At 64.9% G+C, this 40520-nt stretch carries 33 protein-coding genes; 16 read left to right on the forward strand and 17 right to left on the reverse strand.

Translation table 11 applies throughout. From position 1 onward, the window contains the following. Positions 1-1401: pseudouridine synthase (locus HWY05_RS37025; protein WP_176061411.1), on the forward strand; the 1401-nt coding region annotated here is incomplete at its 5' end. A 162-nt stretch (positions 1402-1563) separates the two neighbouring features. Here the strand turns inward: HWY05_RS37025 and def are convergent. The 5 genes from def to HWY05_RS37050 form a co-directional block, all read right to left on the reverse strand. Next, positions 1564-2097 carry a peptide deformylase gene (def, locus tag HWY05_RS37030; protein ID WP_035546204.1) on the reverse strand — a complete coding sequence of 178 codons (534 nt, stop codon included), beginning with the start codon at positions 2095-2097 and terminating at the stop codon, positions 1564-1566. Continuing rightward, positions 2094-4160 (reverse strand): NAD-dependent DNA ligase LigA, encoded by a 2067-nt coding sequence (gene ligA / locus HWY05_RS37035; protein WP_176061412.1) that lies wholly within the window; start codon positions 4158-4160, stop codon positions 2094-2096. Before ligA ends, def begins: the two co-directional genes overlap by 4 nt. Before the next feature lie 233 nt (positions 4161-4393). Next, entirely contained in the window at positions 4394-5680 is a 1287-nt protein-coding gene (locus tag HWY05_RS37040; protein WP_176061413.1) for a cell division protein ZipA C-terminal FtsZ-binding domain-containing protein, read from the reverse strand. A gap of 118 nt (positions 5681-5798) precedes the next feature. Then, positions 5799-9317 (reverse strand): chromosome segregation protein SMC, encoded by a 3519-nt coding sequence (gene smc, locus HWY05_RS37045; RefSeq protein ID WP_176061414.1) that lies wholly within the window; start codon positions 9315-9317, stop codon positions 5799-5801. A 158-nt stretch (positions 9318-9475) separates the two neighbouring features. Continuing rightward, positions 9476-10462: a DMT family transporter gene (locus tag HWY05_RS37050; RefSeq protein ID WP_035546210.1), complete on the reverse strand. Its 987-nt coding sequence runs from the start codon at positions 10460-10462 to the stop codon at positions 9476-9478. A gap of 368 nt (positions 10463-10830) precedes the next feature. Between HWY05_RS37050 and dapC the strand changes: the two genes are divergently transcribed. The 6 genes from dapC (at position 10831) to cls (ending at position 17196) form a co-directional block, all read left to right on the forward strand. Beyond that, positions 10831-12048: a succinyldiaminopimelate transaminase gene (gene dapC / locus HWY05_RS37055; RefSeq protein ID WP_176061415.1), complete on the forward strand. Its 1218-nt coding sequence runs from the start codon at positions 10831-10833 to the stop codon at positions 12046-12048. A gap of 90 nt (positions 12049-12138) precedes the next feature. Beyond that, complete coding sequence (dapD, locus tag HWY05_RS37060) at positions 12139-12966, forward strand: 2,3,4,5-tetrahydropyridine-2,6-dicarboxylate N-succinyltransferase (protein ID WP_035546213.1); 828 nt, start codon at positions 12139-12141, stop codon at positions 12964-12966. Next, positions 12966-13331, forward strand: coding sequence for an ArsC family reductase (locus HWY05_RS37065; protein WP_035546215.1), 366 nt, complete (start codon positions 12966-12968; stop codon positions 13329-13331). Before dapD ends, HWY05_RS37065 begins: the two co-directional genes overlap by 1 nt. Positions 13332-13467: 136 nt before the next feature. Then, positions 13468-14607, forward strand: a complete 1140-nt coding sequence (gene dapE / locus HWY05_RS37070) for a succinyl-diaminopimelate desuccinylase (RefSeq protein ID WP_176061416.1) — start codon at positions 13468-13470, stop codon at positions 14605-14607. A 17-nt stretch (positions 14608-14624) separates the two neighbouring features. Further along, the gene (gene prmB / locus HWY05_RS37075) at positions 14625-15509 is read left to right on the forward strand and encodes a 50S ribosomal protein L3 N(5)-glutamine methyltransferase (protein ID WP_035546217.1); all 885 of its coding nucleotides are present in this window, start codon (positions 14625-14627) and stop codon (positions 15507-15509) included. Between the two features lie 235 nt (positions 15510-15744). After that, positions 15745-17196: a cardiolipin synthase gene (gene cls, locus HWY05_RS37080; RefSeq protein ID WP_176061417.1), complete on the forward strand. Its 1452-nt coding sequence runs from the start codon at positions 15745-15747 to the stop codon at positions 17194-17196. Positions 17197-17231: 35 nt separating this feature from the next. On the opposite strand, the gene HWY05_RS37085 is transcribed toward cls, so the two are convergent. Continuing rightward, positions 17232-17711 (reverse strand): glutathione peroxidase, encoded by a 480-nt coding sequence (locus HWY05_RS37085; RefSeq protein ID WP_035546221.1) that lies wholly within the window; start codon positions 17709-17711, stop codon positions 17232-17234. A gap of 136 nt (positions 17712-17847) precedes the next feature. On the opposite strand from HWY05_RS37085, the gene HWY05_RS37090 reads away from it, so the two are divergent. Next, entirely contained in the window at positions 17848-19791 is a 1944-nt protein-coding gene (locus tag HWY05_RS37090) for an ATP-binding cassette domain-containing protein (protein WP_035546222.1), read from the forward strand. A gap of 70 nt (positions 19792-19861) precedes the next feature. Then, entirely contained in the window at positions 19862-21013 is a 1152-nt protein-coding gene (locus HWY05_RS37095; RefSeq protein WP_279614200.1) for a CaiB/BaiF CoA-transferase family protein, read from the forward strand. A gap of 92 nt (positions 21014-21105) precedes the next feature. On the opposite strand, the gene HWY05_RS37100 is transcribed toward HWY05_RS37095, so the two are convergent. The 3 genes from HWY05_RS37100 to alr all read right to left on the reverse strand — a co-directional run bounded on the left by HWY05_RS37100 (position 21106) and on the right by alr (position 24037). Then, positions 21106-21384 (reverse strand): DUF2866 domain-containing protein, encoded by a 279-nt coding sequence (locus HWY05_RS37100; protein ID WP_035549064.1) that lies wholly within the window; start codon positions 21382-21384, stop codon positions 21106-21108. A 165-nt stretch (positions 21385-21549) separates the two neighbouring features. Further along, a complete protein-coding gene (radA, locus tag HWY05_RS37105) occupies positions 21550-22926 on the reverse strand; it encodes a DNA repair protein RadA (RefSeq protein WP_035546224.1) in 1377 nt (458 codons plus the stop codon). A 40-nt stretch (positions 22927-22966) separates the two neighbouring features. Then, positions 22967-24037, reverse strand: a complete 1071-nt coding sequence (gene alr, locus HWY05_RS37110; protein WP_035546226.1) for an alanine racemase — start codon at positions 24035-24037, stop codon at positions 22967-22969. 220 nt (positions 24038-24257) lie between these two features. Here alr and lplT point away from each other — a divergent pair, with 220 nt between their 5' ends. Next, positions 24258-25565, forward strand: coding sequence for a lysophospholipid transporter LplT (gene lplT / locus HWY05_RS37115; protein ID WP_035546229.1), 1308 nt, complete (start codon positions 24258-24260; stop codon positions 25563-25565). Between the two features lie 70 nt (positions 25566-25635). Next, on the forward strand, positions 25636-26442 hold the full coding sequence (gene thiD, locus HWY05_RS37120; RefSeq protein WP_035546231.1) for a bifunctional hydroxymethylpyrimidine kinase/phosphomethylpyrimidine kinase: 807 nt from the start codon (positions 25636-25638) through the stop codon (positions 26440-26442). Positions 26443-26489: 47 nt separating this feature from the next. Here the strand turns inward: thiD and HWY05_RS37125 are convergent, their stop codons facing one another. Genes HWY05_RS37125 through tsaB form a run of 4 tightly spaced genes read right to left on the reverse strand, consistent with a single transcriptional unit; the run spans position 26490 to position 29983 of the window. Then, positions 26490-27500 (reverse strand): DUF1853 family protein, encoded by a 1011-nt coding sequence (locus HWY05_RS37125; RefSeq protein WP_176061418.1) that lies wholly within the window; start codon positions 27498-27500, stop codon positions 26490-26492. Continuing rightward, entirely contained in the window at positions 27497-28624 is a 1128-nt protein-coding gene (locus tag HWY05_RS37130) for a uracil-DNA glycosylase (RefSeq protein WP_176061419.1), read from the reverse strand. The genes HWY05_RS37125 and HWY05_RS37130 overlap by 4 nt, the downstream gene beginning before the upstream one ends. Beyond that, positions 28611-29105 carry a ribosomal protein S18-alanine N-acetyltransferase gene (gene rimI / locus HWY05_RS37135; RefSeq protein ID WP_035546235.1) on the reverse strand — a complete coding sequence of 165 codons (495 nt, stop codon included), beginning with the start codon at positions 29103-29105 and terminating at the stop codon, positions 28611-28613. The genes HWY05_RS37130 and rimI overlap by 14 nt, the downstream gene beginning before the upstream one ends. Then, positions 29102-29983, reverse strand: a complete 882-nt coding sequence (gene tsaB / locus HWY05_RS37140) for a tRNA (adenosine(37)-N6)-threonylcarbamoyltransferase complex dimerization subunit type 1 TsaB (protein ID WP_176061420.1) — start codon at positions 29981-29983, stop codon at positions 29102-29104. Before tsaB ends, rimI begins: the two co-directional genes overlap by 4 nt. Before the next feature lie 167 nt (positions 29984-30150). Between tsaB and HWY05_RS37145 the strand changes: the two genes are divergently transcribed. The 3 genes from HWY05_RS37145 to aceA all read left to right on the forward strand — a co-directional run bounded on the left by HWY05_RS37145 (position 30151) and on the right by aceA (position 34488). After that, the gene (locus HWY05_RS37145; protein ID WP_035549067.1) at positions 30151-30420 is read left to right on the forward strand and encodes an acyl-CoA-binding protein; all 270 of its coding nucleotides are present in this window, start codon (positions 30151-30153) and stop codon (positions 30418-30420) included. Between the two features lie 603 nt (positions 30421-31023). Further along, positions 31024-32706 carry a DEAD/DEAH box helicase gene (locus HWY05_RS37150; protein WP_035546238.1) on the forward strand — a complete coding sequence of 561 codons (1683 nt, stop codon included), beginning with the start codon at positions 31024-31026 and terminating at the stop codon, positions 32704-32706. 474 nt (positions 32707-33180) lie between these two features. After that, positions 33181-34488, forward strand: a complete 1308-nt coding sequence (gene aceA, locus HWY05_RS37155) for an isocitrate lyase (protein WP_035546239.1) — start codon at positions 33181-33183, stop codon at positions 34486-34488. Positions 34489-34702: 214 nt separating this feature from the next. On the opposite strand, the gene HWY05_RS37160 is transcribed toward aceA, so the two are convergent. Next, positions 34703-35137: a universal stress protein gene (locus HWY05_RS37160; protein ID WP_111929034.1), complete on the reverse strand. Its 435-nt coding sequence runs from the start codon at positions 35135-35137 to the stop codon at positions 34703-34705. A gap of 222 nt (positions 35138-35359) precedes the next feature. After that, entirely contained in the window at positions 35360-36262 is a 903-nt protein-coding gene (locus HWY05_RS37165) for a LysR family transcriptional regulator (RefSeq protein ID WP_176061421.1), read from the reverse strand. 152 nt (positions 36263-36414) lie between these two features. On the opposite strand from HWY05_RS37165, the gene HWY05_RS37170 reads away from it, so the two are divergent. Beyond that, positions 36415-37230 (forward strand): haloacid dehalogenase type II, encoded by an 816-nt coding sequence (locus HWY05_RS37170; RefSeq protein WP_176061422.1) that lies wholly within the window; start codon positions 36415-36417, stop codon positions 37228-37230. Between the two features lie 82 nt (positions 37231-37312). Beyond that, positions 37313-38926 carry a malate synthase A gene (gene aceB, locus HWY05_RS37175; RefSeq protein WP_035546245.1) on the forward strand — a complete coding sequence of 538 codons (1614 nt, stop codon included), beginning with the start codon at positions 37313-37315 and terminating at the stop codon, positions 38924-38926. A 284-nt stretch (positions 38927-39210) separates the two neighbouring features. On the opposite strand, the gene HWY05_RS37180 is transcribed toward aceB, so the two are convergent. Beyond that, positions 39211-39612 (reverse strand): gamma-glutamylcyclotransferase family protein, encoded by a 402-nt coding sequence (locus HWY05_RS37180; protein WP_176061423.1) that lies wholly within the window; start codon positions 39610-39612, stop codon positions 39211-39213. Between the two features lie 124 nt (positions 39613-39736). Beyond that, positions 39737-40231: a ribonuclease E activity regulator RraA gene (gene rraA, locus HWY05_RS37185; protein ID WP_176061424.1), complete on the reverse strand. Its 495-nt coding sequence runs from the start codon at positions 40229-40231 to the stop codon at positions 39737-39739. Between the last annotated feature and the right edge of the window lie 289 nt (positions 40232-40520).

Genomic DNA, 40520 nt, shown 5'->3' on the forward strand with positions numbered 1-40520 from the left:
GATCGCGAAGGCGGAGATCGTCCGCGCTTCGGTGGCGAGCGCGGCCCGCGCAGCGACAGCGCACCGCGCCGTTTCGAAGGCGCCGGTGATCGTGGCGACCGCGCACCGCGCAAGTTTGAAGGCGCTGGCGACCGTGGCGAACGCGCACCGCGCAGCTTCGGCGACCGCCCCCCGCGTCGCGACGACGGCGAACGCCGCCCGTTCAGCGGTGCACGTCCGGGCGCAGACCGTCCGTCCGAAGGCGGCGCACGTGGCGACCGTCCGGTCCGCAACGATCGCGAAGGCGGAGACCGGCCGCGCTTCGGTGGTGAACGCGGCCCGCGCAGCGACAGCGCACCGCGTCGTTTCGAAGGCGCTGGTGATCGTGGCGACCGCCCCCCGCGTAAGTTTGAAGGTGCCGGTGACCGTGGCGAGCGTTCATTCACGAAACGCGAATTCGGCGACCGTCCGGCTCGAACCGGTGAACGTACCGAGCGCCCTGCCCGCAGCTTCGACAAAACGCTCCCGACCGCCGGCCGCCGCTTCGGCGACGACCGTCCCGCGCGCGCCGACAAGCCGCGCGGCCCGGCGCCCGCTGCACGCGCCGAACACAACGACGCCGATGCCGCGCCGCGCACCCCGCGTCGCGATTACGAAGACGCCCCGGGCACGCTGCGCCTGTCGAAGCTGATGTCCGAGCTCGGCCTGTGCTCGCGCCGCGAAGCCGACGAATGGATCGAAAAGGGCTGGGTGCTGGTGGACGGCGAGCGGATCGATACGCTCGGCACCAAAGTGCGTCCGGACCAGCGCATCGAGATCGATCCCGCCGCCGAAGCCGCGCAAGCGAGCCAGGTGACGGTGCTGATCCACAAGCCGGTGGGTCTCGTGTCGGGTCAGGCAGAAGACGGCTATCAGCCGGCCATCACGCTGGTCACGCCGGAAAATCGCTGGGCTGACGATCAGTCGGAGATCCGCTTCTCGGTCTCGCATCTGCGTCAGTTGGCGCCGGCAGGCCGTCTGGACATCGATTCGACCGGCTTGCTGGTGCTCACGCAGGACGGCCGCGTCGCCAAGCAGTTGATCGGCGGTCATTCGGAGATCGACAAGGAATATCTGGTGCGCGTGGCGTACGGCGAGCATGCCGTCGACGTCGAAAGCCACTTCCCGCCGGAAAGTCTCGAGCTGCTGTGTCACGGCCTGTCGCTCGACGACCAGCCGCTGAAGCCCGCTCAGGTGAACTGGCAGAACGGCGAGCAGTTGCGTTTCGTGCTGCGCGAAGGCAAGAAGCGTCAGATCCGTCGTATGTGCGAGCTGGTCGGCCTCGAAGTGATCGGCCTGAAGCGCGTGCGGATGGGTCGTGTGGTGCTCGGCGCGCTGCCGCCGGGCCAATGGCGTTATCTGGCGGCGGACGAATCGTTCTGATGCGCCGCGATGGTGGTTCGATGCGGTCCGATTGAGCAACCATCTCAAGCCCCGGCTGCTTACGCAGCCTCAGGCTCAATAAAAAAACCCACGCAATTGCGTGGGTTTTTTATTGGCGTTGCCGGAAACAGCTAGCAAGCAACCGGCAGCTCGAGGGCCGCCTCAATCGTCGCTATTCGGATCCATATCCGGAAACAGCACTTCCGTGAAACCGAACTTCGCGAAATCATTGATCCGCATCGGATACAGCTTGCCGATCAGGTGATCGCATTCATGCTGCACGACCCGCGCATGAAACCCCTCGGCGACGCGATCGATCGGTTTGCCGAACTGATCGAAGCCGTGATACTTGATCATCGAAAAACGGCTCACCGCGCCGCGCAGGCCCGGCACCGACAGGCAGCCTTCCCAGCCCTCTTCCATGTCGAGCGAGACCGGCGTGATGGTCGGGTTGATCAGCACCGTTTCAGGCACGGGAGGCGCGTCCGGATAGCGCTCGTTGTTCCCGAAGCCGAAGATCACCACCTGCAGATTGACGCCGATCTGCGGCGCGGCCAAACCCGCGCCGTTGGCGTGGTGCATGGTCTCGAACAGGTCTTTGACGAGTTCATGCAATTCGGGCGTATCGAAGTGATCGACCGGATCGGCGATCTGCAACAGACGCGGATCGCCCATCTTGAGAATTTCGCGAATCATAACTGCCCCTCCAGGAGCTTACGCAACCCATCTTCGTCGAGTACGGGAATGCCGAGTTCCTCGGCCTTCGCCAACTTGCTGCCTGCTTCGGCACCCGCTACCACATAGTCGGTTTTCTTCGACACCGAGCCGGCCACTTTCGCGCCGGCCGCTTCCAGCATTTCCTTCGCCTCTTCGCGCGCCAGACTCGGCAAGGTGCCGGTCAACACGACCGTCTTGCCGGCCAGCACGCCTTGCGGCGCTTTCGGCGCGGGCGGCCCTTCCGGCCACGTCACCTTGCCCGGTGCGCGCAACTGCTCGATCACCGTGCGGTTGTGCTCTTCGGCGAAAAACTGGTGCAGCGACTCCGCGACCACCGGCCCCACGTCGTTGACTTCCAATAAAGCTTCGACCGATGCATCCATGATTGGATCCAGCGAACCGAAATGCTTGGCCAGATCTTTCGCCGTGGATTCGCCGACGTGGCGAATCCCGAGCGCGTAAATGAACCGCGCCAACGTGGTGTGCCGGGCCTTGTCGAGCGAATCGAGCAGGTTCTGCGCGGACTTTTCGGCGAAACGGTCGAGCTCGGCGAGCGTCGCGAAACCGACGTTGAACAGATCGGCCGGCGTGCGCACCAGATTCTGCTCGACCAGTTGATCGATGATCTTTTCGCCGAGACCGTCGATATCCAGCGCGCGACGTTGTGCGAAGTGCCACAGCGCCTGCTTGCGCTGCGCCGGACAGAACAGCCCGCCGGTACAGCGCGCGATCGCCTCGTCCGGCAGCCGCTCGATATTCGAGCCGCACACCGGGCACTGCGTGGGCATCACGAATTCGCGCGCGTTCTCCGGACGACGTTCGAGCAGCGCGCTCACCACTTCGGGAATCACGTCGCCGGCGCGCCGCACGATCACCGTGTCGCCGATCCGGATGTCTTTGCGCCGCACTTCGTCTTCGTTATGCAGCGTGGCGTTCGTGACCGTCGCGCCGCCGACGAACACCGGCTCCAGCCGCGCCACCGGCGTGATCGCGCCGGTGCGGCCGACCTGCACGTCGATCGCGACGAGTTGGGTCAGCGCTTCCTGCGCGGGGAATTTGTGCGCCAACGCGAAACGCGGCGCGCGCGACACGTAACCGAGCGCGTCCTGCTCGTCGCGCCGGTTGACCTTGTAGACCACGCCGTCGATATCGTACGGCAGCGTGTCGCGCTTCTCGCCGACCGCGTGGAAGAAGCCCAGCAGCCCTTCCGCGCCCTGCACCACAGCCCGTTCGCCGTTCACCGGCAAACCGAGTTCCTTGTACCAGTCGAGCAGGTCGCTGTGCGTGGCCGGCATCTCGATACCGTCGACCACGCCGATGCCATACGCGAAAAACGACAGCGGTCGCTGCGCGGTGATCTTCGAATCGAGCTGCCGCAAACTGCCTGCCGCGGCATTGCGCGGATTGGCGAATTCCTTCTGCTCGGCAGCGCGCTGCCGTTCGTTCAGACGCTCGAAATCGCGCTTGAACATCAGCACTTCGCCGCGCACGTCGAGCACGTGCGGCACGCGTTTGCCCTTGAGCTTGAGCGGAATGGAGCGGATCGTGCGGACGTTTTCGGTGACGTTCTCACCAGTCGCGCCGTCGCCGCGCGTGGAGGCCTGCACGAACACGCCGTCCACATAGCGCAGCGAGATCGCGAGGCCGTCGAATTTCAGTTCGGCCGCGTAGTCGACCGGCACCGGCGGCTCGCTCGCATTCTTGCCGAGCGAATCGCCGACGCGCTTGTCGAACGCGACGATGTCCTCATCCGCAAAACCGTTGTTCAGCGACAGCATGGGCTGGTCGTGTACGACCGGCTCGAAGCCGCTGGCCGCCTCGCCGCCCACGCGCTGGGTGGGCGAATCCGGCACGATCAGATCCGGATGCTCCGTCTCGATGTGCTCCAGCTCCTTGAAGAGCCTGTCGTACTCGGCGTCCGGCAGGTCCGGCTGATCGAGCACGTAATACGCGTAATTGGCGCGTTCGAGTTCCGCGCGCAACCACGCGGCCCGTTCTGCGGGAGCGCTGTCTGCTGGAGGGGAAGCGGGGGTTCGGGCCATACTGTCAGAAGATTTTTCAGTGAAATTCAGACATTGGATTATCGCAAAAAGCGTGCCCCTTTACATCGGCCGAATGACGGTTTCGGGGCTCATTGCGGTGTTCTTACGGCGCGGAATTTACGTTCGCTAACATGCCGTAAGGCACGTCATGAGACGCGCCGTAAAGCAGTTGTCTGAAACGACAACGGCCGCACATCGTGCGGCCGTTACGAACATCAACGAAACAGCGCGGCTTACTGGCTAAACAAACGCCGCGTGGCCGGCGAACCCGCCGGAATGCCCGCCTGTTCGAGTTTCGCGTAGAGCGTCATCAACTGCTTTTCGATCGCCAGCAGCGCGGTTTCCGGCAACGGACGACGGCCGTCGTCGACCACCCGTCCACCGATCCGCTCGGCCAACGATTTCGCGTAGTCGCACATCAGCCGGAACGGCAGGATGTCTTCGTCGGCGACCGGCACGTCGAGCACCAGCGTGATCATCTGGCCGCCCTTGTAGGTCAGGTCGTCGCGCAGGAAATTGGTGTCGCCGAATTGCAGCATGAACACCGGGCTCTGCTTGGCGTCGAGCTTGACGAAACGCGTGCCGTCGCGCGACAGCAGCAAACCGTCTTGCGACGCGACCGCCTGCACGTAATTGGCCGACCACGGCGCGCCGTCCGACAGCACGTTGATCGACAACTGCGCGTCGCACTGCGCCGCGAAACCGTCGAGTTCGCGCGCCATCGCCACCGTTTCGAGCATGTCGGGAAATTCCGGCGACGCATCCAGCGCGTCGGCGAACTGCTGCACGCCGGTCACGAACTCCGAAAACTCCAGTTCGTTGAGCGCGCCACTGCGATTGGCCAGTTGCGCGGCCGCGCGCAGTTCTTCATAGCGCGCGCCGTTTTGCAGCAACTCCCACGCGCCGCCTTCGAGCTTGCCTTCGATATGCACCGGCTTGCTGCCGGCGCGGCGCAGACGCTGCGCGAGCGGAATCACCTTGTCGCCGGCCACCGGACCATTCAGGCGAATCGGCACGATACAGTCGATGCGACGATCGACGATAGCCGGCGGCGCCGACGAAATCGTCGTGGCGGCGGGCAGAATCGGCTCGTTCGGTTCGTCGGCATGACGCGCCGTGTTGGCCACTCCAGCGGCCTCGCCGCCTTCGGCTTGCGCCACGCCTTCCGCTTCCGGATAACCGTTCGGCGTGGTCGTCTCGGCCTGAATATCGGCCGGCGTATCGAGCGGCGCGGCCACCGCGCCCGCCGTCACACCAAAGGTCGGCTCGACCCGCGCCGCGCCGGTTTCCGCCATCGCGTCCGAACCGACTACCGGCTCGCGCCGCGTGGTCGGCCGGGCCGGTTCGATGAACGGGCTCTGCTCTTCCTGCTCGTCCCGCGCGAACGTTTCGGCGGCCTCGGCCGGCATGGGCCGCGGCATCTTGCGGCGCACCTTCGCACCCTGCCACGCGTTGTACACGACCACGCCCCCGACCACTACGGCGCCCGCGCCGATCAAACCGAGTGTCAACTCGTCCATGCATGCTCCATCAGCAATTCTTTTATGTGCGCGGCCGTTACGCCCCGTTCACCTGTCGCGCGGCCGCTGGCCGCTGCGCTGAACGCGGACGCCCGCGATGCTCAACTCAACCGAAAACTTAACCGATATTCTGGGCGAAACCCGCAGCCGATTCCATGTCGACGGCCACGATCCGCGACACGCCCTGTTCCTGCATGGTCACGCCGATCAACTGCTGGGCCATTTCCATCGCGATCTTGTTGTGCGAAATGAACAGGAACTGGGTCTTGTCCGACATCGCCCGCACGAGGTTCGCGAAACGTTCCGTGTTGGCGTCGTCGAGCGGTGCGTCCACTTCGTCGAGCAGACAGAACGGCGCCGGATTCAACTGGAACATCGCGAACACCAGCGCCGTGGCGGTCAGCGCCTTCTCGCCGCCCGACAACAGGTGAATCGTCGAATTCTTCTTGCCTGGCGGTTGCGCCATCACCTGTACGCCGGCGTCGAGAATTTCGTCGCCGGTCATGATCAGCTTCGCCTGGCCGCCGCCGAACAGACGCGGGAAGAGTTCGCCGAAATGGTGATTCACCTGCTCGAAGGTACCTTGCAACAGCGTGCGCGTTTCCGCGTCGATCTTGCGGATGGCGTCTTCGAGCGTTTCGATTGCGCTGTTCAGGTCGGCCGATTGCGCGTCGAGGAAGCTCTTGCGCTCGCTCGCCGCCTTCAGTTCGTCGAGCGCGGCCATGTTGACCGGACCCAACGCCGCGATCGCGTTGTTGATGCGCGTGACTTCGCCCTGCAGGTACGACGGCTTCATGTCCGGCGTGAGCTTGGCCTGCAACTCGGCTTCATCGACACCAGCCGCCGCCAGTTGTTCGATGAACTGCTCGCCGTTCAGGCGCGCCGCCTGTTCCTTCAACTGCAATTCGTTGATGCGGTCGCGCAGCGGCTGCAATGCGCGCTCGGCGGTCAGACGGGTTTCGTCGGCGGCGCGCAGCTTGGCGGTCAGATCGTCCAGCTCGAGGCGTGCGGCATGCAGCGCTTCTTCCTTGACCGCGCGAATGTCGAGCGCGTCCTGCAGACCGGTGTGCGCGGTCTGCTCGTTGATCGTTTCGAGCTCGCCACGCGCGTCTTCCAGCGAACCCGCCACGCGTTCGCTCTGCTCGTGCGCGACCTGGATGCTGCGCTTCAATTCCTCGATGCGGTTCGCCATGTTGCGCGCGGCGAAACGTGCGTCGGTAGCGCCACGATCGAGATCGCGCGCCTGGCCGCGCGCGGCGGTGAGCTGTTCGTCGAGCGCTTCGAAAGCCAGTTGATGGTCTTCGAAACGCGCCTGCAATTCGGCGAGTTCGCCGTCGTGACGCTCGAAGTTCGCTTCCGACTCCGCGCGCATGGCGCGCTGCTCTTCGATCTGCGCGGTGATCTCGCCGAGTTCTTCGCGGATCTGCGTGCTGCGCTGCGTGTAACGCTCGTGCGCCTGGGTGAGCTTGAGCACGTCCATCTGCAACGCGTGCACGCGCTGCGTGGCGCGCTCGGCCTGCTGGCGCACGTCGGTCAGCGCTTGCGCGGCTTGCGTGTGAGCGGCTTCGGCGCGGATCGCGGCGGCCTTCGCCTCGTCGGCGAGCAAAGCCTGGGCGCGCACCTGGCGGCCGAGGTTCTCGATTTCCTGCTGACGCGCCAGCATGCCGGCCTGTTCGGAGTCGGCCGCATACAACTGCACGCCGACGCGCGTCACCACGTGACCCGCCTTGACGACGAACGAACCGCCTTCCGGCAATTGCGAGCGCATGGCCAACGCCTGCTGCAGATCGTCGGCGACGAACGCGAGGCCCAGCCAGTCGTTGAGCACCGCGCGAATGCCCGCGTCGTCGATCCGCACCAGCGACAACAGCGGCCGCAACGCGGCCGGCGCGGCGACCGGCTGACCCGCGGCCGGCGGCGCGTAGAACGCGAGCTTGGCGGGCGGCGCGTCGGTCGCGAAGGCCTTGACCCAGTCGAGGTTCGACACTTCGAGCGCGGCGAGCCGCTCGCGCAGCACGGCTTCCAGCGCGGCTTCCCAGCCGGCTTCGACGTGCAGCTTCTTCCACAGACGCGGCAGACCGCCCAGTTCGTGCTTCTCGAGCCACGGCTGGATCTTGCCTTCGGTCTGGACGTTTTCCTGCAGTTGCTTGAGCGCGGCGAGGCGCGCGTCGAGCTGATGAATCTGCGCGCTTTCCGACTGCACGCGTTCCTGCGCGGCGCGCCGTTCGCCGTCGAGGCGCGGCAGCGTTTCCTGCGCGTCCGCCAGACGCGCTTGCGCGTCGTGTAGGACTTCTTCGTGCTCGGCGAGCTGCATGCGCAGGTCTTCGAGCTGGGCTTCGTCGGGGGCGTCGAGACCGCCCGACTCCGTCTTCAACCGCTCGTGACGCTGCTGCAGTTGCTGCAATTGCTGGTCGGCATTGCGCTGATGCGCGGCTTCGAGCTTGAGCGCCTGTTCGGTCTGCGCAATGCCGCCGCGCTCGGCGTTAAGCTCGGTCTGCGCGTCGCGCCAGCGCGCTTCGAGCGCGGGCATGGCGTCGTGCTTGGCGGCGGCTTCGTCTTCGGCGAGCGCGGCTTTTTCTTCGGCGACGGCCAGTTGCTCTTCGGCGTCTTCGAGATCGTCTTGCGCTTTTTGCGCCTGCGACTGCCACTGCTCACGCTGCGCGGTCAGCGCGGCGATCTGCGCCTGCACGCGGTTGCGCGATTCGACGATGAACTTGATCTCGGCTTCGAGCCGGCTGACTTCCGAGTTTGCTTCGTAGAGCGCGCCTTGCGCGCCCTGCATCGCGTCGCTCGCGGAGTAATGCGCAACGCGCAGCGTTTCGAGCTGCAATTCGACTTCGCGCAGCTTCGCGGTTTGCGCTTCGAGGTCGATCTGCGCCTGTTCGATCGCGCGCTGCTGGCGTTCCTGCTCGCCGCCGGCTTCGTTCTTGCGCAACAACCACAAGAGACGCTGCTTTTCTTCGCCGTCGGTTTGCAGATCCTTGTATTTGGTCGCGACGATCGCCTGCGCTTCCAGCTTCTCGAGATTCGCGCCGAGTTCGCGGACGATATCCTCGACCCGCGTCAGGTTCTCGCGCGTGTCGTGCAGACGGTTCTCGGTTTCGCGACGGCGTTCCTTGTATTTGGACACGCCTGCGGCTTCTTCGAGGAACACGCGCAGCTCTTCCGGCTTCGCCTCGATCAGGCGCGCGATCATGCCCTGCCCGATGATCGCGTACGCACGCGGCCCGAGGCCGGTGCCGAGGAAAATGTCCTGAATGTCGCGGCGACGCGCCGGCAGATTGTTGATGTAGTAGCTCGAGGTGCCGTCGCGCGTGAGCACGCGCTTCACGGCGATTTCGGCATACTGGCCCCACTGGCCGGCGGCGCGGCCGTCGGCGTTGTCGAACACGAGTTCGACGCTGGCGCGGCTACCCGGCTTGCGCGCGGTCGAGCCATTGAAGATCACGTCCTGCATCGACTCGCCGCGCAGCTCGGAAGCGCGCGATTCGCCGAGCACCCAGCGCACGGCGTCGATGATGTTGGACTTGCCGCATCCATTCGGTCCGACCACGCCGACTAGCTGGCCCGGGACCTGGAAATGCGTGGGATCGACGAATGACTTGAAGCCAGCGAGTTTGATCGAGGTCAGACGCACGGCGATTTCGCTGTTTGAAAAGGGAAAAAATAGGTGGCTCGCGAAGGCCGCGCCGGCCGTTCGCCGTTGCTGCGGCGCGGCCCGCGACCCCCTTCGAACCCTCGGAATACGGGCGCCGGCTACACGCGTTCAAGCATGCGCCGGCTAATGAGGGGCAATCATACCATCGCGCGTGGGCGGTTTTTGCCGTCCTTACGGTCGGCTTCCTGCGGGTCGGCGGAGCTCGTGTCTTCGCTGGCCGGATCGGGCGGCATGGACTTGGTCCGATGCACCCAACTGGACAGCGCCGAGGCCAGCACGATGCACGCGCCGCCGGCCCATTCACGCGGACCGGGCGACTCGCCGGCGAACAGCCACGCCGACAACGCCGTCACGACGATCTCGAACAGCATGATGATCGACGCCCGGTTAGCCGGCACGCGCGCGAGGCCGTATTGCACCAGCATATTGTTCGATGCGAGCAGCAGACCGAGGCCAAGTACCAGCAGTCCGGCCGTGCCCAGATGCGCGCCGGTGGGCGGCGTGGGCATCGCTTCGAACAGTGACGCGCAGGCGCTGAAAATCGCCGCGCCGCCGAAAATTGTCGCGGTGCGCATTTCCGGCTTCATGTCGGGCAGCACGCGGCTCGTCTTCAGGATCAGCACGTTGCTCATCGCGAAGCCCATGCCGCCGGCCAGACCCGCCCATTCGGCGAGATTGCCGGGCACGGGAATACCCAGTTGCGGCGACCACAGCATGGTCATCGCGCCGGCCAGCGACAGCGCGGCGAGACCCGCGCCCGCCCACGTCAGCCGTTCATGCAGGATGAAGTGCGCGAACAGCGCGGTCCAGGCCGGGGTGAGATAGAACAGCAGCAATACACGCATCACCTGGCCGTGGATCGAGCCCCACACGAAGCCGAGGTTGGTAATGCCGGCCGCCAGCGCGAGAGCCGGCAGCAGCCAGTGCCAGCGCACCGTTTTGAGCGCGCGAAAGCGCACCATCAGCACGAACAGACAGCCGGCGGCGCTGGTCAGTGCGCTGGCCGCCGTGCCGGTCACGCCGAGCGCCGCGAGCATGCGCAGCGGATACCAGATCATCCCCCACACCGATGCGCCCAGCATGATCGCGAGCGTCGGCCAGCCGTTGCGAAGCCAGTTGGTCATGGTGCGGAACTCCGGGTGGAGTCGGAGGCGGCGCTCAACTCGCGGCCCGCGAAGATGCTTACGGTGTTGCCCGTAGGCTTGCTGTCACGGACCGCGGCGTTCTCGCGCCCGCGTGCTCCGGATGTCTCCAGGACGGTTACGACCATTGCTGCTCCTGCTTCTCTTTTGCGCGAACCGTCGGCGGTTCGCGTCGTTCCCGCTGCAACGCATTCGCTGCGCCGCCTGGCGGGTTGCGCCACGCTATAATCATCCGCTCGCCGCTGCTGCATGGCGTTTTGCGCGTTTTTCGTACGCCTTGCCGCCTGCCTGCATGCCCGGCTTCCTGCACCCTCCGTCTGCGCCCATCCTCGATCAGGCTCGTCCGCCCAGTGAACCCGCTACTCGACTCCCTCCAGCCCTACCCGTTCGAAAAGCTGCGCGCGCTTTTCAAAGACGTCACGCCGATCGCCGGCCAGGCGCATATCAGCTTCGGTATCGGCGAGCCGAAACATCCCACGCCGGCCTTGATTCGCGACGCCGTGATCGCCTCGCTCGGCGGGTTGGCCGCGTATCCGGCCACGCTCGGTTCGCCGGCGTTGCGCGAGTCGATCGCGAAGTGGGTCACGCAGCGCTACAACTTGCCGCCGGTCGATCCGGCCACTCAGGTGCTGCCGGTGGCGGGCTCGCGCGAGGCGCTGTTCGCGCTCGCGCAGACCGTGATCGACCCGCAGCGCGATCCTGACGGCGAGCCTGCGATCGTACTCTGTCCGAACCCGTTCTACCAAATCTACGAAGGCGCGGCGATTCTCGCCGGCGCGCAGCCGTACTTCGTGAATAGCGACCCGGCGCGCAACTTTGCCTGCGACTATTCGGCGGTGCCGGATGCCATCTGGGCGCGCACGCAGCTGCTCTACGTGTGTTCGCCCGGCAACCCGACCGGCGCGGTGCTCACGCTCGAGGACTGGCGCGAACTGTTCGCGCTGTCGGACCGCTACAACTTTGTGATCGCGTCGGACGAGTGCTACTCGGAAATCTATTTCGACGAAGCCAACCCGCCGCTCGGCGGTCTGGAAGCCGCGCACCGGCTCGGTCGCGGCTTCGAGCGGCTGGTCATGCTGTCGAGCCTGTCCAAGCGCTCGAACGTGCCGGGCATGCGCTCAGGCTTCGTGGCCGGCGACGCGGCGATCCTCAAGGACTTCCTGCTATACCGGACATACCACGGCGCGGCCTTGTCGACCGTGTTCCAGAATGCCAGCATCGCGGCCTGGAACGACGAAGCGCACGTGCGCGAGAACCGCGCGAAGTACGTGCAGAAGTTTTCCACCGTCACGCCGATGCTGGCCGAGGTGCTCGACGTGCGCCTGCCGGACGCCGCGTTCTACCTGTGGGCGGACGTCTCGCGCACGGGCCTGACGGACGTCGAGTTCGCCCAGCGCCTCTACGCCGACTATAATGTGACGGTTCTGCCGGGCTCGTTCCTCGCGCGCACCGCGCACGGCGTGAACCCCGGCCGCAATTTCGTCCGCATGGCGCTGGTCGCCGACGTCGACGAATGCACGCAAGGCGCACAGCGCATCGTCGATTTTTGCCGCGCGCTCGCGGGTTGAGTCTGCTTCGCGACCGTTTCAGAGTCCAGGCAGGCGCCCCGCGCATCGCACTCCCTTCTTCCGATTTCAACTCTTCAGAAAAGCACGCATATGTCGCAACAACTTCAGCAGATCATTGACACCGCCTGGGAAAACCGCGCCGAGCTGTCGCCGAAGGCCGCTCCGGCCGACGTGCGCGAAGCCGTCGCCCACGCGATCGAACAACTGGACAAGGGTGCGCTGCGCGTCGCCGAGAAGAAAGACGGCGACTGGATCGTCAATCAGTGGCTGAAGAAAGCCGTGCTGCTGTCGTTCCGCCTGGAAGACAACGCACCCATGGCGGCCGGCGGTTACAGCCAGTTCTACGACAAGGTGCCGTCGAAGTTCGCCAACTACACCGCTGAAGACTTCGCCGCCGGCGGCTTCCGCGTGGTGCCGCCCGCCATCGCGCGTCGCGGTTCGTTCATCGCGAAGAACGTCGTGCTGATGCCGTCGTACACCAACATCGGCGCGTATGTTGACGAAGGCACGATGGTCGACACGTGGGCCACCGTCGGTTCGTGCGCGCAGATCGGCAAGAACGTTCACCTGTCGGGCGGCGTGGGCATTGGCGGCGTGCTGGAGCCGCTGCAGGCCAACCCGGTCATTATCGAAGACAACTGCTTCATCGGCGCGCGTTCGGAAGTGGTGGAAGGCGTGATCGTCGAAGAAAACTCGGTGATCTCGATGGGCGTGTACCTGGGCCAGAGCACCAAGATTTACGACCGCGAAACGGGCGAAGTCACGTACGGCCGCATTCCGGCGGGCTCGGTGGTGGTGGCGGGCAACCTGCCGTCGAAAGACGGCTCGCACAGCCTGTACTGCGCCGTGATCGTCAAGAAGGTCGACGCCAAGACGCGTGCGAAGGTCGGCCTGAACGAGCTGCTGCGAGGCGACTGATGGCGCGCGGCAACAAGACTGTCGTCTACGGCATCCCGAACTGCGACACCGTGAAGAAAGCCCGCGTGTGGCTGGAAGAGCACGGCGTCGAGTTCGAGTTCCACGACTTCAAGAAGCATGGCGTGACCGAACCGCTCGTGCAGGACTGGCTCAAAGACGTGAAGCTCGACGCGCTGCTGAACCGTCGCGGCACCACGTGGCGCGGCCTGTCCGACGACATGAAGGCGGCCGCGGATACGCAGCCGGGCGCGATCGCGTTGATGATCCACAAGCCGTCGGTGATCAAGCGGCCGGTGCTGGTGGTCAACGGGCGGGTCAAGTCGCTCGGTTTTTCCGCCGACGATTACGCCGCGCTGTTTGCCTAAAGCGCAGCAAGCCGTATTCACGCAGTATTCAAGCAGTAAAACGCGGCCTCGCCGCGTGACGCAAAAGCTGTTGCCGGCTGCGGTGCTGCACCGCCAGCCGGCATTTTTTCATTTCAAAGTGGCTTGTACTGAATCCATGTCCGGCACCCTCGCCCTTACCGAACAACTAATCTCGCGCGCATCCGTCACGCCCGACGACCAGCATTGCCAGCGTCTTCTGATCGAACGCCTGTCCGCGCTCGGCTTCGAGCACGAGACGATCGAATCGAACGGCGTGACCAACCTGTGGGCCGTCAAACGCGGCGTGGACGGCACGAACGGCAAGCTGCTCGCGTTCGCCGGCCATACCGACGTGGTGCCGACCGGGCCGCTCGAACAATGGCATTCGGCACCGTTCGAGCCGACCCATCGCGACGGCAAGCTGTACGGCCGCGGCGCGGCGGACATGAAGGCGTCGATCGCCGGCTTCGTGGTGGCGAGCGAGGAATTCGTCGCGGCGCACCCGGCGCATCGCGGCACCCTCGCGTTCCTGATCACGAGCGACGAAGAAGGCCCCGCCACCGACGGCACCGTCAAGGTCGTCGAAGCCTTGCAGGCGCGCGGCGAACGGATGGACTACTGCATCGTCGGCGAGCCGACCTCGAGCGCGCAACTCGGCGACATGGTGAAGAACGGCCGGCGCGGTTCGATGTCGGGCAAGCTCACCGTCAAAGGCGTGCAAGGCCATATCGCCTATCCGCATCTGGCGAAGAATCCGGTGCATCTGTTCGCGCCTGCACTGGCCGAACTGGTCGCCGAGCGCTGGGACGACGGCAACGACTATTTCCCGCCCACCACGTGGCAGGTGTCGAACATTCACAGCGGCACGGGCGCGACCAACGTGATCCCGGGCCACGCAGACGTGATGTTCAACTTCCGCTTCTCGACGGCCAGCACGGTGGAAGGCCTGCAGGCGCGCGTTCACGCGATCCTCGACCGGCACGGCCTCGAATACGATCTGCAATGGAACGTGAGCGGCCTGCCGTTTCTCACGCCGCGCGGCGATTTGTCGAACGCGCTGGCCAAAGCGATCAAGGACGAAACCGGCGTCATGACCGAACTGTCCACCACCGGTGGCACCTCGGACGGCCGCTTTATCGCGCGCCTCTGCCCGCAGGTGATCGAATTCGGCCCGCTGAACGCCAGCATCCACAAGATCGACGAACATATCGAAGTCGCCCACATCGAGCCGCTGAAAAACGTGTATCGCCGCGTGCTCGAACAACTTATTGCGTGACCCAAGGACTATTTGCGATGACGCTCCCGTTTTCCACTGTTCGCGACCTGCTGCGTTTCGCGGTGTCGCGCTTCAACCAGGCCGAACTGTCATTCGGTCACGGCTCGGTCAATGCTTACGACGAAGCCGCCTATCTCGTGCTGCATACGCTGCATCTGCCGCTCGATCTGCTGGAACCGTTTCTCGACGCGCGCCTGAGCGCAGCGGAGATCGACGCCGTGCTGAACGTGATCGAACGCCGCGCCAGCGAACGCGTGCCGGCCGCGTACATCACGCAGGAAGCATGGATGCACGGTTTCCGCTTTTACGTCGACGAGCGCGTGATCGTGCCGCGTTCGTTTATCGGCGAATTGCTGCAGGACGGCTTGCAGCCGTACGTGGAAGATCCCGAGCAGGTGAGCGCGGTGCTCGAACTGTGCACCGGCTCCGCGAGCCTGGCGATCCTCGCGGCGCACGCGTTCCCGAACGCGGATATCGACGCGGTCGACCTGTCGGCGCCGGCGCTCGAAGTCGCCACGCGCAACGTGACCGACTACAAGCTCGACGATCGCATCGCGCTGTTCGAAGGCGATCTGTACGCGCCGCTCGCCGAGCGCCGCTACGACGTGATCATCAGCAATCCGCCGTACGTGAACGCCACCTCGATGCAGGAACTGCCGGCCGAATACAAGCACGAGCCGGACATGGCGTTGGCGGGCGGTGCCGACGGCATGGACATCGTGCGGCGAATCATTGCGCAGGCGCGCAACTGGCTGACCGACGAAGGCGTGCTGGTGGTCGAGATCGGCAACGAGCGGGCGAATGTCGAAGCGGCCTTCGGCGGCCTCGACCTGGTCTGGCTGTCGACCAGCGCCGGCGACGACAACGTATTCCTGATTCAGGCCGCCGATCTGCCGGTTTAAGTTAGCTTGTCTGAAACGGGCTTGCCCGATCGGGCGAGTCGCGCGGCAAAGCCTGCTTTTGCCGCGCGACGCCGCGACGTCGCCCCGCCCCGCCGCACCGGCCACCATGGCCGGGATTTCAAAGCGCGGCCTGAACACACCCCAACGCACGCACGTTCGGTAAGATGAGCGCGGTAAGTTATCCGCCGCTCATCCACCCGGCTTGAGCCGCGCTTCGTCAACCCTTCGCCCGCCTATGCAATTCGACCTGGTTCACGTCGGTCCGCTGGTCGCCCTCGCCCACCTTCTCGGCTTGGTCGCGGCGTGCCACGCGATTCTCAACACGCGCACCTCGCAAGGGGCGATCGCGTGGGCCGTGTCGCTGGTCGCGATGCCTTATCTGACGCTGGTGCCGTACCTGTTCCTCGGCCGCAGCAAATTCGCCGGTTATGCCGATGCGCGCCGCGTCGAGAACGAACTGCTGCGCACGCGCGCGCATCCGCCGGAATGGGACACGCGGGCTTCCTCCGCGGGACTACCTACCCAGGAACTCGGCGCGCGGCTCGTGCATTCGCTCACGCGGCTCGGCGGCATGCCGTTCCTGCCGGGCAATTCGGTGCGCACGCTGGTGAACGGCGCGGCAACATTCGAAGCCATTTTCGAAGCGATCGAAAACGCGCGTCACTATGTGATCGTGCAGTTCTTCATTGTTCGCGACGACGCGCTCGGCGACATGCTCAAGGACGCGCTGATCGCGAAAGCGCAGCAAGGCGTGCGCGTGTACTTTCTGTACGACAGCATCGGCAGCTTCGATCTGCCGCACCGCTACGTGGCGGCGCTACGCGCGGCCGGCGTGGAGACGCATCCGTTCGCGACCAATCGCCGCTTCGTGAACCGTCTGCAACTGAACTTCCGCAATCATCGCAAGATCGTTTCGGTGGACGGCGAACGTGCGTTTGTCGGCGGCCATAACGTGGGCGTCGAATATCTGGGCGGCAAGCCGCCGTTGTCGCCGTGGCGCGATACACATATCGAAGTGCGCGGCCCGGCGGTCGCCAGCATTCAGTTCGTGTTCACCGAAGACTGGCACTGGGCCACCCAGCAATTGCCCGAATTCGACATGCCGGCGGCGCCCCCGGCCGATCAGAGCGAGAGCCCGGGCATGCATTGCCTCGTGGTGCCGAGCGGACCGGCCGACAAGCAGGAGACCTGCTCGCTGTTCTTCGTCGAAGCGATCAACGCGGCGCGCGAGCGGATCTGGATCACCACGCCTTACCTGATTCCCGACGAGGCCGTGTTCGCCGCGTTACGGCTCGCGGTGCTGCGCGGCGTGGACGTACGCATTCTGATTCCCAGCCGGCGCGATCACCGCGTGGTGTTCACCGCGTCGAAACTCTACGCGTACGATTCGGTGCGCGCGGGGATTCGGATCTTCCGTTATCAGCCGGGTTTCCTGCATCAGAAAGTGGTGCTGATCGACAAAGTGGCCGCGGCCATCGGCAGCGCGAATCTCGACAACCGTTCGTTCCGGCTGAACTTCGAAATCATGGTGCTGACCGTGGACCGCGGCTTCGCCAAAGAGGTCGAAGCAATGCTGCTGAACGACTTTGCCGAGTCGCGCGAAATCGACCGCACCGAGTACCGGAATGCGAGCGCGTTGCGGCGGGTGTTGATGCATGTGGCGCGGCTGTTTTCGCCGGTGCTGTAGGCGTCGCTTCGGCAACGCCCGCACCACCCAACCCATCACAACTGCTTTTCAATATCCTCGGTGATCGCCTCGGGCTTGGTCAGCGGCGCGTAGCGCTTCAGCACACTGCCGTCACGGCCGATCAGGAATTTGGTGAAATTCCATTTGATCCCTTCCAGACCCAGCAGACCCGGCGCCTCTTCGGTCAGATAGCGGAACAGCGGATGCGCGTTCGCGCCGTTCACGTCGATCTTGTCGAACATCGGGAAGGTCACGCCGTAGTTCTTCTCGCAGAAGCTGCCGATTGCCGACGCATCGCCCGGCTCCTGCTTGCCGAACTGGTTGCACGGAAAGCCGAGCACCGCCAGTCCGCGCGCCGCGTAGGTGTCGAACAGCTTCTGCAAACCCGCATATTGCGGCGTGAAGCCGCATTCGCTCGCCGTGTTGACGATCAGCAAAACCTTGCCTTGATACTGCTCGAGACTCACTTCCTCGCCGCCGAGCTTACGTGCCGAAAAAGAATAAATCGATGTCATGTGTGCTCCCCCGTAAAAGCTGCCAGTCTATGCCAAAAGTCGCGCCGGAACAGTCGGCCGAATGGCCGATCCCCGTTGAGCGCCCGGTGTCCGCGCCGGCAGTCTAAAATAGCGTTTTTCTTCAGCCGGCCTCTTCGTGATCCGCTTTAATCAGTTCAGCCTCGCGCGCGGCACCAAGCCGCTCTTCGACAACACCACGTTCACCCTCAACCCCGGCGAAAAAGCCGGCCTCGTGGGGGCGAACGGTGCGGGCAAGTCGACGCTGTTTGCCGTGCTGCTCGGCGAACTGCATGCGGACGGCGGCGACTTTGCCATGCCGCCCAACTGGCAGATCGCTCACGTCGCGCAGGAAACCCCGGCCGCCGATAAAACCGCCCTCGCCTACACGCTAGACGGCGACGCGGCCTTGCGCGCGATCGAAGCCGCGATTGCCGCGGCCTCCGCCGCGCATGACGGCGCGGCCGAAGGCGAAGCACACGCGGCTTTCGCGGACGCCGACGGCTACACCGCGCCCGCGCGCGCCGAAGCGTTGCTGCTCGGCCTCGGCTTCACGCTCGACCAGACCCGCGAGCCGGTTAGCAGCTTCTCGGGCGGCTGGCGCATGCGTCTGAATCTCGCTCAGGCGCTGATGTGCCGCTCGGATCTGCTGCTGCTCGACGAACCGACCAATCACCTGGATCTGGACGCGATCGTCTGGCTCGAAGACTGGCTGAACCGTTATCCGGGCACGCTGATCGTGATCTCGCACGACCGCGAATTCCTCGACTCGGTCTGCAACGTCACGCTGCATCTCGAACATCAGCAGATCAAGCGCTACGGCGGCAACTACACGCAATTCGAAGTGCTGCGCGCGCAGCAGCTCGCGCTGCAACAGAGCGCGTATGTGAAGCAGCAGCGCACGGTCGAGCATCTGCAGAGCTATATCAACCGCTTCAAGGCGCAGGCCACCAAGGCACGCCAGGCGCAGAGCCGCGTGAAGGCGCTGGAAAAGATGGAAATGATCGCGCCGGCGCACGCTGAGTCGCCGTTCACGTTCGAATTCCGCACGCCCGATTCCGCGCCGAATCCGATGATGGTGATGGAAAACGTGCGCTGCGGGTATCGCAACGAAGACGAAGGCGTCGAGATTCCGATCGTCGAGCACGTCATGCTGTCCATTCAGAACGGGCAGCGCATTGGCCTGCTCGGCGCGAACGGCCAGGGCAAATCCACACTGATCAAGACGCTCGCCGGCACGCTCGCGGCGCTCGGCGGCCACGTGCGCGAAGGCAAAGGGCTGCGGATCGGCTACTTCGCGCAGCATCAGCTCGAAACGCTGCGCGCCGACGACACACCGTTGCAGCACGTCGCGCGTCTCGCACCGGACACGCGCGAGCAGGAATTGCGCGACTTCCTCGGCAGCTTCAACTTTTCCGGCGAAATGGCCACGTCGAAAATCGCGCCGTTCTCCGGCGGCGAAAAGGCCCGCCTCGCGCTCGCGTTGATCATCTGGCAAAAGCCGAATCTGCTGCTGCTCGACGAGCCGACCAACCACCTGGATCTCGAAACGCGGCACGCGCTGACCATGGCGCTCGCGCAATTCGAAGGCACGCTGATTCTGGTGTCGCACGACCGGCATCTGCTGCGCGCCACAACCGACCAGTTCATGCTGGTCGCGAAGCATCGCCTGCAGGAATTCGACGGCGATCTCGACGACTACCGCGACTGGCTGCTGCAACACGCGGCAGAACAGCGCGCGGCGCTCAAGGCAGGCGCGGCGGCAAGCAATGCAGACAGCGGCGCGGACAACGGCGTGAATCGCAAGGAACAGCGGCGTCTCGAAGCGGAAACGCGTCAGAAGCTCGGGCACCTGAAAAAGCCGCTGCAAAACCGCATCACGAAGATCGAAAAGGAAATGGACTCGCTCAACGCGGAGAAGTCGACGCTGGATGCCTTCGTCGTCGATCCGGCCAGTTACGAGCCCGAACAGAAGAGCAAGCTGACGGAGGCGATCCGCCGTCAGGCAGATGTGAACGCGCGCCTCGAAACGCTCGAAGCCGAATGGCTCGAGACTCACGAGGAACTCGAGCAAATCGGCTAGCGGCAGGCGGTTTTCAATCCGCGCCGGTATCGACGGGAGGTTGGCCTTGTCATCCGCGACAGCATCATCCGTGTCATCGTCCAACGCGGCGCCGCCCGCGCTACAAGGACTGCGCGTGCTCGACCTGACGCGCCTGCTGCCCGGCCCGGTCGCCGCGTTGCGGCTCGCCGAACTCGGCGCCGACGTGCTGAAGATCGAAGCGCCCGGCGCGGGCGACCCGACCCGCACGATGATGCAGTCGTCGGGCGACCGGGTGGCCGGACGGCCCGGCGCGTTCTACCGGCTGGTCAATCGCGGCAAGCGCGAGACCCGTCTCGACCTCAAGTCCGACGCCGGCCGCAACGTGTTGCGGGCGCTCGCGGCTGAATCGGACGTGCTGATCGAAAGTTTCCGGCCCGGCGTGATGGAGCGGCTTGGCCTGGGCTACGAGACGCTGCGCGCGCTCAATCCACGGCTGGTCTACTGCGCGATCACCGGGTATGGCGCGAGCGGCCCGTTCGTCGATCATGCCGGCCACGATCTGAACTACATCGGCTATGCGGGTGTGCTCGAACAACTGGCGAGCCGCGACGGCACGCCGATCCTGCCGAATTTCCAGATCGCCGACCTGCTCGGCGGCGCATTGAGCGCGGTGACGCAGATTCTCGCCGCGTTGTGGCACGTGTCGCGCGGCGGCGAAGGCCGCTTCGTCGACGTCTCGATGACGCATGTCACCCACGCGCACAACGTCGTCGCCCAGGTCTCGCTCGCCAACGAAGGCGCGGCGCCCGCCGCCGGCGCAGGTCTGCTGAACGGTGGCGTACCCTGCTACAACCTGTACCGCACGCTCGACGACCGCTGGCTCGCGGTCGGTGCGCTCGAACTGAAGTTTTGGGAAACCCTGTGCATGGCGCTCGACCGGCCTGAATGGGCCACCCGTCACTGGAGCCTCGGTCAGGCGATCGGCGGCCCGGACGCCGCCGCGCTGACGCAGGAACTCGCCGGGGTGATCGGCAAGCGTGCGCTGAAAGACTGGGTTCTGCTGCTGGAGCCGCTCGACTGCTGCGTTTCGCCGGTGCTGACGGCGGCGGAAGCCGCACAGCATCCGCTGTTCAATCCGCAGGCTTACGCGGCGGCGTTGGCGGCCGCGGCGGAGGCAGAGCGCGCCATCGAAGCGAAGAAAAAGAAGAAAGAGCAGGCTGATCTGCAGCCGCGCGTGGAATTACGGCGCGGGTTCAACTGAGCGCGGGTTCGGGGCCCAAGGGGTTTGGGGCGCAGGGCGTGGAACCTCGGCACCCGGCAATCCGGACCCATGGCTCTTATAAACCCCACCCCTCAACGCCGCACCACGGACTGCCGCGGCAACGTCTGACGCGGCGTCTTCTCGTCGTCGTACAGCACGTACTTACGGCCTTCCACATGACGATTGATCGTGGCGCGCACGTCCGCAGCTGTGGCATCTTCGGCGACTACCCGACGCGAAATCTGCCCGGTGGTGTCGATCCACTCGACAATCCGGCAGGCGCCGCCCCAAGGCTGGCGAATCGGTGCGGAGACGCGGCAGCCGCGCACCTGGATGGACCGATCGACTACGGTTTCACATGACTGTTTCAAGGCGCGATCCTTTTTCTGGCATCTGAAGCGATGCATACGGCAATGCAATACGCTTGCAGCTTAGGAAAAAGGGTTGGCCGGCAGGTTACAGCCAATATGGAGATATTTACCGGCCATTACCGCCAGGCGCGTTCCGCACGGCGCCCGCCGGCGCCGGAAGCCCGTCTATTCGAGCGTGCGGACCCGGTCGATCGCCTGCTCGATCCGTTCGACCGCAACGACCTGTAAGCCTTCTATCGGCTGTTTCGGTGCATTGGCCTTCGGAATGACCGCGATGGAAAAGCCCAACTTGGCCGCTTCTTTCAGCCGGTCCTGACCGCGCGGCGACGGCCGGATCTCACCGGCCAGCCCCACTTCGCCGAATACGACGAGGCCTTTCGGCAGCGGCTTGTTGCGCATCGACGAATGAATCGCCAGCAGCACGGCCAGGTCGGCCGCCGGTTCGGTGATCTTCACGCCGCCCACCGCGTTCAGAAACACGTCCTGATCGAAACAGGCAATGCCGGCGTGGCGGTGCAACACCGCCAGCAGCATTGCGAGCCGGTTCTGTTCGAGACCCACCGCGAGCCGCCGCGGATTCGGCGCGTTGGCCGAGTCCACCAGCGCCTGCACCTCCACCAGCAGCGGCCGCGTGCCCTCCTGCGTCACCAGCACGCAGGAACCGGGCACCGACTGCTCGTGCTGCGACAGAAACAGCGCCGACGGATTGGCCACGCCGCGCAAGCCGCGCTCGGTCATCGCGAACACGCCCAGTTCATTGACCGCGCCGAAGCGGTTCTTGATGGCGCGCACCAGGCGATACGACGAATGCGTGTCGCCCTCGAAGTACAGCACCGTATCCACGATGTGTTCGAGCACGCGCGGCCCGGCCAGCGCGCCTTCCTTGGTCACGTGGCCGACCATGATGATGGTGGTGCCCGACTGCTTGGCGATGCGCGTCAATTGCGCCGCGCACTCGCGCACCTGCGCAACCGAGCCGGGCGCGGAGGTCAGCGCGTCGGAATAGACGGTCTGGATCGAGTCGATCACGGCGACGTCGGGCTGATGCTCGGCGATCGTCGCCTGGATTTTTTCGAGCTGGATTTCCGCGAGCAATTGCAGCTCGCTCGCTTTCGAGCCGGGCTCCAGCAACGAAAGCCGTTGCGCGCGCAACGCAATCTGCGCGGCCGATTCTTCGCCGCTGATGTAGAGCGCGCGTTTGTCGGCGGCGATTTCGGCGAGCGATTGCAGCAGCAGCGTGGACTTGCCGATGCCCGGATCGCCGCCGATCAGCACCACGCCGCCCGGCACCAGACCGCCGCCGAGCACGCGGTCGAATTCGCTGACGCCGGTGGAGAAACGCGGCACGTCGGACGCTTCGATGTCGGCGAGACGGCGCACCGGCGCGCTCTTCGCGAGCGACTGGAAACGGTGCGTGGACGGCGCCTCCGCCACCGATTCGACCAGCGTGTTCCACGCATTGCAGGACGGGCACTGCCCGGCCCACTTCGGCGATTGCCCGCCGCATTCACTACAGATGTACAGAGTCTTGGGTTTAGCCACGCGCGAGATTGCCTGAGTTGCTGTTTTCTGGATTGATGTCTTACTCGGCCCGCACCGGCACGCGCGGCGCGACCGCGCACATCAGCTCGTAGCCGATCGTGCCGCAGGCCTGCGCGACGTCGTCGATCGGCAGCGAGGTGCCCCACAGTTCGACGCGCGAACCGACGTTGGCGGTCGGAATCGGCGTCAGGTCGACGGTCAGCATGTCCATCGAGACCCGCCCGACGATCCGCGTACGCACGCCGTCGACGATCACCGGCGTGCCTTCCGGCGCGACCCGCGGATAGCCGTCCGCGTAGCCGCACGCCACCACGCCGATGCGCATCGGCGCACGCGACTTGAACGACGAGCCGTAGCCGACCGTTTGCCCTTCGCTCAGGGTCTGCACGGCGATCAGTTCCGACGCGAGCGTCATGGCCGGCTGCAAGCCCGTGCCCTGGATCGCGGCCGTCACGCCCGACGGCGACGCGCCGTACAGGATGATGCCCGGGCGCACCCAGTCGAAGTGCGCGGCCGGATGCCACAGCGTGGCCGCCGAGTTGGACAGGCTGCGCGCGCCGGCAATGCCCTGCGCGCCGCGCTCGAACGCTTCCATCTGATAGCCGATGCCGCGGTCGCCGTCGGCATCGGAAAAATGGGTCATCAGCGTGATCTGGCCGACGCCCTGGGCGGCGCGCGCGCGCTCCCACGCGGCGCGGTATTTCTCCGGCGTGTAACCGAGGCGGTTCATGCCGGTGTTCATCTTCAACTGGATGTTGACGGGTTTGGACAGGCGCGCCATTTCGAGCATGCGCAACTGTTCGTCCGAATGCAGCGCGGTGGTCAGGCTGTAGCGGTCGATCACGTCGATATCGGTCGGACGGAAGAAGCCTTCGAGCAGCAGAATCGGGCCGGCCCAGCCCAATTCACGCAACTTCACGGCTTCTTCGAGGTCAAGCAAACCAAAGCCGTCGGTGGCGCGCAGACCAGGGAAAGCACGGGCGAGACCGTGCCCGTAGGCGTTCGCTTTGACGACAGCCCAGATCTTCGATTTCGGCGCGTAGCGGCGGGCGACAGCGAGATTATTGGCGAGTGCGGCGGTATGGATCGTGGCTGAAAGGGGGCGCGGCATGGGATATTTTCGTAAAGACGCTTGCGAATCAGCGGCTTACAGGGCGTTTTCAACGCTCGGCAGCCCGCTGGGCGGTGCGATCAAGGATTTTGCTAGTCCGAATCCAGCTATTTTCATGATATAAAGCCGTGCGCACAACCCATTTCGAACGGTATAAGCCCGGACGCCTTCCACACGGCACCGGGGCGGACAGACCGCAGCGAGGACAGCATCGCATCAGATGAAAAAAGGTTTTTACACCATCATGGCCGCGCAGTTTTTTTCGTCGCTGGCCGACAATGCGCTTCTGATCGCTGCTATTGCACTGCTGAAAGATCTTCACGCCCCGAACTGGATGACGCCGCTGCTCAAGTTGTTCTTTGTGCTGTCGTACGTCGTGCTGGCTGCGTTCGTGGGCGCCTTCGCCGATTCGCGTCCCAAGGGGCGCGTGATGTTCGTCACCAACACCATCAAGGTCGCCGGCTGCATCACGATGCTGATCGGCGCGCACCCGCTGATCGCGTACGGCATCGTGGGGTTCGGCGCGGCGGCCTACTCGCCCGCCAAATACGGCATTCTCACCGAACTGCTACCGCCTGACCGGCTGGTCGCCGCGAACGGCTGGATCGAAGGCACCACGGTCGGCTCGATCATTCTCGGCACGGTACTTGGCGGCGCGCTGATCAGTCCGCACATCGCCGCGCCGATCCTCAGGCAGCACATTCCCACGGTCAACACGCCGGCCGAAGCGGCCATGCTGGTGATCATGGCGATCTACATCATCGCCGCGCTGTTCAATCTGCGCATTCCCGACACCGGCGCGCGTTATCCGAAACAGGAACGCGGCCCGATCAAACTCGTTACCGATTTCGCCGACTGCTTTCTCGTGCTGTGGCGCGACAAGCTGGGGCAGATTTCGCTCGCGGTCACCACGCTGTTCTGGGGCGCCGGCGCAACGCTGCAATTCATCGTGCTGAAATGGGCCGAGGTGTCGCTGAACATGTCGCTGTCCGAAGCGGCCATCCTGCAAGCCGTGGTGGCGGTCGGCGTGGCGGCCGGCGCGATCTTCGCCGCCTCGCGCGTGCCGTTGAAGAAGTCGCTGTCGGTGCTGCCGGTCGGCATCATGATGGGTATCGCCGTGATGCTGATGGCGTTCTACACGCGCAGCCTGTTCCCCGTTCATTGGGGCGTGTATTTCGGCCGCGTGCATGTGCCGGGCTACCTGATCGTCGCGTATATTTTCCTGATGATCGTCGGCGGTCTGTCGGGCTTTTTCGTCGTGCCGATGAACGCGCTGCTGCAGCATCGCGGGCACGTGCTGATGTCGGCGGGTCACTCGATCGCCGTGCAGAATTTCAACGAAAATCTCTCCGTGCTGGTCATGCTGTGCCTCTACGCCGTGCTGGTGTGGCTCGACGTGCCGGTCACGGCTGTGATCGTGCTGTTCGGCACCTTCGTCTGTCTGATGATGTGGCTCGTGATGCGGCGCCACCAGGCGAATCAGCGCGAGTTCGACTCGGTCGCGCTGATCGGCGAAGCCAGGCACTGATTCGCAGCGGGCCTCGCTCTCTCGCTAGCGCCCGCGCCTTCCTCGCGCCTTCCTCTTTCCTCGCTTTGCCATGACTCAACCTATTCCGAATGTGCTGACCATCGCCGGTTCCGATTCCGGCGGCGGCGCCGGCATTCAGGCCGATCTGAAGGCTTTCTCGGCGCTCGGCGCCTACGGCGCGAGCGTGATCACCGCGCTGACCGCGCAAAACACGCGCGGCGTCACGGCGATTCACGCGCCGGACCCCGGCTTCGTGACGGCGCAGCTCGACGCGGTGTTCGACGATATCCGCATCGACGCCGTGAAGATCGGCATGCTGGCGAACGCGCCGATCGCGCGAGCGGTCGCGGATGCGTTGCGGCGCCACAAGCCCAAACACGTCGTGCTCGACACGGTGATGATTTCGAAGAGCAATCACGCGCTGCTGCTGCCGGATGCGGTCGCGGCGGTGCGCGACGAACTGCTGCCGCTGGCCGATCTGCTGACGCCGAACCTGCCGGAAGCCGCCGCGTTGCTCGGCGTGCCCAGCGCGACCGATGAAGCGGGCATGGTCGAGCAAGGCGAAGCCCTGCGCGCGCTCGGTGCGCGCGCGGTGCTGATGAAGGGCGGCCATTTGAGCGCGGCGGACAGTCCGGACTGGCTGGTTGAAGCAGGCGGCACGTTGCGTCTTGGCGGCCCGCGTGTGCCGGTGAAGAACACGCATGGGACGGGCTGCACGTTGTCGTCGGCGATTGCGGCGCTGATTCCGCAACGTAGCGATCTGGCGAGCGCGGTGGCCGATGCGAAGCTGTATCTGACCGGCGCGCTGCAGGCGAGCGATCGGTTAGAGGTGGGCAGCGGGGTTGGGCCGGTGCATCACTTTTATCGGTGGTGGTGAGGGATTGGGCGGCTGGGCGCGGCTGCGCCCGTTTCTGCTACTAGTTGCTACTGCCGCGCGTAAGCCTGAGCCTGCTCGGGCCATTCGTCCGGCACGATAAAACCGCGCGAACGTTCCACCAGATTGCCCGCGCTGTCCTCGTCGAATGCGACGACCATTGCCGGTCCATGTTGATGCGACGTTTGCGCGGCAAGCGTGTCGGCATCGACAAGCGTCTGTTCTGACGCATCCGCCACCTCTGCCTCGTGCTGTTCGTAGCGCCTCGGCGCGAGCCACTCCAGGCGCGGCAACGTCCGCCATTTGCACGCCTGCCCGGCCGCGAAACCCGGCCAGTCGTTGCGCGTCACCCACCACCCTCGCCCATGCGCCGGATCCAGCTCGACGGGATCGAGCGGCGTCTCGCCGTGCCGGTAAAACAGCCAGCCTTTGATGAACATCTGCGGCGTCCACGGCCCCGCGTAGCCGGTCGACGCGAACGCTTCACGCGCGCTCATCGGCAATTGATGATTCAGCACATGCGCGAGCTTGAGATCGAAGCGGTCTTTCAGATTCGGCCCGACGTAGTCCGCCAGCTTGCCGCGCCCCGCGCCGGCATGCAGATAGCACTTCACGGCCAGCTCCCAATGGAGCCGCGCGCCGCGTTGCGTCTGCAGCAGAAAATCGCACTCGCCGAGCGTGATGCCTTCATGCCGCAGCGGCACACCCGCCGCGATCAGCCGCGCCGCCGGTCCGTTCTGCAAGAACCAGCCGAGCAGTCGCTCAGCGTAACGGCCAAGACGCGTGATGCGCGTGGCCGTCAGATCGCGCTGTAGAGGCGCTGGTGCGGCATCGAGGGCGCACAGCCAGGCGACGGTTGCTTCAAACTCCTGACGCGTGTCGAACGGCGTCGCGAGCACGCCCGCCGGTGGTTGCGCGCGCAACAGATCGGCACTCAGCAGCAACCAGGCGAGATCACGCACGGCGGGCGCGCGCAATTGGGTCAGCAGCGTGTCGAGCGTCGCGGCGCGAGCGCCGGGCGCGACGGCGACGTGTGCCGCCGAACCATCGGCGGTCGTCACTTCGGCGGGTCCGCGGGCGCGTCACCAGCCGCGCGCCACGTGTCGCGCGCGAGGCACAGGTCGGCCCACGCCTTCGCCTTATCCGGCAAGCTGCGCAGCAGATATGCCGGGTGATAGGTGACGATCACCGGCACGCCTTCGTATTCGTGCACGCGGCCACGCAGCGACGAAATGCTCGACTCGGTCTTCAGCAGACTCTGCGCGGCGAAGCGGCCGAGCGCGACGATCAGTTTCGGTTTGACCAGCGCGACCTGACGCTGCAGATACGGCTCGCAGCGCGCGACTTCGTCCGGCTCGGGATTGCGGTTGCCGGGCGGCCGGCACTTGATCACGTTCGCGATGTAGACGTTGGTGTCGCGCGCGAGCGTCAACGAACGCAGCATGTTGTCGAGCAGTTTGCCGGCCTGGCCGACGAACGGCTCGCCCTGACGGTCTTCGTTCTCGCCGGGGGCTTCGCCGATCAGCATCCAGTCGGCGTTGCGATCGCCGACGCCGAACACGGTGTTGGTGCGCTTCTCGCACAACCGGCAACTTTCGCAGGCCGCAACGCGTTCGCTCAGCGCGTCCCAGTCGAGCGTGTGGATTGCCGGCGGTTGGGGTGCTTCGCGGCGAGCTTCGGGCGGCGCGTGTCCGTGCCCGGGCGCCTCGGTTGGCAGATCGTCGAACCACGCGAAATCGTCGTCGGGCGGTGCGTCGAATGAAGGCGATTGTTCAGGGGCGCGCGATTGTGTTGCAGGCCGGGTTGGCGGCTTCGGTTGATGCGGTGTTTCGACGGTGGGCGATTGCGAGCGGGTTTGAGCTTCAGGTTGCGCCGGTTGCATACGGCGCTCGTTTGACCGGCCGTCCTGTACGGGACGCGGTGATTCGCTTGCGCGCATCGGCGCGTCGCGATCGTCGGAGCGATCGCGTGTGGCCGGTTGCTGCGACGGTTGCTGCGACGGTTGAGCCGCGCGGCGCATCTCCGGCTCAACTGCAGCTGCGGCGGCCACATCTTGCCCGCTGGCCGCTTCAGACGCTTCAGACGCTTCTGTCGCTTCAGACGCAACCGGCTGCGCCGCCATTCCGCGACGCACCCACAGCGGCGCGAGGCCGAACTCTTCCAGTACCGAATCATGCAGCGCCATCTGCGCCCTCCGTGGCAAACGAGAAACGCATCACGATGGCGTCCTCCCGGCTGCGATGCCGCGCCGGATAATAATTTTTGCGCCGGCCGATCGACGCAAAGCCGAAGCGCTCGTACAGCCGGATCGCGCGATGATTCGACGGCCGCACTTCGAGCAGCAGGCCTTCGAGTTTTTCCGCGCGGGTAATCCGCACCGCTTCGCGAAGCAGCGCGAGACCGGCGCCGCCGCCCTGCGCGGCAGGCGTCACGCACAGGTTGAGCAGATGCATTTCATCGACCACCGGCATCAGCACGCAATAGCCGATCAGCGCGCCGGTCACATGACGCAGGCAGATGCCGAAATAGCCATTGCGCAGCGAGTCGCCGAAATTGCCACGGCTCCAGGGAAACTCATAAGCGATCTTTTCGATGGCCGCGACCTCGTCCAGATCGCCTTCCGTCATCGGCGATATGTAGCGGTCAGCTAGCAACACGCCGCTCATTGGCCGCCCTCGCCCGGCTGGATGTCGTGTGAGGCGTGGGCGCCCTGCGATGCTTGAGTGGCTTGAGTGGCTTGAGTGGCTTGAGTGGCTTGAGTGGCTTGAGTGGCTTGAGCGGCTTGAGTGGCTTGAGCGGCCTTTTCAGCCTTGTCGGCCATCCGCTCCGCCGTGGTCTGCGCGACCTTGTCGCGCACGTATTCCGGCGCGGCCTGATCGGCCGGCACGGTGCGGCCGGCGCGCAACGCACGCAACGCGGCATGCGCGAGCGGCACAGCGTGCGGCAGCGCATCGCCGTCGACCGTGCGCGCTGCGGCCACCGCGGGCAGCCGCGCGCCGAACGCGGCGGCGGCGTTGCCGGCCAGCGTGAACGGAACCTCCGGCAACACCAACCGCTCCGGCGCGTCGAGCGAGGCCGCTTGCAGCGTGCGCCAGTCGCCCTGCGCCTCATCCCAAGCGAAGTCGGCCCAATAGATTTCGTCCATGCGGGCATCGAGCGCGGCCAGCACGCGCGTCGCCGACGGATCGCGCAAGCGGGCACTTTCCGCGCAAGCCAGCAGCGTGCTGACCGGCACGACCGGTAAATTCAGGCCGAACGCGAGACCTTGCGCGACGCCGGTTGCCGTGCGCAGGCCGGTGAACGAGCCGGGCCCGGAGCCGAACGCGATCGCGTCGCAGTCCGCCAGCGTCAGGCCGGCTTCGGCGAACAGTTCGCGGATGGCGGGGAGCAGGCGCGTACTGGAGACCGCGCCGGTCTGCTCGTGGCGGACCCAGAGGCGGGGTTCGGCATGCGTCTGGCCGGCGGCGGCGCCGGCGACGGACAAAAGCGCTACCGAACAGAATTCGGTCGACGTATCGAGAGCGAGGAGCACAGTTTGAGTCATGGACCGTATTGTAATCGGCGTGATCGGCGCGGCGCGCGCCAATCTGGTTCGGGTTGGCCCGCAAGCCGGTGGCCGGCGTTTGGAATAAGCCCTCGGGCCGTCGACGGCAGGCAATTGTTATGATCGTCGGCCACCGTAACCCACTCCCGCTACCGGGCAAAACGAACATGACCGACATCACCACCCAATTCGCGCAAGCCCAGGAAGACGTCAAACAGTTGACGGAGCGTCCGGGCAACCTCACGCTGCTGCGCCTCTACGCGCTCTTCAAGCAGGCGACCGAAGGCGACGTCCACGGCGACAAGCCGGGCTTCACCGACATCGTCGGCAAATACAAGTACGACGCGTGGGGCGCGCTCAAAGGCACCACGCAGGACGCCGCCAAGCAGCAATACGCGGAACTCGTCGAATCGCTGAAGAACGGCACGGCGGCCTGACAGCGGTAGCGCGGTAGATCGGGGTCGCCTGGTCGCCTGGCGATCGGGCAGTCGAACAGTCTGGCCGACTGCCCCGCGCCACCGACTGCCCGCGTCGCCGCCCGGCCGCCAATTAGCGCGCCCTCCCGCTTCCCCCTTCGCGTCACTTGCCTGATCCGCGCGCCACGGCTAAACGCTGGGCGCCCCTCCCCGCGCCGCTTAGCGCGCCCCGCGCAGCCAGAAAAAGCAATTTCTTCCACTAAGAAGTTTCTTAACAGTGGCGCAGTGCAACAAAACCCTATAGAATGCTGCCTGCGCTTCACTGCTCTGCCCGGCTTTCCTCCAGCGGCCTTTGCGGCGCAGCGCCTCGTAGCGTTTAGCTCCAATCCAGTTTAGAACCTGTCCCCTCCTGCCTAGCCCCCTACGGGCGATCATGTCCCAGGCTGGCGGCACGCCGTGTTGGCATGTCGCATCCGATACAGCTTCTAACGAAAAGCTCGCCTTCATTGTCGCGAGCTGCCCCCGTTTTTCGATTTGCTCGCTGCTTCTTTGCTCGCTGAATCCGACGACTTGGGTATGCCGATTGGCGCCGACGTTTTAATTCCCTGTGTACCAAGGATTCTCATGACTTCGAGCAACACCTCCAGCCCGTTGAACGCCATCGCCGATCAAGCCCTCGGTCTCGCCGACGCACCGGAACAAGTCGCAGCCGTCGCTGCCGCTCCGGAAGCCGTCGCCGCTGAAGCCGCTGCGCCGACCGGCCCGACGTTCGCGTCGCTTGGTCTCTCCGCGGATGTCGTCTCCGCGCTGACCGCCGCTGGTTACCAGAACCCGACGCCGGTTCAGCAACGCGCTATCCCCGCCGGTATCGCCGGCCGCGATCTGATGGTCTCGAGCCCGACCGGTTCGGGTAAGACCGCCGCGTTCATGCTGCCCGCCATCGAGCGTTTCTCGCAACTGCAAAAGGCCCAAGCCAGCCAGCCGCGTGAAGCGCGTCCGGCGGCCGACGCCCGCACCACGCGCCGTCCGCAACCGGTTGCCCGTCCGACCATGCTGGTCCTGACGCCGACCCGCGAACTCGCAATGCAGGTCACCACCGCCGCCGCCAACTACGGCAAGCATCTGAAGCGTCTGCGCACCGTCAGCATTCTGGGCGGCGTCGCTTACGGCCAGCAACTGATGCTGCTGGCGAAGAACCCGGAAATCCTGGTCGCCACGCCGGGTCGTCTGATCGACCATCTGGAACGCGGCCGTATCGATCTGTCGCAACTGCAGATCCTCGTGCTCGACGAAGCCGACCGCATGCTCGACATGGGCTTCATCGAAGACATCGAAACGATCGTCGCGGCTACGCCGGCTACGCGTCAAACCATGCTGTTCTCGGCCACGCTCGACGGCAAGATCGGTTCGCTGACGGGCCGTCTGCTGAAGGATCCGGAACGGATCGAAATCGTTCAGCGCCTCGAACAACGCACCAACATTTCGCAAACGGTTCACTACGTGGACGACCGCGATCACAAGGATCGTCTGCTCGACCATCTGCTGCGCGACGAAGGCCTCGACCAGGCTATCGTCTTCACGGCAACCAAGATGGACGCCGACCAGCTGGCAGGCCGTCTGGCCGACGCCGGTTTCGAATCGGCCGCTTTGCACGGCGATCTGCCGCAAGGCGCGCGTAACCGCACGATCAAGGCACTGCGCGAGCGTCGCGTTCGCGTGCTGGTGGCAACGGACGTCGCCGCTCGCGGTATCGACATTCCGGGCATCACGCACGTGTTCAACTACGACCTGCCGAAGTTCGCAGAAGACTACGTGCACCGTATCGGCCGTACCGGCCGTGCTGGTCGCACGGGTACCGCGGTGAGCCTCGTGCATCACGCTGAACAAGGCGCGCTGAAGCGCATCGAGCGCTTCGTGCGCACCCCGCTGCCGGTCAACGTCGTGGTTGGCTTCGAGCCGCGCAAGTCGGCTCCGGCTGGCGGTGGTGGCCGTCCTGGCTTCGGCGGCCGTGGCCGTCCGGGCGGTGGCAACGGTGGCGGTGCTGGCCGTCGCTTCGGTAGCGGCAGCGGCGCAGGCAAGCCCGCCGGTAACGGCGGCGGCGCGCGCAGCGGCAATGGCGGCGGCTGGGCCGGCAAGTCGGCTGGCGGCGGTTCGCGTGAAGGTGGCTTCGGTGGCGGTTCGCGTGAAGGTGGTTCGCGTGAAGGCGGCTTCGGCGGCGGTTCGCGTGAAGGCTACGGCGGTTCGCGCGACGGCGGCTACGGCGCACGCCGCAGCGACGGCCCGCGTACGGCGCGTCGCGGCAGCTAAGTATTCGCTCGCGCATCGGCATGGCGCGTCACGCTGCTTCAGAGCAGTAGCGCGCTTGCCGGACGCAAGCAATACCAGCAAGTCAGCTTGAAAAAAGACCCGAACGGCCCCGCGCTGTTCGTCAGTCGAGAGAAACCGGTGCTCAGGCGCCGGTTTTTTTTCGCCCGCAATTTGATGGACGCCGAAATTTCACGATGTGGAAAATTTTTTTGCGTCGTAAAAAATCGTGCTGCACGGCACAAGATATCCTATATCAAGATGGGAAAAAACGTTTCTTAATGTGAAACGTTGATTATAAGCAATTGATTTAAAACACAAATAAATACGCCAGAAACCCTCCCACCCGTCTATTGCGCCAGCACCGATTTGCCTAGACTCTTATACAAGACTTCACGAAACGAAACGCCCAACCGGCCAGCCGCTTCGACGAAGACAAGAGTCACCTACCCATTACAGGCAAACAAGGAGCACACCATGACGACGCGCGAAGAACAAGCCAAGCAACTCCAGCAGCAATGGGACACCGATCCGCGCTGGAAAGGCGTGAAGCGGACCTACTCGGCGGAAGACGTGATCCGTCTGCGTGGCTCGGTGCAGGTTGACCACACGCTGGCCAAGCGCGGCGCGCAAAAGCTGTGGGAAAGCGTCAACACCGAGCCGTTCGTCAACTCGCTCGGCGCGTTGACCGGCAACCAGGCCATGCAGCAGGTCAAGGCCGGCCTGAAGGCAATCTATCTGTCGGGCTGGCAAGTGGCGGGCGATGCCAACGTGGCCGGCGAAATGTACCCGGACCAGTCGCTGTATCCGGCGAACTCGGTGCCGCTGGTCGTGAAGCGCATCAACAACACGCTGACGCGCGCCGACCAGATCCAGTGGTCGGAAGGCAAGAATCCGGGCGACGAAGGCTATATCGACTACTTCGCACCGATCGTCGCCGACGCGGAAGCCGGTTTCGGCGGCGTGCTGAACGCGTTCGAACTGATGAAGGCGATGATCGAAGCCGGCGCATCGGGCGTGCACTTCGAAGATCAGCTCGCTTCGGTGAAGAAATGCGGCCACATGGGCGGCAAGGTGCTGGTGCCGACGCGTGAAAACATCGCCAAGCTGACCGCCGCGCGACTGGCCGCCGACGTCTCCGGCACGCCGACCGTGCTGCTGGCGCGCACCGACGCGGAAGCGGCCGATCTCGTGACGTCGGATATCGACGACAACGACAAGCCATTCCTGACCGGCGAGCGCACGGTGGAAGGTTTCTACCGCACCAAGCCGGGTCTCGAACAGGCGATCTCGCGTGGCCTCGCCTACGCGCCGTACGCCGACATGATCTGGTGCGAAACCGGCAAGCCGGACCTCGAGTTCGCGAAGAAATTCGCCGACGCGATCCACAAGGAATTCCCGGACCAACTGCTGTCGTACAACTGCTCGCCGTCGTTCAACTGGAAGAAGAATCTGGATGACGCGACCATCGCCAAGTTCCAGCGCGAACTCGGCGCAATGGGCTACAAGTTCCAGTTCATCACGCTGGCCGGCTTCCACGCGCTGAACTACTCGATGTTCAATCTCGCGCACGGTTACGCCCGCAATCAGATGACGGCGTTCGTCGAAATGCAGCAGGCTGAATTCGCTGCCGCCGACAAGGGCTTCACCGCCGTGAAGCATCAGCGCGAAGTCGGCACCGGCTACTTCGACGCCGTGACGCAAACGGTCGAACGCGACGCCTCGACGACCGCGCTGCACGGCTCGACGGAAGACGAACAGTTCTTCGACAAGAAGGTCGCGTAAGCAGGCATCGAAGCACGCAACAGCACAGGGAGGAGCACGTCATCGGGCCGCCACGGTTTTCGCCGTGGCGGCCCGGGACCGAAGAATCTGGGAGAGAACAAACTCGCAGCGGCGGAAACAAAGCCAGCGCAATGCATTGTGCGGCGAACAGTCGACGCGCCGGCCTGATCGCCGGCGCGTTTTTTTTCGGCCCCTCGCCCGGCGGGCCGCATATCTAGCGATACACGATCACCGGAATCTTCGTATGCGTGAGCACCCGCTGCGTTTCGCTGCCGATCAGCAAACTACCCAGACCGCGGCGCCCGTGCGAAGCCATGAAGATCACGTCGCAACCGCCGTGTTCGGCCGCTTCGATGATGCCGAGATACGGCGCCGGATGCACACTGGTGCGACTCACCACCGCGACGCCGACGCGCCGTCCGGCCAGCTCGACCTCGCGCAGATGCACCCGCGCTTCGCGTTCGCTGCGCTGCAGGAATTCGGACGGCGGCTCGACCACCACGTCGGAAAACGGCGAGTACGGATATTGCGGCAGACACGCGTAAGCGGTGACTTGCGCGCCGACGGCCTGCGCGAGATCGATCGCGCCGTCGATCGCTTTGCGCGACAGGTCGGAACCATCGGTAGGAACGAGGATGTGCCTGAACATGATGCCCTCCGTCGCCGGCTCAGCGCAGCACGGCGTCAGCGTCCACGAGGCGCGGCTCGCAAGCCGCCTGAATCGATTGTAGGTCGCGGAATCGCGGGTATGGATCGGGCGAGGGTCTGTCCGCATATCGGAAACCCGTTGCGGGCGGCGCCACCAACGCCGCCACCGCCATCACCGCCACTACGCGCGCGCACGCACACGCGCGCAACGCCCGCCGCGCGTTCAGCCCCAATAACCGGGATGGCCGTACGTATGCTTGAGAAAGTCGAGAAACAGCCGGACCCGCAACGGCAAATGGCGGCGCTGCGGAAACACCGCGTGAATGCCGATCGGCGGCGCGGCGAATTCGTCGAGCACGCTGACCAGCCGCCCGGCGGCGATGTCCGTGCCGACCTCCCACCACGAGCGCCACGCGAGCCCGTAGCCCTCCAGGCACCACTCGTGCAGCACCGCGCCGTCCGAGCATTCCATCGTGCCGGACACCTTGATCGACACGACCTTGTCGGCCTGCTGGAACATCCAGCCGCGCTGCTGGTTGGCGCTCGCGCCGAGCGCGAGGCAGTTGTGATGCGCGAGATCGGCCAGCGTGTGCGGCGCGCCGCGCCGGCTCAGATACGACGGCGACGCCACGCACACGCGACGGTTCTCGCCGAGCTTGAGCGACACCAGCGACGAATCCGGCAACTCGCCGAGCCGCACCGCGCAATCGAAGCCTTCGTTGACCAGATCGACCAGCCGGTCGGACAGATCGAGCGTGATCGACACGTCCGGATGCGCGACGGTGAACGCCGGCACCAGCGGCGCGACATGGCGGCGCCCGAAACCGGCCGGCGCCGACAGCCGCAAATGGCCGCTCGCCTTGACGCCGCCCGCCGACACACTGGCTTCGGCGTTCTGCATATCATGAATGACACGCTGGCAGTCTTCGAGAAAGGCCGAGCCTTCGAAGGTCAGCGTGATCTTGCGCGTGGTGCGCACCAGCAATTTGACGCCGAGCCGTTCTTCGAGCGCATCGATCCGGCGGCCGATGATCGCCGGCGCGACACCCTCGGCGAGCGCTGCGGCGGACAGGCTGCCCTTGGCCGCGACGGCGACGAAAGTCTCGATCTGCTTGAAACGGTCCATAAGCGGGCAAGGCCGCAGCGAAGCGGGGAAAGTGGTCGGTGCGCGTCAGATTAGGTGTATGAAAGTAAAAGATCAAGTGATCTTTAGCCTCTTTTTTAGCACTGAGCATCACTAATACAATCCGTCCTGACCTCTGATAGGAGTGCACGGCAATGTCGGCCACAACGACACTTTTCCCTAAAGCAGTGATTTTCGACGCGTACGGCACGCTTTTCGACGTGCATTCGGTGATCGCTGCCGCGGAGCAGATGTTTCCCGGCCATGGCGATGCGCTCTCGCAGTTATGGCGGCAAAAACAGATCGAATACACGCAGCTGCGCACCCTCGCCGATCCGGCCGGCTCGCCCGGCGCGCACTATCGGCCGTTCTGGGACATCACGCTCGACGCGCTGCGCTTCGCCGCGAAAAAACGTCAGCTCACGCTGAGCCGCGCGGCCGAAAAACGTCTGATGGACGAATACGCGTGCCTCTCCGCCTTCCCCGATGCCGTGCCGGCGCTGCGCCTGTTGCGCGAGGCGTCGTCCGTGGCCGGTGCGGAAACCGGCGCGCAAGCCGGTCCGCGCGCCGGCCTCGCGATCCTCTCGAACGGCAACCCGCAAATGCTCGACATCGCCGTGAAGAGCGCCGGCATGACGGGCCTGTTCGATCACGTCCTGTCCGTGGACGCCGTGCGCGCCTACAAACCCTCGCCCGCCGCTTATACGCTCGGCACGCAAGCCTTCGGCGCGGAGCCGCGCGAGCTCGTCTTCGTGTCGTCGAACGGCTGGGACGTGGCCGGCGCGACATGGTTCGGCTTCACCACTTTCTGGCTCAACCGGCAAAACGCACCCGTCGAAGAACTGGGCGTCATGCCGCATGGGACGGGCGGAGGCATGCACGATCTGCTCGCTTTCCTGAAAACCCTCGCGTCGCCCGGCCGCAGCAGCGGCCCCGGCAGCGGCCGCACGCGCCACAGCCCTGGCGCATGACAGCTTCCACCGGACCTCACGACGCACCTTAATCGCAATTCAACATTTGCATCTTTGCAATCTGACCGACCAAGGAGAAACCATGGCGAATCCGTTGTCATCGTCGCAGTCTTCACTCACGCTGCCGCAGGGCATGGCCATCACGGCTGAAATCAAGCCGGGCTATGAAGCGATTCTCACGCGCGAAGGGCTTGAACTCGTCGCCGCGCTGCACCGCACGTTCGAGCCGCGCCGTCAGCAGTTGTTGCAGGCTCGCGTGGAACGCACGAAGCGTCTCGACGCCGGCGAGCGTCCCGACTTCCTCGCTGAGACGAAACACGTTCGCGACGGCGACTGGACCATCGCGCCGCTGCCGCAGGATCTGCAGTGCCGCCGTGTCGAAATCACCGGTCCGGTCGAGCGCAAGATGATCATCAACGCGCTGAACTCGGGCGCGGATTCGTACATGACCGACTTCGAGGATTCGAATGCGCCGAGCTGGGACAACCAGATCACCGGCCATATCAACCTGAAGGACGCGGTGCGTCGCACGATTTCGCTGGAGCAGAACGGCAAGTCGTACACGCTGAACGACAAGGTCGCCACGCTGATCGTGCGGCCGCGTGGCTGGCATCTCGACGAGAAGCACGTCACGGTGGACGGCAAGCGCGTGTCGGGCGGGATCTTCGACTTCGCGCTGTTCATGGTGCACAACGCGAAGGAACTGGTCGCGCGCGGCTCGGGCCCCTACTTCTATCTGCCGAAGCTGGAAAGCCATCTCGAAGCGCGTCTGTGGAACGACATTTTCCTCGCTGCGCAGGAAGCCGTCGGCGTGCCGCGCGGCACGATTCGCGCGACGGTGCTGATCGAAACGATCGTCGCGGCGTTCGAAATGGACGAGATTCTGTACGAGCTGCGCGAGCATAGCTCGGGGCTGAACGCCGGCCGCTGGGACTACATCTTCTCGGCGATCAAGAAGTTCAAGGCCGACCGCGACTTCTGCCTCGCCGACCGCTCGCAGATCACGATGACCGCGCCGTTCATGCGTGCTTACGCGCTGTTGCTGCTGAAGACCTGCCATCGTCGCAATGCGCCGGCGATTGGCGGCATGAGCGCGCTGATTCCGATCAAGAACGATCCGGCCGCGAACGAGAAGGCGATGGGCGGCGTGCGTTCCGACAAGGCGCGCGACGCCGGCGACGGTTACGACGGCGGCTGGGTCGCGCATCCGGGGCTGGTGCCGATCGCGATGGAAGAGTTCGTCAAGGTGCTCGGCGACAAGCCGAACCAGATCGGCAAGCAACGCGACGACGTGCTCGTCACGGGAACTGATCTGACGGACTTCCGTCCGGAAGCACCGATCACCGAAGCCGGTCTGCGCAACAACATCAACGTCGGCATTCACTACCTGGGCGCGTGGCTCGCGGGCAATGGCTGTGTGCCGATTCACAACCTGATGGAAGACGCGGCGACCGCGGAGATTTCGCGCTCGCAGGTGTGGCAGTGGATTCGCTCGCCGAAGGGCAAGCTCGACGACGGCCGCAAGGTGACGGCCGAGCTGGTGCGCGAGTTGTCGGCGCAGGAGCTCGACAACGTGAAGCAGGCGGTGGGTGGCGATACGAAGCCGTATGAGCGCGCCGCGCAGATCTTCGAAGAGATGTCGACGTCGGAGCAGTTCACCGACTTTCTGACGCTGCCGCTTTACGAGGAAATCTGACGCGGAGGTTAGATGCCTCCGCAACGAACGACGTAGTAGCAAGCTTGTTTTTCTTTCGCGTATTTCTTGCGCTTGTGCAGTTTTACGGTGGTGCACTTGTGTATTGCGCGCGATGCGAAGGCGGCTTGCGTCGCAAGACTGACCGACCGGACGGCCCGACAGGCGTGAGCTTGCCGGGCCGTTTTTTTGGCCCGGTTTCTTTTGCGCGTTGCGTTGCGTCGTGTTGCTTTGCGTTGCGCGCTGCCTACGCGCTACCTAAGCGCTACCTGCGCGCGACGGTTCGCTCAGCGCGTGCCGCGGTGCTCCACCCAATCGCCCGATTTAATCTCAGGCAAGCCCTTCACCGCAGCCGGCGCGACCGGATAGAAACGGCAATTCACGACGTTGCCGTCTACCTTCACCATCACTTCGCGCGCGAGGAAACGATCTTCGACGCCCGGGTACACCGCCTCGATTTCATCGAGCACCGCGACCAGTTCGTCTTCGATTTCGTAGACGTCGCCGATCACGTCGACGCCCGCTTCGTCGACCACCAACCCCGGGTACGAACCGAAGTCGAACAGATGGCCACGCACCGTGGCCGTGCCGAGCAGATTCGGCAAGGCAATCTCATTGCGAACCGCGGCGTCGCGGATGTCGTTCACTTCTCCGGCGCGCAACGTGCCGTATACAAAGACGGTTTGCATCGTCGTTTGCTCTCCTTGAGTGGGTGGTCGGGTAAGTTCTGTTTGAGGCCTAGTTCAGGGCCTGGTTCAGGGCGTGGTTCAGGCGTGGTTCACGGCCCGCTTCACCGCCCGCTTCAGGCGCGGCTCAGTTCAGCGCCGCGCTGGAAACCAGCACGCCGTCAATGTCCGCGTAGATCCATTCGCCGGGACGCACCAGCGCGCCGGGCAACTGCACCGGCACGTCGCGTTGGCCGCCGCCGAGCTTCTGGCAACGTCGCGGGTTGGTGGTCAGCGCCATCACGCCGACGTCGGCTTCGTTCAACTCCAGCGCGTCGCGCACGCAGCCGTTCACGACGATGCCCGCCCAGCCGTTTTGTTGCGCGATCTGCGCCAGGTTACCGCCGACCAGCGCACACCGCAGACTGCCGCCGCCGTCGACCACCAGCACGCGGCCCGCGCCCGGCTCCTCGAGCGTGGCGCGCACGAGTGCATTGTCTTCGAAGACTTTGAGCGTCACCGCTTCGCCGCTGAAACTCTCGCTGCGGCTGAACAGATGAAAGACCGGCTCGAGCACGCGTAAGACGCCGAGCGCCAACTGATCCTCGTGTGCGTCGCACAAGTCCGCGGTAGCAAAGGTCATGGAGTTCTCCTCGAAGGACGGGCAGTCGGGACATTATGCAACTTTGGGGTCTGGGGAAGGTGGGGAATGCGGTGGGGGTGGAGTGACGATCGCGATGGGGGTGCTGGTGGGGCTGGTGGGGCCGCGTATCGCTGGCGGTGGTGCTGGTGCTGGTGCTGGTGCTGGTGCTTGTGCTTGTGCTTGTGCTTGTGCTTGTGCTTGTGCTTGTGCTTGTGCTTGTGCTTGTGCTTGTGCTTGTGCTTGTGCTTGTGCTTGTGCTTGTGCTTGTGCTTGTGCTTGTGCTTGTGCT

The sequence above is a fragment of the Paraburkholderia sp. BCC1876 genome, from assembly GCF_902833695.1.
In the GTDB taxonomy this organism is placed as follows: domain Bacteria; phylum Pseudomonadota; class Gammaproteobacteria; order Burkholderiales; family Burkholderiaceae; genus Paraburkholderia.

Bases quoted from the DNA above. Each gene is read 5' to 3' on its own strand.
- rimI (WP_035546235.1), bottom strand. From the start codon at position 29,105: ATGAGCGGCGTGTTGCTAGCTGACCGCTACATATCGCCGATGACGGAA.
- HWY05_RS37130 (WP_176061419.1), bottom strand. From the start codon at position 28,624: ATGGCGCTGCATGATTCGGTACTGGAAGAGTTCGGCCTCGCGCCGCTG.
- dapE (WP_176061416.1), top strand. From the start codon at position 13,468: ATGTCCGGCACCCTCGCCCTTACCGAACAACTAATCTCGCGCGCATCC.
- tsaB (WP_176061420.1), bottom strand. From the start codon at position 29,983: ATGACTCAAACTGTGCTCCTCGCTCTCGATACGTCGACCGAATTCTGT.
- HWY05_RS37170 (WP_176061422.1), top strand. From the start codon at position 36,415: ATGTCGGCCACAACGACACTTTTCCCTAAAGCAGTGATTTTCGACGCG.
- lplT (WP_035546229.1), top strand. From the start codon at position 24,258: ATGAAAAAAGGTTTTTACACCATCATGGCCGCGCAGTTTTTTTCGTCG.
- def (WP_035546204.1), bottom strand. From the start codon at position 2,097: ATGATTCGCGAAATTCTCAAGATGGGCGATCCGCGTCTGTTGCAGATC.
- aceB (WP_035546245.1), top strand. From the start codon at position 37,313: ATGGCGAATCCGTTGTCATCGTCGCAGTCTTCACTCACGCTGCCGCAG.
- HWY05_RS37165 (WP_176061421.1), bottom strand. From the start codon at position 36,262: ATGGACCGTTTCAAGCAGATCGAGACTTTCGTCGCCGTCGCGGCCAAG.
- rraA (WP_176061424.1), bottom strand. From the start codon at position 40,231: ATGACCTTTGCTACCGCGGACTTGTGCGACGCACACGAGGATCAGTTG.
- HWY05_RS37085 (WP_035546221.1), bottom strand. From the start codon at position 17,711: ATGACATCGATTTATTCTTTTTCGGCACGTAAGCTCGGCGGCGAGGAA.
- HWY05_RS37050 (WP_035546210.1), bottom strand. From the start codon at position 10,462: ATGACCAACTGGCTTCGCAACGGCTGGCCGACGCTCGCGATCATGCTG.
- thiD (WP_035546231.1), top strand. From the start codon at position 25,636: ATGACTCAACCTATTCCGAATGTGCTGACCATCGCCGGTTCCGATTCC.
- ligA (WP_176061412.1), bottom strand. From the start codon at position 4,160: ATGGCCCGAACCCCCGCTTCCCCTCCAGCAGACAGCGCTCCCGCAGAA.
- HWY05_RS37160 (WP_111929034.1), bottom strand. From the start codon at position 35,137: ATGTTCAGGCACATCCTCGTTCCTACCGATGGTTCCGACCTGTCGCGC.
- alr (WP_035546226.1), bottom strand. From the start codon at position 24,037: ATGCCGCGCCCCCTTTCAGCCACGATCCATACCGCCGCACTCGCCAAT.
- HWY05_RS37065 (WP_035546215.1), top strand. From the start codon at position 12,966: ATGGCGCGCGGCAACAAGACTGTCGTCTACGGCATCCCGAACTGCGAC.
- dapD (WP_035546213.1), top strand. From the start codon at position 12,139: ATGTCGCAACAACTTCAGCAGATCATTGACACCGCCTGGGAAAACCGC.
- aceA (WP_035546239.1), top strand. From the start codon at position 33,181: ATGACGACGCGCGAAGAACAAGCCAAGCAACTCCAGCAGCAATGGGAC.
- HWY05_RS37040 (WP_176061413.1), bottom strand. From the start codon at position 5,680: ATGGACGAGTTGACACTCGGTTTGATCGGCGCGGGCGCCGTAGTGGTC.
- HWY05_RS37145 (WP_035549067.1), top strand. From the start codon at position 30,151: ATGACCGACATCACCACCCAATTCGCGCAAGCCCAGGAAGACGTCAAA.
- HWY05_RS37180 (WP_176061423.1), bottom strand. From the start codon at position 39,612: ATGCAAACCGTCTTTGTATACGGCACGTTGCGCGCCGGAGAAGTGAAC.
- HWY05_RS37150 (WP_035546238.1), top strand. From the start codon at position 31,024: ATGACTTCGAGCAACACCTCCAGCCCGTTGAACGCCATCGCCGATCAA.
- cls (WP_176061417.1), top strand. From the start codon at position 15,745: ATGCAATTCGACCTGGTTCACGTCGGTCCGCTGGTCGCCCTCGCCCAC.
- prmB (WP_035546217.1), top strand. From the start codon at position 14,625: ATGACGCTCCCGTTTTCCACTGTTCGCGACCTGCTGCGTTTCGCGGTG.